Annotated in this window: 49 protein-coding genes and 2 pseudogenes (2 of these 51 only partly in view); 34 read left to right on the top strand and 17 right to left on the bottom strand. The window is 40.7% G+C overall.

Going from position 1 to position 57671, the window contains the following annotated elements; translation table 11 throughout:
- The 3 genes from groL to LCM11_RS15045 form a co-directional block, all read left to right on the top strand.
- Positions 1-412, top strand: the 3' portion of a protein-coding gene (groL, locus tag LCM11_RS15055) for a chaperonin GroEL (RefSeq protein ID WP_224895093.1). It extends 1226 nt beyond the left edge of the window; the window shows 412 of its 1638 coding nt (coding positions 1227-1638); its start codon lies beyond the left edge, outside the window; the stop codon is at positions 410-412.
- 718 nt (positions 413-1130) lie between these two features.
- Positions 1131-1835, top strand: a complete 705-nt coding sequence (locus tag LCM11_RS15050) for a threonine/serine exporter family protein (protein WP_263622595.1) — start codon at positions 1131-1133, stop codon at positions 1833-1835.
- Positions 1836-1853: 18 nt separating this feature from the next.
- A complete protein-coding gene (locus LCM11_RS15045) occupies positions 1854-2300 on the top strand; it encodes a threonine/serine exporter family protein (RefSeq protein ID WP_224895091.1) in 447 nt (148 codons plus the stop codon).
- A 22-nt stretch (positions 2301-2322) separates the two neighbouring features.
- Here LCM11_RS15045 and LCM11_RS15040 read toward each other — a convergent pair whose 3' ends face one another.
- Both LCM11_RS15040 and LCM11_RS20570 read right to left on the bottom strand, forming a co-directional pair.
- On the bottom strand, positions 2323-3795 hold the full coding sequence (locus tag LCM11_RS15040) for an alpha-amylase (RefSeq protein WP_224895090.1): 1473 nt from the start codon (positions 3793-3795) through the stop codon (positions 2323-2325).
- Between the two features lie 34 nt (positions 3796-3829).
- A pseudogene (locus tag LCM11_RS20570) lies at positions 3830-3952 on the bottom strand (homoserine O-succinyltransferase); the annotation flags it as partial.
- Between the two features lie 690 nt (positions 3953-4642).
- Here LCM11_RS20570 and LCM11_RS15030 point away from each other — a divergent pair.
- Together LCM11_RS15030 and LCM11_RS15025 are read left to right on the top strand one after the other, a co-directional pair.
- Positions 4643-5086, top strand: a complete 444-nt coding sequence (locus tag LCM11_RS15030; RefSeq protein WP_224895089.1) for a MarR family winged helix-turn-helix transcriptional regulator — start codon at positions 4643-4645, stop codon at positions 5084-5086.
- A 58-nt stretch (positions 5087-5144) separates the two neighbouring features.
- Positions 5145-6398, top strand: coding sequence for a glycosyltransferase (locus tag LCM11_RS15025; protein ID WP_224895088.1), 1254 nt, complete (start codon positions 5145-5147; stop codon positions 6396-6398).
- A 95-nt stretch (positions 6399-6493) separates the two neighbouring features.
- On the opposite strand, the gene LCM11_RS15020 is transcribed toward LCM11_RS15025, so the two are convergent.
- The gene (locus LCM11_RS15020; protein WP_224895087.1) at positions 6494-8014 is read right to left on the bottom strand and encodes a multicopper oxidase family protein; all 1521 of its coding nucleotides are present in this window, start codon (positions 8012-8014) and stop codon (positions 6494-6496) included.
- A 632-nt stretch (positions 8015-8646) separates the two neighbouring features.
- Between LCM11_RS15020 and LCM11_RS15015 the strand changes: the two genes are divergently transcribed.
- Together LCM11_RS15015 and LCM11_RS15010 are read left to right on the top strand one after the other, a co-directional pair.
- Positions 8647-8934 (top strand): spore germination protein, encoded by a 288-nt coding sequence (locus LCM11_RS15015; protein ID WP_224895086.1) that lies wholly within the window; start codon positions 8647-8649, stop codon positions 8932-8934.
- Positions 8909-9127, top strand: a pseudogene (locus tag LCM11_RS15010) (spore germination protein); the annotation flags it as partial. The gene LCM11_RS15015 and the pseudogene LCM11_RS15010, both read left to right, overlap by 26 nt.
- A gap of 26 nt (positions 9128-9153) precedes the next feature.
- On the opposite strand, the gene LCM11_RS15005 reads toward LCM11_RS15010, so the two are convergent.
- Both LCM11_RS15005 and LCM11_RS15000 read right to left on the bottom strand, forming a co-directional pair.
- On the bottom strand, positions 9154-9666 hold the full coding sequence (locus LCM11_RS15005; RefSeq protein ID WP_224895085.1) for a DUF3189 family protein: 513 nt from the start codon (positions 9664-9666) through the stop codon (positions 9154-9156).
- A 421-nt stretch (positions 9667-10087) separates the two neighbouring features.
- A complete protein-coding gene (locus tag LCM11_RS15000) occupies positions 10088-10402 on the bottom strand; it encodes a hypothetical protein (RefSeq protein WP_224895084.1) in 315 nt (104 codons plus the stop codon).
- A 337-nt stretch (positions 10403-10739) separates the two neighbouring features.
- Here LCM11_RS15000 and LCM11_RS14995 point away from each other — a divergent pair, with 337 nt between their 5' ends.
- From LCM11_RS14995 to LCM11_RS14950, 10 genes are all read left to right on the top strand, one after another.
- Positions 10740-12392 (top strand): extracellular solute-binding protein, encoded by a 1653-nt coding sequence (locus LCM11_RS14995; protein WP_224895083.1) that lies wholly within the window; start codon positions 10740-10742, stop codon positions 12390-12392.
- Between the two features lie 56 nt (positions 12393-12448).
- Positions 12449-14329 (top strand): sensor histidine kinase, encoded by a 1881-nt coding sequence (locus tag LCM11_RS14990; protein ID WP_224895082.1) that lies wholly within the window; start codon positions 12449-12451, stop codon positions 14327-14329.
- The gene (locus LCM11_RS14985; protein WP_224895081.1) at positions 14326-15849 is read left to right on the top strand and encodes a response regulator transcription factor; all 1524 of its coding nucleotides are present in this window, start codon (positions 14326-14328) and stop codon (positions 15847-15849) included. The genes LCM11_RS14990 and LCM11_RS14985 overlap by 4 nt, the downstream gene beginning before the upstream one ends.
- A gap of 364 nt (positions 15850-16213) precedes the next feature.
- Entirely contained in the window at positions 16214-17221 is a 1008-nt protein-coding gene (locus LCM11_RS14980) for a LacI family DNA-binding transcriptional regulator (protein WP_224895080.1), read from the top strand.
- 135 nt (positions 17222-17356) lie between these two features.
- Positions 17357-18697 carry an ABC transporter substrate-binding protein gene (locus tag LCM11_RS14975; protein WP_224895079.1) on the top strand — a complete coding sequence of 447 codons (1341 nt, stop codon included), beginning with the start codon at positions 17357-17359 and terminating at the stop codon, positions 18695-18697.
- A gap of 144 nt (positions 18698-18841) precedes the next feature.
- Positions 18842-19828, top strand: coding sequence for a carbohydrate ABC transporter permease (locus LCM11_RS14970; protein ID WP_224895078.1), 987 nt, complete (start codon positions 18842-18844; stop codon positions 19826-19828).
- Positions 19788-20618, top strand: a complete 831-nt coding sequence (locus LCM11_RS14965; protein ID WP_412098153.1) for a carbohydrate ABC transporter permease — start codon at positions 19788-19790, stop codon at positions 20616-20618. The genes LCM11_RS14970 and LCM11_RS14965 overlap by 41 nt, the downstream gene beginning before the upstream one ends.
- A gap of 270 nt (positions 20619-20888) precedes the next feature.
- Entirely contained in the window at positions 20889-24056 is a 3168-nt protein-coding gene (locus LCM11_RS14960) for a cellobiose phosphorylase (RefSeq protein ID WP_224895077.1), read from the top strand.
- A 78-nt stretch (positions 24057-24134) separates the two neighbouring features.
- Positions 24135-25466 (top strand): glycoside hydrolase family 30 protein, encoded by a 1332-nt coding sequence (locus tag LCM11_RS14955; RefSeq protein WP_224895076.1) that lies wholly within the window; start codon positions 24135-24137, stop codon positions 25464-25466.
- A 355-nt stretch (positions 25467-25821) separates the two neighbouring features.
- Positions 25822-26337, top strand: a complete 516-nt coding sequence (locus LCM11_RS14950; protein ID WP_224895075.1) for a pyridoxamine 5'-phosphate oxidase family protein — start codon at positions 25822-25824, stop codon at positions 26335-26337.
- Positions 26338-26476: 139 nt separating this feature from the next.
- On the opposite strand, the gene LCM11_RS14945 is transcribed toward LCM11_RS14950, so the two are convergent.
- The 4 genes from LCM11_RS14945 to cudC form a co-directional block, all read right to left on the bottom strand.
- A complete protein-coding gene (locus LCM11_RS14945) occupies positions 26477-27469 on the bottom strand; it encodes a metallophosphoesterase (RefSeq protein ID WP_224895074.1) in 993 nt (330 codons plus the stop codon).
- A 368-nt stretch (positions 27470-27837) separates the two neighbouring features.
- Positions 27838-28809, bottom strand: a complete 972-nt coding sequence (locus LCM11_RS14940) for a C40 family peptidase (protein ID WP_224895073.1) — start codon at positions 28807-28809, stop codon at positions 27838-27840.
- 291 nt (positions 28810-29100) lie between these two features.
- Positions 29101-30000, bottom strand: a complete 900-nt coding sequence (locus tag LCM11_RS14935) for a glycine betaine ABC transporter substrate-binding protein (RefSeq protein ID WP_224895072.1) — start codon at positions 29998-30000, stop codon at positions 29101-29103.
- Between the two features lie 186 nt (positions 30001-30186).
- Positions 30187-30735, bottom strand: a complete 549-nt coding sequence (cudC, locus tag LCM11_RS14930; protein ID WP_224895071.1) for a choline uptake/conversion transcriptional regulator CudC — start codon at positions 30733-30735, stop codon at positions 30187-30189.
- A 285-nt stretch (positions 30736-31020) separates the two neighbouring features.
- Between cudC and betB the strand changes: the two genes are divergently transcribed.
- Positions 31021-32493, top strand: coding sequence for a betaine-aldehyde dehydrogenase (gene betB / locus LCM11_RS14925; RefSeq protein WP_224895070.1), 1473 nt, complete (start codon positions 31021-31023; stop codon positions 32491-32493).
- Positions 32494-32678: 185 nt separating this feature from the next.
- Complete coding sequence (gene betA / locus LCM11_RS14920) at positions 32679-34361, top strand: choline dehydrogenase (RefSeq protein ID WP_224895069.1); 1683 nt, start codon at positions 32679-32681, stop codon at positions 34359-34361.
- 787 nt (positions 34362-35148) lie between these two features.
- On the opposite strand, the gene ahpF is transcribed toward betA, so the two are convergent.
- Together ahpF and ahpC are read right to left on the bottom strand one after the other, a co-directional pair.
- Complete coding sequence (gene ahpF / locus LCM11_RS14915) at positions 35149-36681, bottom strand: alkyl hydroperoxide reductase subunit F (protein WP_224895068.1); 1533 nt, start codon at positions 36679-36681, stop codon at positions 35149-35151.
- Between the two features lie 12 nt (positions 36682-36693).
- A complete protein-coding gene (gene ahpC / locus LCM11_RS14910; RefSeq protein WP_224895067.1) occupies positions 36694-37260 on the bottom strand; it encodes an alkyl hydroperoxide reductase subunit C in 567 nt (188 codons plus the stop codon).
- A 693-nt stretch (positions 37261-37953) separates the two neighbouring features.
- Between ahpC and LCM11_RS14905 the strand changes: the two genes are divergently transcribed.
- From LCM11_RS14905 to LCM11_RS14890, 4 genes are all read left to right on the top strand, one after another.
- Positions 37954-38583, top strand: a complete 630-nt coding sequence (locus LCM11_RS14905; protein WP_224895110.1) for a 2OG-Fe(II) oxygenase — start codon at positions 37954-37956, stop codon at positions 38581-38583.
- 327 nt (positions 38584-38910) lie between these two features.
- The gene (locus tag LCM11_RS14900) at positions 38911-39855 is read left to right on the top strand and encodes a ribose-phosphate diphosphokinase (RefSeq protein ID WP_224895066.1); all 945 of its coding nucleotides are present in this window, start codon (positions 38911-38913) and stop codon (positions 39853-39855) included.
- A 197-nt stretch (positions 39856-40052) separates the two neighbouring features.
- A complete protein-coding gene (locus tag LCM11_RS14895) occupies positions 40053-40349 on the top strand; it encodes a hypothetical protein (protein WP_224895065.1) in 297 nt (98 codons plus the stop codon).
- Positions 40350-40498: 149 nt separating this feature from the next.
- Positions 40499-41149, top strand: a complete 651-nt coding sequence (locus tag LCM11_RS14890; protein WP_224895064.1) for an SDR family oxidoreductase — start codon at positions 40499-40501, stop codon at positions 41147-41149.
- A gap of 74 nt (positions 41150-41223) precedes the next feature.
- Here LCM11_RS14890 and LCM11_RS14885 read toward each other — a convergent pair whose 3' ends face one another.
- On the bottom strand, positions 41224-41676 hold the full coding sequence (locus tag LCM11_RS14885; RefSeq protein WP_224895063.1) for a hypothetical protein: 453 nt from the start codon (positions 41674-41676) through the stop codon (positions 41224-41226).
- A 328-nt stretch (positions 41677-42004) separates the two neighbouring features.
- Between LCM11_RS14885 and LCM11_RS14880 the strand changes: the two genes are divergently transcribed.
- The 3 genes from LCM11_RS14880 to LCM11_RS14870 all read left to right on the top strand — a co-directional run bounded on the left by LCM11_RS14880 (position 42005) and on the right by LCM11_RS14870 (position 43889).
- Positions 42005-42655: a hypothetical protein gene (locus tag LCM11_RS14880; RefSeq protein WP_224895062.1), complete on the top strand. Its 651-nt coding sequence runs from the start codon at positions 42005-42007 to the stop codon at positions 42653-42655.
- A gap of 176 nt (positions 42656-42831) precedes the next feature.
- On the top strand, positions 42832-43026 hold the full coding sequence (locus LCM11_RS14875; protein ID WP_224895061.1) for a hypothetical protein: 195 nt from the start codon (positions 42832-42834) through the stop codon (positions 43024-43026).
- Positions 43027-43151: 125 nt separating this feature from the next.
- Positions 43152-43889, top strand: coding sequence for a TspO/MBR family protein (locus tag LCM11_RS14870; RefSeq protein ID WP_224895060.1), 738 nt, complete (start codon positions 43152-43154; stop codon positions 43887-43889).
- Positions 43890-43958: 69 nt separating this feature from the next.
- Here the strand turns inward: LCM11_RS14870 and LCM11_RS14865 are convergent, their stop codons facing one another.
- Both LCM11_RS14865 and LCM11_RS14860 read right to left on the bottom strand, forming a co-directional pair.
- Positions 43959-44678, bottom strand: coding sequence for a GntR family transcriptional regulator (locus LCM11_RS14865; protein WP_224895059.1), 720 nt, complete (start codon positions 44676-44678; stop codon positions 43959-43961).
- A gap of 466 nt (positions 44679-45144) precedes the next feature.
- A complete protein-coding gene (locus LCM11_RS14860) occupies positions 45145-45711 on the bottom strand; it encodes a glycerol-3-phosphate responsive antiterminator (protein ID WP_224895058.1) in 567 nt (188 codons plus the stop codon).
- A gap of 267 nt (positions 45712-45978) precedes the next feature.
- On the opposite strand from LCM11_RS14860, the gene LCM11_RS14855 reads away from it, so the two are divergent.
- The 4 genes from LCM11_RS14855 to LCM11_RS14840 all read left to right on the top strand — a co-directional run bounded on the left by LCM11_RS14855 (position 45979) and on the right by LCM11_RS14840 (position 51457).
- The gene (locus tag LCM11_RS14855) at positions 45979-46755 is read left to right on the top strand and encodes an SDR family NAD(P)-dependent oxidoreductase (protein WP_224895109.1); all 777 of its coding nucleotides are present in this window, start codon (positions 45979-45981) and stop codon (positions 46753-46755) included.
- Between the two features lie 29 nt (positions 46756-46784).
- Positions 46785-48224 (top strand): FGGY-family carbohydrate kinase, encoded by a 1440-nt coding sequence (locus tag LCM11_RS14850; protein WP_224895057.1) that lies wholly within the window; start codon positions 46785-46787, stop codon positions 48222-48224.
- 45 nt (positions 48225-48269) lie between these two features.
- Positions 48270-49712 (top strand): FAD-binding oxidoreductase, encoded by a 1443-nt coding sequence (locus LCM11_RS14845; protein WP_224895056.1) that lies wholly within the window; start codon positions 48270-48272, stop codon positions 49710-49712.
- Positions 49713-49897: 185 nt separating this feature from the next.
- Entirely contained in the window at positions 49898-51457 is a 1560-nt protein-coding gene (locus LCM11_RS14840) for a BCCT family transporter (protein ID WP_224895055.1), read from the top strand.
- A 292-nt stretch (positions 51458-51749) separates the two neighbouring features.
- Here the strand turns inward: LCM11_RS14840 and LCM11_RS14835 are convergent, their stop codons facing one another.
- Positions 51750-51995: a hypothetical protein gene (locus LCM11_RS14835; protein WP_224895054.1), complete on the bottom strand. Its 246-nt coding sequence runs from the start codon at positions 51993-51995 to the stop codon at positions 51750-51752.
- 175 nt (positions 51996-52170) lie between these two features.
- Here LCM11_RS14835 and LCM11_RS14830 point away from each other — a divergent pair, with 175 nt between their 5' ends.
- Both LCM11_RS14830 and LCM11_RS14825 read left to right on the top strand, forming a co-directional pair.
- Positions 52171-53007, top strand: coding sequence for a DUF2268 domain-containing protein (locus LCM11_RS14830; protein WP_224895108.1), 837 nt, complete (start codon positions 52171-52173; stop codon positions 53005-53007).
- Positions 53008-53089: 82 nt separating this feature from the next.
- Positions 53090-53356 carry a stage VI sporulation protein F gene (locus LCM11_RS14825; protein ID WP_224895053.1) on the top strand — a complete coding sequence of 89 codons (267 nt, stop codon included), beginning with the start codon at positions 53090-53092 and terminating at the stop codon, positions 53354-53356.
- Between the two features lie 61 nt (positions 53357-53417).
- On the opposite strand, the gene LCM11_RS14820 is transcribed toward LCM11_RS14825, so the two are convergent.
- Positions 53418-54116 carry a class I SAM-dependent methyltransferase gene (locus tag LCM11_RS14820; protein WP_224895052.1) on the bottom strand — a complete coding sequence of 233 codons (699 nt, stop codon included), beginning with the start codon at positions 54114-54116 and terminating at the stop codon, positions 53418-53420.
- A 167-nt stretch (positions 54117-54283) separates the two neighbouring features.
- Positions 54284-55798: a BCCT family transporter gene (locus LCM11_RS14815; protein WP_224895051.1), complete on the bottom strand. Its 1515-nt coding sequence runs from the start codon at positions 55796-55798 to the stop codon at positions 54284-54286.
- 221 nt (positions 55799-56019) lie between these two features.
- Between LCM11_RS14815 and LCM11_RS14810 the strand changes: the two genes are divergently transcribed.
- Positions 56020-57228: a processed acidic surface protein gene (locus LCM11_RS14810; protein WP_224895050.1), complete on the top strand. Its 1209-nt coding sequence runs from the start codon at positions 56020-56022 to the stop codon at positions 57226-57228.
- Positions 57215-57671, top strand: partial view of a class D sortase gene (locus tag LCM11_RS14805; RefSeq protein WP_224895049.1) — the 5' portion only. It continues 209 nt past the right edge of the window; the window shows 457 of its 666 coding nt (coding positions 1-457); it begins with the start codon at positions 57215-57217; the stop codon falls past the right edge of the window. The genes LCM11_RS14810 and LCM11_RS14805 overlap by 14 nt, the downstream gene beginning before the upstream one ends.

The following is a 57671-nucleotide window of genomic DNA, read 5'->3' as shown; positions in this document are numbered from 1 at the left end:
CGTTGCCGGTGGTGGTACAGCGCTTGTTAACATCATCAACTCTGTTGAAGGACTTGGCCTAGTTGACGACGAAGCAACTGGCGCAAGCATCGTTCTTCGTGCCCTTGAAGAGCCTGTACGTCAAATCGTACACAACGCTGGTCTTGAAGGATCTATCATCGTTGAGCGTCTGAAAGGCGAAGAAGTCGGCGTAGGATTCGATGCAGCTACCGGCCAGTGGGTTAACATGGTCGAAAAAGGTATCGTAGACCCTACGAAAGTAACGCGTTCTGCACTTCAAAACGCAGCTTCCGTAGCCGCTATGTTCTTGACTACTGAAGCCGTAGTCGCTGATCTTCCTGAGGAAGACAACGGCGGTGGCGGCGGTATGCCAGACATGGGTGGCATGGGCGGAATGGGCGGCATGATGTAGGAGAAAATCCTGCACTTCCCCTATCCAGCTGATATGAAGCTGTCCAATGTATAAATAGTTAGTAATTAAAGGACTACTTCCTAAATAAAGGAGGTAGTCCTTTTTTACTTTTAAAATTTGCATAAAGGCATTCGCCTTACGGCAACGGCATTCATCTCTCCCTTATCAACGGTCTTCGACACCGCGCTTGAAGAGGGAATCTTCTGCCGATGAATGATAAATAAAAAATTACAACAAATCAGGGCATTTTTAAATTATTTGGTTGAAGAAGGTGTCATTAAGGAAAAAGTAGTTTCTCAATTGCTTGGTATAGATTTCAGAGGCATAAAGGCCCCATATGAAAGCTGAAATTTCGTGGGATTTATAAAACTATCTAAGTAACAAATCCTTTTAGTAGGAGCTGTATTTAACTTTGTAAAGAATGTATAACTTTTGACGAGACTACAGCCCCTGATGATGTGGTATTGTAATTGTATGGAGACGAATATTTTTCGACGAATTTTCTTTGATGAACAAACTTTGGGAATTCTTTAAGAACAAATATGGAGCTAAGATTCGGCCAGTCGTGCAAGAGAAAGTGGAGAAGTTTCGAGATTGTGGAAATTTTAAAAAGGGTATTAGGCTTTTAGTATATGAATAGATACACTAAACATACTGTAATACGAATTGAGGTGACCGCGTGGAGCGTACAGAGGACTTAATTGAGTTATGTTTATTAATGGGGAAGATAATGCAACAAAATGGAGCGGAAACCTATCGTGTGGAAGATACGATGACGCGGATTGCCCAATCTTTTGGACGGGATGAAGCACAAAGTTATGTAACACCTACTGGGATTTTGTTTACGATCAGCCCTGGTGCCCCTGCAAAATTAGTAAGAGTTTCAGCACGAGAGACAAATCTCGAAAAAGTAAAGCTCGCGAATAATGTCTCTAGAAACATTACAAGTGGAGAGATGTCTACTCACGTAGCGTATAAAGAGCTTAGAAAAATTGAAACCAGTCCTACGGATTATACTATTCTCATGCAGATCATCGCTGCCACGTTAGCGAGTGGTTTCTTTACTCTCATGTTTCAGGGAAGTTGGTACGATTTCCTGCCAGCCTGCATAGCAGGAGGGCTGGGTTTTATTGCATTAATGAACTTTATTCGATTATTTGAAATTAAATTTGTTGCTGAATTCGTTGCTTCGTTGTTGATTGGTTTTACCGCCTTTTCCCTTTTTTCATTAGGTATTGGGAAGGAAGTTGATAAGATAGTTGTTGGTTCTATCATGCCGTTGGTCCCTGGCCTGCTCATCACCAACGCTGTAAGGGATTTGATGGCAGGCCATCTTATCTCAGGACTCGCCAAGGGGGCGGAGGCTTTTTTAACGGCTTTTGCAATTGGTGCGGGTATTGCTGTTATGTTTGCACTATTTTAGAGATCGTGAGGGATGACTATGTTGATTGAATATGCCATAGCAAGCTTTTTTGCATCAGCTGCCTTTGGAATCATCTATCAGGCGCCAAGAAATACGATCATCAAATGTGGTCTTGTCGGCATGATTGGTTGGGTCATTTACATATCCTTAGTATGGGAAGAAGTCGACAGTGTCCCAGCCACACTCATCGCCTCCTTTGTTATTGCCGTGGTCAGCCAGGTGCTGGCAAGGATATACAAAACGCCTATGATTATATTTAGCGTACCAGGGATTATTCCTCTCGTACCAGGAAGTCTCGCGTATGACGCCATGCGAAGCTTTGTGCAAAATGACTACAGTGTCGCTATCTCCATTGCAGCGAAAGCTTTTATGATATCGGGTGCTATTGCATTTGGGCTCGTGTTCTCGGAAGTGCTTAACCAGATTATGAAAAAGATGAGACAAACAAAAGCGCAAGTGAGGTAATGGGTGAGCCTCACTTGCGCTTTTATTCTTGTTCTTCTAATGCGTTCTCTTTAACGTATATAGAGACGGTAGAGCTTTTCACACGGAACTGCCCGAAGCCGTCCTTTGTAATTTTTACGCGTGAGGGATGGTTACCTGTTATGTCTATCCAGATTTGTCCAGCTAGTTTTTTTCCGACATACATGCGTTTTTTTCCATCATCACCATTAGTCATGACTACGGCACACTCTGATCCTGGAAAGTCCGAGACGCCTTTTCTTACCCAACCAATTGTATTCCCATGATCAAAATAGTCTTTTTGGTCACCGTAAGCGTAATGATATCTTGCATTTAAGATCGGATCAATTATATCTTTTTTACCTTGGATCGGATTTTCACCATTTATACCAATATAGTCTCCATAAAACACGCATGGATAACCATCTTTACGAAGGAGGATGAGGGCATATGCCAAAGGTTTGAACCAGTCTTCCACCCAGGACTCCAAGGCTTCTTGAGGCTGCGAATCATGATTATCAACAAATGTCACTGCGTTCGTTGGATGAGTACCAACAAGGGTGTCTTCAAAAATTTTACTTAAATCATAATTACGACCAGCCAGTGAAGCCTCGTGAAAGTGATAATGAAGACTTACATCAAATAAATCAATATCGTAATCTACATAGTTTAAGAAGTTTTGACATGCTTCTAGGTCTGGCTTCCAAAACTCACCTACAAAATAAAAATCTTTTCCAAATTTCAAACGCATGGCATGAACAAAAACAGAGATGAATTTATGATTAATATGTTTAATCGCATCTAGCCGAAGACCGTCGCATCTGGTTGTGTTAATAAACCATTCACCCCAGTAAAGCATTTCTGCTTGTACGGCTGGATGGTGGTAATCAATGTTAGCGAACATGAGATAATCATAGTTTCCAAACTCTTTATCAACATGTCTGTTCCAGCGTTTATTGTCTCCTAATATTTGAAAAACACCAATTCTATCTTCGTTGGCATCATAGTCCGTGCCGTTAAAATGGTAATGGGACCATTCAAAGGAGGAATGTTTCCCATTTCGTGCAGGGAATGAAAACTTTGTCCATCCATCGATTTCAAAAGGCTCAGAGACAACTCTATATCGATCATTAGGATCTACTTCGATCACTTCAAAGCGCTCCGTATCATCGGCACCGGCTTTATGATTCATGACAACATCTGAGTAAACTTGAATTCCTGCATTTTTACAAGCGGCTATGCCATCTAAGAGTTCTTGCTTCGTTCCGTATTTCGTACGAACTGTACCCTTTTGATCAAACTCGCCTAAGTCGTAACTATCATAAATTCCGTAGCCATTATCTTCCTGGCTTATACCCTTTGTTGCGGGTGGAATCCATAAAGCATCGATGCCACACTCTTTTATTTCACCTGCCAGCAGCGCTAGACGATTCCAGTGGTCACCGTCGTTAGCCAAGTGCCATTCAAAAAATTGCATCATGGTGTGATTACGCTCCATATTATCTTCCTCATTTCATTAAATTCTGTCTCTCTCATTTCCACTTATATGGCGCTTCCTTATACTCATCATAATTGGGACAATTTAAAAATAATAAACGAGCATGAGAAGGCCACCGATTCGATGGGAGTTCTTGAGGGGGATTAGTTGGAAAATAATGCGCGGATAAATTCTGCTACTTAACTCTCTGTCTAAATCTCACTCATATACTTCCTTAAGGGATCTCCGTATCGTATTCCAATCGTCCAGTACCTATAATGTGTGTACTAACCTTGGACATCATGAGAAATCGGTCTGCCTCTCATGAAGAAACTAACAGCTCTAACTCTTCAACTGCTGCATTTATTTAATCTGCTGATCTATTTGTATGTAGTGAGGGGAAAGCTATAAACTCATCGTCAAATCCTTGCAAGAGCTTAATGTCTCCGTGACTATTAAAGGTTCTATGGTAAAAGTACATAAATATTTTTCCTGAAGGGCAAATCTATCGGTACCATAATGATGAAAAAGTGGCGGTTGAGCGCCCTAGCATATATGAAGAACAGAGGTTACATTTTCCTCTGCTCAATCCATAATCAACTTTTCCCAATATTCGATTTTTTCAAACTGGAAGTGCTCAATAGGCCCCTTCTTTCAAATTTGCTGTGCTTTAATTAAACCTGTACATTCTCTCAGCGGAATTATAATTTACTAAGCTATGTACAGATCTACGGGGAATGGAGAAGAATTATAAGTTATCTCGCTAGGAGTATAAACTAACCTATACCATTGAGCATTGACTTTATTCAAGCAATAATATATATTAGTTAGACAAACTAACTAATTTAACGGTCAGGGGTGAAGCAACTTGGAAAAGGTACTAAGGGAATTTATCACCACTCTGGATACTTCTTTTAAAAGGCTAGTAGCAGATACCATTGAAACGGCGGGTGTAAAAAATTTAAGCGTAAATCAGATTCAATATATTGAAGTTATCGGGAAATTAGGAAACCCTACATTGAGTGAGATCGCCGCTGAATTAAATATTACGAAAGCCTCGGCTACAGCAGGTGTAAATAAATTGGTCAACCTTGGTTACGCCCAAAAAAATCAATCTAACGTAGATAAGCGTATTTACCATGTTACATTGACACCGACTAGCGAGAAGTTTATTCAACTTGAACAACAGGCGTTAGAAGAATACGTTTCTTTTATTAGTCAATCCTTAACAAAAGAAGAGGAAGAACAGTTTTCAACCACACTCAATAAATTAATCCAGGGATTTTATAAAAGAAATAAGGAAGATGATTAATGTTATCATCTTATATCAAATAGTTAGTTAGACTAACTAAATTAATGGGGGCTGAAAAATGAGAATTTCTATTTTAACGACCGGCACAAGAGGAGATACCCAGCCATTTATTGCTTTAGGCAAAGAGCTAAAAAGCTTAGGACACGAAGTCAAACTGGCAGGGTTTGAAAACTATCAGCAACTAGTTGAGAGGCATGAGCTGAATTTTCATCCCATAAAAGGAGACATTTCAGAAATATCAAAGGAAATGGCTAAAAGTTCGATTAAGTCGGATAACCCAATCCAGTTTTTTACTAGCTTCCGTAAAATGAAGCCTTATATCAAGGATAAGCAAATGGGAATGCAGGAAGACTTGTATGAAGCGTGTGTGGATGCTGAAGCCATAATTTATCATCCAGGTGCTGCTATTGGACAGTTTGTAGGAGAGCTTAAAGGTATTCCCACCATTTTGGCATCCCCTTTCCCTATGGGACCCACAGAAGAATACCCTGCTTTAATATTTTATCAAATGCAGTTTGGGAAAAAATTTAATTTATTTACTCATAAACTCTTTGAAAAGGGGTTTTGGATGACCGTAAAACCATCGGTTCGGCAGTATTGGAAAAGACAGTTTGATACTTTACCGGAATCATTCCAAAATCCTTTTAGCAAAGAACAAACAAAAGATCATCTAGCACTAGCTTCTGTCAGTCGCCATGTGTTTCAAGAGCCTAAAAAAAACATCCGATGGTTTGGGTATTGGTTCCTGGATGAAGATCTAAGTTCTTGGAACCCTCCCGAAGATCTTCAAAACTTTCTCTCGGAGGGGCCGCCACCGGTTTACGTTGGCTTTGGGAGTATTTATGATGACCAGGCTCTGGAAACTACTGAACTCGTGATAGATGCTCTGAGGAAAGCAGGTCAAAGAGGTATATTAGCAACAGGCTGGAACTCTACCGAAGACATTGAAGAGACGGAAAATATGTATTTTATAGAAAGTGTCCCTCACTCCTGGCTTTTTCCTAAACTATCAGGGGTGGTCCATCACGGTGGTGCAGGCACAACAGCGGCTGCTTTTCGCGCAGGGATACCAAGCTTTGTCATTCCTCATGGAAATGATCAGTACGCATGGGGGAAAAGAACAGAAGAGTTGGGTGTAGGACCATCCCCAGTGCCAAGAAAGAAACTTACAGTAGAAAATCTTGCAGAAGGTATACGAGAAATGCAAGGTGAAGGAATTAAATCGAATGCTTACACATTAGGTAAGAATATTCAATTAGAAAATGGGGCTGGGGATGCAGCACGATATATTGATTCATTTCTTCAAAGATAGGAGGCATGATGAAAAAATCATCCCCTATTATAAATGAAAAGATGACGAGCATATGCCCGTCATCTTTTTTGTGTATTTTTCTGACTCTTATCAATTTATTTATTTATCACTAAATACGGACGCATCATCTCATAGTCTTCATGCTCTAAGATATGGCAGTGCCACACGAACAACCCAGGATATGGACCGAACGGAATTATGATTCGCGTTATTTCTCCAGGTTGGGCCCGGACAGTATCCTTCCAACCTTTCTCGTTCCACTCTGGAGGCACACGTGCTCCTGTAGGAACGATTCGTTTTTCTTTTTCCAAGAGCTCACGATCGAAGGGTTGGCGGTCCAGGATTTGGAAACGGACTAAATGAAGGTGGATTGGATGAGTATCTCGTGTCTCATTGATCAGGTTCCATATCTCCGTTTGACCTAGCTTCGGTTTCTCGGTAACAGGTTCCGACCATAACCGGTCATCTAACAAGTGAATGTTGCGTCCGTAGGAATCTTTTCGCATGTTGAGGCGTAACGTCCGAGTTTTCTGATATTGTATAAGTTTAGGAACAGGCACCAGGTGAGCAGGTATCGAACTCGTATCTTGACAGGTGAGAGAATGGGTTACACGGAATTGCATGACGGTACCCGTTGTCTCAGGATCTGGTTTTTCCCTTTGCGATTCGTACTCGTTGCCCAGGACGATTGAATCGCCGTAAGATGTAGAAAAATCAACAATCACATCCGCCCTTTCTGCCGGGGCTAGAAGAAGAGAAGGGACGCGTATCGGGGTTTCTATCAATCCTTGATCTGTACCGATCTGAATAAAAGGTAACCCGTTTGAGAAGGTGAAACGATAAAAGCGGGTGTTCGATCCGTTTAGTATACGGAAGCGGTAGCGTCTAGGCTCTACGTTTAAATGCGGCCATACTTTACCATTCACCAGGATGGTATCTCCGTAGAAATCCGGTACGACAGAAGGGTGAGGAGCTGATGGTTGATTATTTGGTTCAGATGGATAGAGGAGACGGCCATCTTCGTGAAACGAACGATCCTGGATGATTAACGGGATATCAAATGGGCCGCAAGGAAGGTTTAATCGAGCTTCTTCCCGGTCATGGATAACGTACATCCCGGCAAGCCCTGCGTAAATATTGAGGCGTGTGATGCCCATTGCGTGGTCATGGTACCACAAGATGGTTGCTGGCTGGTGATTAGGATACGTGTACAGAGTATTAGTGAAATGGGGTCCTACTTTCTGAAAATCACGGGTGAACCATGCCTCTGGATAACCATCACTTGTATCTGGGTTCACTCCTCCATGGAGGTGCACAACGGTCCTAACTTCTGGTATGTTCTTCTCAGCCCCATGAACGGTCGTATCAATGGGAAGAAAATGTCGATAAGGAAGATTATTTTTCCATAAAACGTGGATCGGCTGATGTCTCTGCACGTGAAAAGTCGGTCCAGGATACTGCCCATTATAGCCCCAGACCTTGGTCGGGGGGAGGTCTCGATGCAGTTGCTGAAAGGTTTCCTGCATCGTCACTTCATAGAATGGCACATTCTGAATATAGCTTGTCGGGCGGAGTGTTTTCATGATGGGGAGGGCGTCCACAAACTTCTTGAGCATACCTATCTCTCCTCTTGACGTTAGGACTTATTTTATCTTATTTACAGGGAAAGAAGTTTACGACGGTTTGCCTCTTCTGCCGAATCATCTGAAGGCTTAAATTATTTCCGGGTTTGGAATGTTCATTTAAATGTTATGTATGTTGAAAAGGAACATACTGAAGTTATTGAAAAGTTATGAAGTGGTGAAAAAATTCGAGTTAAGGGGTCACCACTCTCACTTAAATTTCCATATCTAAATTACCTTAGTAATTCTGCTGCTACTGAGGAGATGTGGCAGGCACGGCCTCAGATAACTTGAACAAGAAAACCTGGATATTTCTTCGGAGCGTGCTGTTACCGTATACGACAGACCGAACGCACACCAGGGTTTCTAGAGGACATGAGCATTTTCACGGCTATTATGAAACGAATCAAGAAACTTGTGAGGGCAAAAAGCTCTTGAAATTAGAAAGAAAGCGGCCGGTATGGGAGTTAAATCCATACCGGCCGCTTTTTGAATTTTTCCTTTCGCATATAACAGTGGCCCCTGCCGCATTGGAGGTTTTTTTCTAAAAAATCACTGGAGGAATGTCAGGAATCGGACCTGGTCCTACCATTTACAATAAGAATTCCGAACAGGAGGAGGTACACATGCCAACTTCAATCGATATATATAGCATAAAAATTAACAGTATCGCTAGCAATGGCTTGTTTAAAATTGGTGATGCATTTAACAATTCGCCAACGGCAAACACCAAATCCCAAGGACAGAACTCATCTTATGGAGACGCTTCTCCGAATAGCTCTGGATTGGAAAGTGTGTTTATTGAGCCAGATTTGAATGATATGGGAGAGGTGGCTAACCCAACCCAACACATATTTTGCTCAGTCTTAAGGAGAGGAGAGTCAGAAGATGCCTTTTTTAATAAACATCTTTAATAAGAAAACGAATGGAGTAACTCAGAACGGTAACATTGACATTGGAACTGTTGTTCATAACAGCCACACGACAAATACCAAGTTGTACGGCGAGAATTTTTAATTAGGGGATTTGTCTCATACTGGATCCTCCATATCGACTGGAGTATTAGACAGGGATGTGAGCGATCAAGATCAAATCGCTAACCCTGCGTTTACACCTTTTCTCAAAGTGGGCTTTTATATTTTAAATTCTTCATTTTCAAGTACAAGGATATCTTTCTCATGGGGGTCATGAGCAACTTTTTTGGTGTGACTTACCAATTCACCTATTAAAGGGTGACACTTTTTCGCTCCCTTTATCAACATAGGAACCCCAAGTGAATCGATACCCAATCCACGCGATAACCCTCCACCGATAGACATAACAAACGGGACGGTGGGTGATGTGTTAGAGAAGATAATCTTACCTTCGATATCAAAGAGTTCAAACAGTACTATACAAAGCTCTTTTAATGCGGGAACAACCATTTTAGAGGATTTCCTACCCAGGGTATAAACGTAATCCCCGTGATTGTCCTGTCCGTGGTAGACCAGTTTACCGGCATCTTTTTTGGTAAGTTCATTAAACAAAGGAATTTCTAAAACTTCTTCATCGCTCAATTCTTGTCCTTGCTTGATATAGTCCAAGTGGTAAGCGGCAGCTATGGAAGTGGTATGAGTTCCTGCATAGTCATTGTATATATATATCATAATTTCCTCTCTTTTCATTCATCATAAATTATGATCCATGTTATAAGGATATCCAATGAGGACATATTATATTGGAGGAATTTCCGGTAATCCATATAAATGTTTGGGACGTTTTGTTTTTCCTGGGGGTTTAATGGGTTTTTAGAGTACAGAGAAGTCTACTTTTAATATCCAATGTTCGCTTTAATAAAAGAAATAATAAGGTAATCGCACTGGTCACGGGGAGTTAATATTAGTTCTGGCAGCGGTCGAATTTCTGACTGGGGAAATAGAGAGAAGGAAAGTTCATCAAATAGCGGAGGTAACACTTAGCACCTGTTATTATAAGGATTTAAAGCTCTTCCCTAACACTTAACGAGCAATAATTTAAAAACAGGCCTATCATCAAACTAACAGATGGTAGACCTGCTTTTTTGAAATATTAATTCTCACCCATATTCATTTCTTCGAAGTTTGCACTGGGAGCCGCTCCATTTGTTCCATGCATTTTCGTGTACATCACCTTAATTTGCTTGGTACTCATTTCCGGATGCATCTCTTTCATCAGATTTTTAGCCTGTCCAAAATTAATAACGGCAGTTGAGTCCAGTATAGTTTGATGCATGCCTTCCATTTCCATCATTTCACCGCTTTTTTTATACGGCATTTCCATCTGTCCGTTTTGAGCGCTGACGCCTGTCACGCCTCCAGCAGCGACCAGCCCGAGTGATAATACTCCAATAATAAACTTTTTCATTTTCCTCAGCTCCTTTTTGGTAATAAGTTTAATATAAAATTAAAATATCAAAAGTCTGTGGAGAATTTATCGAGATCCGTTGACAAAATGATGACTTACTACATTTCTTCCTTAATTCATATTCACATAAGGGAGTCATCAAGTAGATGGTGGTTTTTTGTAGGTCTCTCCTCAAACAGGATAGAAGAAAATGTCGTATTATATAAGCGTTATGCAAAGAGGAACAAGAAGCAGTTAAACGACAAATATATGAACTAATATCTTTTTTTTGTGCAAATTTCCCCTTACTATTCTACATAATATTCCAGTATACTTAGTATAGAAGTGAGGGATAAATATGCGGCTAAAGTCAATAATAAAGTGTCTTATATTGCTATTGTTATTTGTTATTTTCCTAGAGGGATGTGACAATAATACCAAAAATGAAACCGCTTCCACTTCAGATGTGAAGGAAGATTCTCACGTCCAAGCGTTACATGAAGACGAACCGGGTTGGAAGTTAGACACATCTCCTGTCACTTTTGATTGGTATGTAAACTTTTCCTGGTTTGAGACAGACTGGGGCAACAATGTGGTTTCGGATTATATCACCGATAAAACAGGTGTGAGGGTTAATTTTATCACTCCCACTGGTAATGAAAATGAAAAAATGAATACGATGATCGCTTCTGGATCTCTCCCTGACTTTATCACAATCGGCTGGTGGGAAGATGGAGCGAAAAAAATGATAGATCAAGAGCTTGTGCTGCCATTAGATGAGCTTGGAAAAGAATACGATCCATACTTTTATAAAGTGACGGATGATTCGAAGCTGGAATGGTATAGACAAGAAGATGGGCATGTGTATGGATACCCGAATGCTTCCTCTTCACCAGAGGACTTTGAAAGATATAAAGATTTAAAGCCTTCTAATCAAACGTTTTTAGTAAGGAAGGATATGTACGAGGCATTAGGTAGACCTGATATGAGAACACCAGAAGGTTTTCTGGATGCATTAAAGAAAGCTAAAGAACAATTTCCAGAAGTAAATGGGAAGCCGCTTATCCCACTTGGGCTCCATGAGTTTACTCCTGTTGGTAATGATTCATTGGAAGATTACCTTCAAAATTTCTTAGCTATTCCTATGAAAGAAGATGGGAAAGTGTATGACCGGATAACCGATCCGGAATATATCAGATGGCTAAAGACATTTCGAGAGGTAAATGAGATGGGGCTGCTTGCGAAAGATATATTTATAGATAAACGGGCTCAAATGGAAGAAAAGATTGCCGAGGGTAGATATTTTGCTATGCTTTATCAACGTAGTGATATGGCAGCGCAGCAACAGGCTCTTTATGCAAAGGATCCAGACTCTGTTTATATCGCAGTAGATGGACCCGCTAATTCGAATCTGGAAGCTCCTACATTACCTGCGGACGGAATATCTGGCTGGACAATTACTCTCATTTCAAAGGATGTAAAGGACCCGGAGAGAGCCATTCGTTTCTTAAGCTATCTCATAAGTGAGGAAGGTCAGAAGGATACATTCTTAGGGAAGCGAGGGGTAACCTGGGAAACGAGAAATGGAAAAGAACAGTTTCTACCAGAAGTGCTTAGTCTACTAAAATCGGACAGGATGACGTTTGACCAAAAATACGGAGCGGCTAGTACGTATTGGATGTTAGTGGATACAAACAAAACACTGGAATGGGCACCATTACCTGCTCCTCCATTAAAACAGTTAGCGGATTGGACGAAAGGGAAGACGGTTAATCTCAGTGAATTTGAGGGGATCGATCCAACCGGTACCACTAAAGAAGGAATTGCTGCCAACAAGATTGCTGAGGAGTGGGGAAGAACGCTGCCGATGTTATTGTTAGCTGAATCAGAAGAAGTGTTTGATCGTTTGTTCCAATCTTTTTTACAAAAGCGGGAAAGCTATGATTTTACTATAGTTAGAGAATACAGACAAAACAGTTATGAAGAGAATAACAGGAAGCTTAACGATTAGATATAAAGTACAAAGGAAGTATCCATGTATGGAAAACAACGAGGAGGTGGGATGCCATGTCGCCAAGATGGACAAGATACTTCAACAAAACAAAGTTATATATTAGTGGAATGTCCCTCCAAAAAAAGTTGGTTTTTCTATATGTGGTCATTATATTAGTTCCAGTCCTTATATTTACATGGAATATATCAAAAAACCGATTCGAAACAGCTATTAACGATGCTGTTAGAGACAGTGAATATGCGTTGGAATTAGAGAAAGCAAATATTGAAAAAAATATGGAAAGCATTCGCCGCACAGCGCAAATTGTTATCGCAAATCAGGAATTCACTGAATTTATTAGTCAAGAAGACTATGAAGTAAAAGAATTGATCGATTTTAAAATGAATACGTTATCGGATATTTTACAGTTGAAGTATAATAATCCAACGATCGAGGATATACATTTTTTCTCTGCTAACAACAATACAAACGAAATGTGGCCTTTAGTATATGATGAGCGGCGGATTAAGAATGCCAGCTGGTTTCAAGACATCCTAGCCTTAAACGGTACAGAGATGTGGAGGTTCCATCAACAAGGGCCATTTAGAGAGAACTTATATGCAAGTAATGTGGGAGCTAAGAAGATTTCCTTATACCGGGAGATCGAGTATCCCAAGGAGGAGCACTTAGGTATTATTGAGATCAATATGCTGCTTGAGAACTTCTTTCCTAAAATGTTTGGGGATGTGGAAGAGAGTGAATCTCAAATGTTAGTTATTGATGAGACGAATACCATTCATTTCGATCATAGCAACCCGTTGTTAAGAGAACTGGAAATGACTCCAGAAAAGATGAAAAATCACTATCTTCAAAAAGATTCAGGTCAGCCTAATCAAACGATGCTGTTCTTAGACAGGGAGGAACCGTTCCTGATCGTATCCACTTCGGTAGAGGATATAGGGGTTGACTTGGTAAATTTAGTACCTTTGGAATCCATATTTATGGAGAAAAATAGACTCAGAATGTTTATTTTTCTTGGAGCATTCTCGTTAATTGTTCTTCTTTCCTTTATTACCTACGGAATCATCTCTCTAATACTTAGAAAGCTGCACCTCCTGATTGAATCGATGAAGCGGGTGGAACATGGGGATTTTACCGTTGATGTAGATCTCCAGGGAAACGATGAAATTGGTAGACTATCCAGTCATTATCGGAATATGTTGAGTAAAATTAATACATTGATCGCGGAGTCTGTTAATAAAGAAGCAGCCACTAAGGAAGCAGAGCTCAATGCACTGAAAACACAAATTGACGCCCATTTTCTATACAACACCTTAGAGAATATCAAAATGATGGCTGAGATTGATGGGAAATATGATATATCTGACGCGTTAACCTCTTTAGGAGAAATGATGCGCTACAATCTCCGGTGGAAAAAAGACTTTGTCTCTCTGCAAGAAGAGGTAAGTCATATAAGGAATTACATTGAGATTATGAACATTCGGTTAGATCAGCGTCTAGAATTACATGTAGATATTCCTTCTCATTTGAAAAATCAAAAAACTCTCAAGATGTCGTTTCAGCCTATCGTAGAGAATGCTGTGAAACATGGATTGCAACATGTCTTACACGAGAAAAAAGGAATCATATCAATAAAAGTATTCTCTAATGACAATGATGTAACGGTAGTAATCGAGGACAATGGGGTAGGCATGGATACTTTCATGCTCCAGAAGCTGAAAAATTCATTGCAAGAAGGAACAGACCTGGCTGAGACATCCAGTCGAATGAAGAATGGCAGCGGGATTGGTCTATACAATGTACATGAACGAATTCAATTGTACTATGGACATGATTATGGATTAACAATAGAAAGTAAAAAAGGTCATTACACCAAGGTGATGGTTACCATACCTTGTCTACTTCTTGAAGGAGGTGGGGATTTATCAGCATGATGAAGATATTAGTAGTAGACGATGAACGTATGATTCGTTTAGGAATTAAAGCGATGCTGGAAAGAAAGTTTGCAGAATGTGACATACAGGTAGCATCGGACGGTATAGAAGCACTTGATGTATGTAAAGAAAATCAAATGGATATCGTCATAACGGATATAAAAATGCCGCGTATGGATGGCATTCAACTCATTGAACATTTGCAGGACATGGAATCAAAACCTCTTATTATTATATTAAGTGGATACGATGATTTTACTTATACAAAGCAAGCAATTAAATTTCAAGTAATGGATTACTTGCTTAAGCCAGTTGTTCGTAATGAACTGTTTAACGTCATAACTAGTGCAAAAGATAAGCTGGACGAAAAAAACGCCTTACAGAATGAAAAGGATGAGTATGTAACCAATCAATTGAATTATATGTTACTCAATCCAACAATAAATGAAGAAAGGGTAGAAGAAATCGCTCAGAAGCTTCAACTGTATCCGTATTCAGACGGTTTTTATGCGGGAGTTTTCCACTTCAAAGGTAAAAAAGGAACACTTGTCAAAAATGAGTTTTTTCATCTTATCAGGAAGCAGATCCGCCATGTTGACAATCATTCCTTATGCTTCATTGACATGAACGGAAATCTTGTAGTGTTTACGGAAAATATAGAAGGATTATATCTGGCTGCAGAGAATAACGATTCGGAGACAGCAAGTCATTTATGTATGGCTATTAGTCAGAAGGAAAGCCGCATGGGGAAAATGAAAGAAGCATATAAACAAGCAAATGAAGCCTTAACTTATGCATTTTTATTCCCTAATCAACGAATCTTTACTTATGAACAAGTGAAGGCCAAAAAAGAGAGTACTATTCGGAAGGAAGAGCAAGTTCTCCAAAAAATTTTCAATATGTTGGGGACAGATCGGCAAAATGAAATTCGATCTTCTATGCTGGAGTTATTCAATATTGAAGCCTTACAGGATTACAAAATAACTTACATGGAATCTCTAAGTAAAGCTATTAATAGAATTATTTTTGATCAAGTCTTTAACCAGATTGGAACAGAATCCATCGAGATATTTAAGCTCTATGACAAGGTTGGAGATATGTTCAATTATGACAATATCTATGACTATTTTCATGCGGTTGAAGAATTAACCATGTACCTCCATGAATATATGAAGGAAATGAAATCTGTTTACACAGGTGATAATGTTATGGAAAAGGCAATTGACTTTATTCACCAGAATGCGCATAAAGATTTAAATATGGCCGTTGTCTCCAACTATATTTCCTTGAACTACTCGTATTTTAGTCACTTATTTAAAGAATATACAGGGGAGAACTTTGTTGATTATATAAAAAAGGTTCGTATCCAGAAAGCTAAAGATTTATTGACTAATAGGGATAATAAAATTTTTGAGGTCAGTGAAGCAGTAGGTTTTAGTAATTCGAAACAATTCTCCAGAGTGTTTCGAGATATTGAGGGAATTTCTCCGAAGGAATACCGCGAAAAATTATATATGTAAAAACGCTTGTGTAATATGCACAAGCGTTTTTTTTGAGAGGATCCAATATTTTGAGTGGTACTGTTGTAAATACAAGGTATATAGAATTCCCTATTAAAAACCAATATAAGACTAAAAAAAGTAAAACCTGAAAATCTGTCACCATATATGAAATTTGGTGCATTATGTAAATGAGAATACTGCATTACAATAAGGATGTAAACGCTTTACCATTAAAAAGAGGAGGTTGAGACATTAGAGAAAATTGCTTTTCATTTGGAGTGAAGGCAATTGAAGTTGTGTTTTTAGCAATTAAATGTAAGGGTTTTCATGTGTTTGTTTATCGATTTAGATCGTGTGTTTAATATGCAAGAGGTGTTCAAATATGGTAACCATTTACCAGATTGCAAAGCAGACAGGATATTCGGCAGCTACAGTATCAAAGGTACTTAACAATTATCAGAATGTAAGTTTGAAAACGAAGAAAGCCATATTAGAGGCTGTAGAGGAATTAGGATATTTACCAAACTCACATGCCCGATCCTTAACAACGAAGAAGTCTTGGATTATTGGGGTAGTCTTCGATGAATCACAAGGGGCAGGAATGAATCACCCATTCTTTAACGCCGTCATTGAAAGCTTTAGGCAGTATGTAGATGCCGAAGGGTACGATCTGCTTTTTGCTTCAAGAAGTATAAGAAATAAGCAAACAACTTATCTCGATTACTTCAAGTACCGCGGTGTTGATGGCGTGATTATTGTGTGCTCGGCCTCCGAAGACGAGCAGGTACGGGAGTTAATGAATAGTTCACTGCCGTCCGTGGTCATTGATCTGCCCAGCACGAATTCCAGTGTCGTCTATTCAGATAATATTCGAGGAAGTATAGAAGCTGTACAGTACCTGCACTCATTAGGTCATCGTAAAATTGCCCACATTTCAGGTCAGCTATCCACTTTCGCTGGGAAACAAAGGCTTCAAGGATATATGGAAGCTATGAAATCTTTCCAACTATCGGTTCCAGAAGAGTACATTATGGTTGGAAGTTTCCTATCAAGAGAAAGTGGCCATATAGCTATGGCGAACCTATTAAACGTAACAGACCCACCCACAGCTGTTTATGCAGCAGGAGATAATTTGGCAATTGGGGCTATTCATGCGATTCGTGAAGCAGGGTTTGAGGTTCCAGGGGACTATTCAGTGATTGGTTTTGACGATATCGAAGTCTCTCAAATACTTCACCCATCCTTAACAACCCTTAGACAGCAAACCGAATTAATCGGCGTGAAGTCTGGAGAACTCTTACTCCATCAAATCCATGCAAAGCAAAAAGATGTGAAGAGTATTGTTGTCCCAGTTGAACTTATGATTAGAGGTTCATGCAGGAGTATTTAATCAAGCAAATTAACGTAATTTAATCGAACTTATATTTTTTTATTCAAAATCGAAACCGGTTTAGCAAACTTGATAGAAAAAGACTTAAGCGTCTTTCTAACTATAATATCGTCAAACTAATAGGAGGTAGGGAAAATGAAAAAGTTCTTAAGTATGATGCTTACCCTTGTTGTACTAGTAGGATTTGTTGCTGGATGTTCTTCCAATACGGCATCCTCAAACGAAGGTAAAGATTCAGGTAAAAAAGGTGATGACGTGCTGAAGGTCTGGTCCTTTACAGATGAACTGAAGGAGCCAATTAAAACCTTTGAAGAAAGACATGGGATGAAGGTAGAGTTAACCATTATTCCAATCGCCGATTATCCAACAAAGTTGAAGCCAGTTTTGGAAAGCGGTGTTGGAGCACCTGACGTATTTACGGGTGAAATTGCTTTCTTAAAAGAGTGGACCGATCGGAATTATTGGGAGAATTTATCTGCTGAACCCTATAGCGTAGATAAGTGGAGCGAAGACTACGTACCGTACGTTTTTGATTTAGGCAAAGACTCAGAAGGAAATGTTAAAGCCCTATCATGGCAAACAACGCCTGGCGGTATTTTCTATCGTCGTAGTATTGCGAACGAAGTATTAGGTACAGATGATCCGAAAGAAATCGGAGAGATGATGTCTTCGTGGGACGGTATGTTTGAAGTAGGGGACAAGTTAAAAGAAGAAGGCTATCGCCTGTTCCCGGATGAAGGCGCTATTCGCTGGTTCTCTAAGAGTGAAGACCCACAGCCATGGGTTAATGAAAATAATGAGTTAATTATGACGGAAGCAAAGCTGAACTATTTTGATCATGCGAAGAAACTTCGTGAAAAAGATTACACAGCGTTTGCTCCAGAATGGTCTCCATCCTGGGTTGCTTCTATGAATGGTCCCATTGCCTACAACGGTGGCTGGGATGAGGTGAAAGAAGATTCAAAGGATAAGACGGAAGTATTCTCATATGCCCTGCCAACGTGGGGATTGCACAGTGTACTTAAATTGAATGCGGAAGATACAGCCGGGGATTGGGCTGTTACATCAGGGCCATCACCATATTTCTGGGGTGGAACTTGGTTAGGAATTTATAGTGGTTCTAAAAACAAGGAAATGGCCTGGGAATTTGTGAAAATGATGACGCATGACGAAGAGTTTTTAACAGATTGGGCGAAAGATACTGGCGATGTACTATCTTATCTTCCAGTTACCAACAAAATTAAAGATGATTTCAGTGAGCCATTCTTAGATGGACAAAACAATTACGAATTCTTCCTGGAGGAAGCTAATAAAATTGAATCTGGCATCGTAACCGAATACGACCAGCAAATCGATACATTACTAGGTTCAAAGGTTCTTGAATATGTAGAGGGCAAACTCACAAAAGAAGAAGCGATTGAAGAGTTTTACAAAGCAGTTGAAAATGCTTATCCAGAGATCAAAACACCAAAATAAACACAAAAGGAGGAGAGGATAGAAATATTCTACCCTCTCCCTTTTATCGATTACGTGAGTGTTTCGTGGATGACATGAAAGAACATCGGTATCCCCAATTGTATGGAGACACCCTTGTAAGTATAAAGGAAGAAGGTGTACACGATGAAGAAGTTAGATCATAAAGGATACTATTTTATCGCTCCATTCTTTATCATTTTCCTCATATTTAATATATACCCTGTTTTATTAACTTTTTACTATACGTTTACCCATTATGAAGGCTATGGTTCCCCGGAATTTATCGGTTTAGCGAATTACGCTCGTATCTTTACGGACACACAATTTTTAGAAGCTTTTGTGAACACATGGAAGATCTGGGGGTTCAACTTTGCTCTACAATTAGGGATTGCCTTATTTTTGGCAGCTTTATTCTCTGATCTTCGCTTTCGTATTAAAGGTCTTGGTTTTTTCCGGGCCATCTTCTATTTACCGAACTTAATTACCATAAGTTCCGTTGCCATTCTATTTAATATTATGCTTGATTGGCATTATGGATCGGTTAACCAATTTCTCATGAATATTGGTTTGATTTCAGAACCAATTAACTGGCTAAATCAACCATTTACAGCACAAGTATCTGTTTCCCTTATCTTAACGTGGATGTGGTTTGGTTACACCTTTATCGTATTAATGGCAGGGGTTTCAGGGATTTCAAAAGAGTATTACGAGGCTGCTTTAATCGATGGTGCTAACAGAATTCAAACTTTCCTTTATATCACGTTACCATTATTAAAACCTATTATGTTGTATGTCATGATCACTTCCCTCATCGGGGGATTGCAATTGTTTGATTTACCGATGCTGTTAACGGATGGACTCGGTAACCCTGAAGGGGCCTTGAATACGATGGTTCTTTATCTATACAATCAAGCGTTCCGGTATAACAACTATGGATATGCAGCAACCATTGCGTATATGTTGTTCTTGATTACAGTGGTCTTCTCAGCGATAACCTTTAAATCGATGTACCGTGAAGTAAATGGTTCTAAGGCTACCAGTAAATCTAAAAAACGCAAAGCAAAAAATGCGAAGAAGAGAGGGAATGTACATGTATATGAGAAGGTATCTAAACAAAACACTTATATATAGTCTCTTGATTCTATTAGCGGTTATTAGCTTTATTCCATTTTACATGATGATCGTTAATGCTACCCGAGAAACTAAAGATATCATTATGGGATTTTCTTTCCTTCCTGGAAATGCATTAATCGAAAACTACAAAACTATGATGGATTACGTCAACATTTGGGCTGGTTTTAAAAATAGTTTAATCGTTTCTGTGACCGTAACGGTATTAAGTGGCTACTTCTCTGCATTAACGGCATTTGGGTTTGCAGTTTATAATTTTAAAGGAAAAAATAAATTGTTTATCTTCATGCTGCTTATGATGATGGTCCCAGGACAACTAGGGCTAATTGGATTTTACGAGTTGAATAAGGCACTGGGATTCCTGGACACCTTCATTCCACTTATTGTCCCGGCTATTGCTAGTCCGTTTGTGGTGTTTTTCTTGAGACAATATCTTGCATCTACCTTGCACCCTTCCCTATTGGAGGCAGCTCGTATGGATGGAGCAAGTGAACTTAAAATTTTCCATACGATTGCCCTGCCGATTATGATGCCAGCGGTAGCTACGATGTCCATCTTTACTTTTATCGGCTCATGGAACAACTATATCTTGCCTTTGGTTGTCATTTTCTCACCAGAAAAATATACCCTGCCCGTATTAATGGGATTCTTGAAGGGTTCTCAAGTAGCCCAGAATCTAGGCTCTATGTATCTAGGAATCGCTATCTCTGTTGTCCCAATCATGATTGCATTTCTATTCTTCTCTAAATATATCATTAGTAGTATATCCGCAGGGTCAGTTAAAGGATAAGATATGTTACAATGTTATCGAAACCGCTTTCGTATACATTTTGATAAGAAGAAAGAGGGGTGAAGGATGCTTACCTTCACCTTATTCCTACATAATAAAAAGATTTTTATCTTTATTTACAAAGGGGAGTTATTCGGAATACTTTAAATCAACTACTTTTTGAAGGCGGATTCATGGTGTTGGACAAGTGTCAGGGTGCTTAAAACTCCCTGGTTTTAAATATCCACCTGATTATTATATAGCCAATAAAGATAAGAGAGGGGTTCATTTATGGTAAATTATGCGTTTAATGAGGAAAAGTATTTTGTTATAGAAGAGTTTGATCGGGCTAAGACGTTTTCGAGTTTTTTGCCGGGGATAGCTGGATTGTACGGGGTTCCGATGTGGGCATTTTATGTGAACAGAGGGCAAGGTATGGTGAGCTTCGGAATACAAGATAAAGATAATGCGATCACTGAGTTTTTTCCTGCCAACCAGGCTTATGAGCGCGTTTCAACCAATGGCTTCCGCACGTTCATTAAGGTTCAGCGTAACCAGGAAAGCTTCCTATTTGAACCATTTAATACGGAATCGAAACAAACTGTAACTAGGAACATGTATATAAAAGAAAACGAACTCATCATAACAGAACGAAATGAAGACTATGGAATTCAAACAAACGTGACTTATTTTACGTTACCACAGGAAAACTTCTCGGCTTTAATGCGTAAAGTGGAGGTAGAAAATATCTCGGATGAGGAGATAAGTCTTGAGATCGTAGATGGTTTACCTGCCATCATTCCTTTTGGAATAGAGGATGCAGCTTATAAAGCTGTAGGGAATACACTGAAAAGCTGGATGGATGTGTTTAATGTAGAGAATTACATTCCCTATTATCGTGTCCGCTCCTCCACACAGGACACAGCGGAAGTGGAGGAAGTTACAAAGGGGCATTTTTATGCAAGCTTTGTAGAAGATGGCTCGCTGTTAAAGCCTATTGTAGATGCATCCATTCTTTTTGGTGAAAATACATCGTTACGCTTTCCAGAAAGGTTTGAAAGTAATTCGGTACAGGATCTTCTACAAACGAAGCAAATTACGGCAAACAAAGTGCCATGTGGTTTTTCAGCTTTTTCAAGTGTTCTATCCCCGAATGAATCTACGAATTTACGTACGATGATTGGTCACGTGAATGACCTTACTATTTTGGAAGAGAAACAATCTGAAATTAGCTCAGCCGCTTATTTTGATAGGAAGTATAAGGAAGCACAACGACTGGTAAATGATCTAACAAGCGATGTTCATTCTAATACTGGAAGTGACATGTTTGATGCCTACACGAAGCAAAGCTATTTAGATAACGTACTTCGTGGCGGGTATCCGGTTTTACTGGAGAATAATAAAGAGCCGTTTCTCTATTATGTCTATTCTCGTAAACATGGGGACCTGGAACGCGATTACAATTTCTTTTCTGTAGCTCCGGAGTTTTTCTCGCAGGGGAATGGAAACTTTCGGGATGTGAATCAAAATCGTCGAAATGACGTCTTCTTTAAGCCTGAAGTGGGAGATTACAATATAAAATTATTTATGAGTTTGATCCAGGCAGATGGTTATAATCCACTAGTTGTAAAAGGAGCACGCTTTGAGGTGAACGAACTAGGGGACTGGTCATGGTTACAAAGCCTGTTCACCCGTCAGGACGATTTCGAATATATGAGGAACCTGTTGGAGAGTTCGTTTACCCCAGGTGCTATTATGCAATCGGTAGTGGACCGGACTATAAGTTTGGAAGTCTCACCGGAAGCGTTTTTAAGAACAGTACTTTCTCACAGTACACAGGAAATCGACGCAGAGTACGGGGAAGGGTACTGGGTAGATCATTGGACGTATAACTTAGATTTGATCATTAATTATTTAAAGGTATATCCAGATCAAAAACAAAATGTATTGTTCCATGATCGTTCCTATCGTTATTTTCAAAGTCCAGCTTTCATCAATCCGCGTTCAGAAAAATATGTGTTAGCAGGAGATAAGGTTCGTCAGTATGGGGCACTCACTGAAAGCCATGAAATTACAGATGGAAATTGGTTGAAGACAAAAGACGGACAAGTATATAAAAGTACACTGTTTTCAAAACTGTTTTCGCTGGCCCTAATGAAATTCGCGACACTGGACCCTTATGGTATGGGAGTTGAAATGGAGGCGAATAAACCTGGGTGGAATGATTCCATGAATGGACTTCCAGGCATTTTTGGTTCAGGGATGAGTGAAACAGTAGAGTTGAAGCGGTTACTTCAATTTATGGTGGATTGTGAGTATAAAGAGGATACGGTTTTGCCAGTTGAAGTCTTTACTATGGTACAAGAGATTAAAGAAGCGTTACAGCAAAATCTTTCCTCCTTTGAATACTGGGATACGGTATCATCAGCTAGAGAATCTTATCGGGAAGCAATTAAGTATAATCTGGATGGAAAAGAAAAATCAATATCAGCTTCTGAGGTTCAGGAACTGCTTCAGTTATTTATGGAGAAAGTAGATACTGGAATAGAAAAGGCGAAAGAGCTGGGCAACGGTCTGGTTCCTACTTACTTTTATTATGAAGCGGATCAATTTGAGGTTCAAAGGGACGCAGAAGGTCAAGTTAAGAGGAATCAAAAAGGCTATTCGCTTGTAAATGTGCAACGTTTCCAGGTTCATGTACTTCCGCACTTTTTGGAAGGACCAGCACGAGCATTAAAAGGAATGACTGCTCAAGAAGCAAAGGAACTGCACCAGCAAGTACGTCAATCTGATATATATGATAAACAGCTCGGCATGTATAAGACATCTACGTCATTAGAGGACATGAGCTATGAACTTGGCCGTGCACGAGCCTTTACCCCGGGATGGTTAGAGCGGGAATCAGTATTCATGCACATGGAATTTAAATATTTATTAAGTCTATTAAGTGCTGGTATATATGAAGACTTCTTTGAGGATCTGAAGAATGCATTACCACCATTTATGGATCCATCCGTATATGGAAGAAGTACTTTAGAGAACTCTTCCTTTATCGCAAGCAGCGTAAATCCTGATGAAAGTATGCACGGCAGAGGGTTTGTAGCACGGTTAAGTGGCACAACGGCTGAGTTTTTGTCCATGTGGCAAACCATGATGGCCGGTAAAAGTATGTTCTCTGTTGAAGATGGCGAATTATCCCTAAAGCTTCAACCACTTCTTCCAGATTGGCTGTTTAATGAACGTAACCAGGTAACTTTTACATTCCTGGGTGAGATTGAGGTTACTTATCATAATGAAAATCGAAAAGATACGTTCGGTGATAAAGGAGCCAAAGTCACACGTTATCTTCTTCATAATGAAGAAGGAACCACCACAGTGGAAGGGGAGAAGATTCAAGGGTTGCTTGCTGAGAAGGTTCGAAATAGAGACTATGGGAAAATAGAAGCAATATTAACATAAGCGGAAATGGCGTAAGATTGCATTTTACTTCTTGCGTAAACAGATAAGCTCAATTATTTGAAATACAGGGGGCCCAACATGGAAGCAAAATTGATCCAAACGATAAAAGGTACAAATGACCGTTTAGCTGAAAAAGGAATGCTTCCATTTGAAGAAAAAAGTACAAAGGAAGCACCAGCTTTAAAGATCACACCGGAGGAACGCTACCAGAGAATGATGGGGTTTGGGGGCGCTTTTACCGAAGCAGCAGCTTATACGTTGTCCCAAATCTCCAAAGAGAAACGCATGGAAATCATCGAGAGTTACTTTCATCCGGTGGAAGGGTTAGCTTATTCCCTTGGAAGAACACACATTCATAGCTGCGACTTTTCCCTGGAAAACTACACGTATGTAGAAGATGATGACGAGGAATTACGCACTTTTTCCATTGAAAGAGACCACCAATATGTTATTCCTTTTATTAAGGATGCCGTAAAAACTAGGAAAGAGGAGCTTACCATTCTTTCCTCTCCTTGGAGTCCTCCGGCGTGGATGAAGACAAATAATGAGATGAATAATGGTGGGAAGCTTTTACCAGAGTATCAGAACGCTTGGGCCCTATATTATAGTAAGTATATAAAGGCCATGGAGGAAGCGGGGATTCCCATTTGGGGAGTTACGGTTCAAAATGAACCAGATGCCACTCAAATATGGGATTCGTGTCGTTACACAGCAGAGGAAGAGCGTGATTTTGTACGGGATTACTTAGGGCCAACTCTAGAAAAAGAAGGGTTGGGAGATAAAAAAATCGTAATTTGGGACCACAATCGCGATATTGCCTATGAGCGAGCGAGGACGGTTTTGTCTGACCCTGAAGCGGCTAAATATATCTGGGGTACAGGGATCCATTGGTATGTTAGTGAGGAATTTGAAAACCTAACTAAAATTCATAATGATTTTCCAGATAAGCACATTATGTTTACAGAAGGATGTATAGAAGGTGGCGTTCAGTTAGGAGCTTGGCACACAGGCGAGCGATACGGACGTAACATTATAGGGGATTTAAATAACTGGCTGGAAGGGTGGATCGACTGGAATCTGGTTCTGGATGAGCAGGGCGGCCCGAACCATGTTGGGAATTATTGTGACGCTCCCATTATTGTAGATACAAAGAATGGGCAAGTTCATTACAATAGCTCGTATTATTATATTGGCCACTTTAGTAAGTATATTAAGCCAAATGCCGTAAGAATTAAGCATGAAATCGAGCATCCTGCGTTACAAGTGGTTGCTTTTCAAAATGAAGATAATTCGGTAGTTGTGGTGGTCATGAACGAAACGGATGAAGCGGCCCAAACGAATCTGGTGTTAGACGATAAAGTCTGTCATGTAGAGTTTCCGTCCCATTCCATTTCAACGTTAGTGATATAAAGCAAAATAAGGGTGCAGTATATTTGATGGACTCTTACGGAATAGAGATTATGAGGAAATCTATATACCGCAATTTGAAATATGGCGAGCATACTGCTCGTCATATTTTTTGCATGTAACGTTCCAAACCATAGCTTACTCTTCAGCTTATAGAGAAAGGAAACACCCGAGAGAATAGGCTGCTTCCATCTCGTTGACGGGTACGAAATTCTATACAAGCCCGAGCCCAAAAGTGATAAACGTTAAAAAGTGTAATTTTGTGTCGCTCCGGGAAAAGAGAAGAAAACGTGTTAAATGTTAGAAGTTTAGGGATAGAAAGAAGCAACGGTTAATTATCACAAGGAGGGAAGCGTAAATGGCTGACCAACACTCAGAAAACCAGAAAGCTCTTAAGAAAATTAAAGACTTGATTAAAGATGAAAAAGTAGCAATGCTGACGACACTATCTCCTGAAGGTAAACTAATGTCCCGCCCTATGCATACACAGGAAGTAGCAATGGACAAGGAAGAGTTCTGGTTCATTACAGAAAAAGATACGGATAAATATAGGGATATTGGCCGCAATCCTGCTGTTAATTTAGCCTATTCGGGAAGTTCCTATGTATCGATCAGCGGCACTGCAGAATTCGTTCAGGATGAAGATAAGAAAAAAGAATACTGGAATAAGATTGTCGAAAAAGTGTTGAACGCTTCAGCTGATGATCCGAACGTGATCCTGGTCAAAGTGACCCCTGAAATAGCTGAATACTGGGAGTCAGGTGTGAACGTCAAAACCGTTAAGGAATTTGTGAAAAAGATGGCGAGCAGTAATACTATAGATGAAGACAATAAGTTAAAAGATACAGTCCACTTTGATGAAAAGTCGAGATAACCGAAGAGAGCGGTCTGCTTTATGAAATCAGATAAAATTATGTAACCCTGCCAGAGTTCCTCAAACTATGGTGGGGTATATTTTTTGCTTTATTAGCTACTGTTTTAAGCTGCGTTCATATATCGATTTATCTTTTCCATCAATCAGGAAGTTCGATGACCATTTCATTTTTTCCATGGCTCGATTGGGGATCATCATGTTTATAGGAGTTAAGGTAGGGTGAGTATGTTTCTACGTAGATTTTATTTTCTTTAGATTTAACCTTTAGTAAGCGCATATAACCTTGGCCACCTTCTGTTTCATGCTGATAATTGGCCATCATCTGATATACTTTCCGGTCAGGTTTGCCATCATTATTGTCATCGATTTCATCAATGCGTGTATTACTGCCATAGTAATGACCGCTCAAGGTGGCCACTACATTTTTATTGGGTTCTACGATTTTCTCAAAGATCTCCTTACCAATTGAACTGTGCTTTCCAGAAGCTAATAAATAATCGTGAAAGCTGAGAAGAGCGGTGTGATGTGGATATTTCGCTAACACACGGTTTACCCAGTTGATTTCGTCCTTTGTAATGCCCCAGCCCATATATATCATAATAAAATCATCGCCGTTCTCGCTGATTAGATCAAAATGACCCTGATTATTTTGATAGGACCCGCCGTAGGAGGTTTGCTTACTAAATCGAGTTTTTCCAAAGTACTTAGAAAACTGTGTGTATTTATTGCTGCTTTTTAAGTCGATGTCATGGTTACCGGCCAGAATTCCATAAGGGATGTTTGCTTTTTCCAAAACGTTCATGTACGTATCTGCATACTGCCACTGTGCTTCATTATTCCATTCGTTTACAACATCGCCGGTATGAAAGACATAAGGAATGTTAAAATCCCGTTTGTTTCCCGCAATCCAATCAACCATACTTTTGTATATGTGGGGGTAGTTTTTTGAATAATACTGGGTGTCTGACATCCAAACAAACGTGTAATCATAGGGTGAGTTCTCATTATTACTGTTAACTGTGGTGGAAGGATGGTGGCTGGCTCCGAAAACATTGGTCCCCTCATAAATGATAACGGTAAGAAAGCTGATACATATGGTGGCAACGAGTATTTTTTTAAGGATGTTATCCATTACGATCCCCCTTTACATATGAATTTTAATAAACCATAAGGATGGCTGATGTATGAATTTAGTTTAGCTTTGGAAGGGGTTTATTATGCGGTGGACACGGCCAGAAAGAGGGAATATAAAAAACAGTAATAATAAAGCTGAACACATTACCCAAGCGGGATAGAGACCTTTTTTGGATTCAAAAATTTGTCCAATCCTAGAATTTGGAAGGAGGAATTTTTTATTTCATTTAATACTTAACAGGTGAAACAAAGAACACTTACCTGTACATAAAGCAGAAATGGTGGGATTCTTTCCATACATGAAAAATAACTCAAAAAAGAGGTTTGATCACCTCTCATTTGAGTTATTATTATGTATGGAATTGTTTAATCTAACGCACGATACAAGAAAGCACTGAATTCAGCTCTTGTCGCTTCTTCGTTAGGCCGGAATGTGTCGTCATGGTAGCCTGAAGTGATACCGTTAGAAGCCAAAGCGTAGACATCCTCATAGGCCCAATGAGAAGAGTTTATATCTTCAAAACTGTAAGAACTGCTCATACTGCTTAATTCGAAAGCTCTATTAATCATAGCTGCTATCTCAGCTCTGGTAATATCTTCGTCCGGTTTGAATGTACCGTTTCCATAACCAGTGATCACACCAGCGTCATTTGCCGCATTTATGTATTCGTAAGCCCAGTGAGAGGAAGACACATCTTCAAAATGGCCGGACGAAGAGGGCTGAAGATTTAATGCTTCGCTCACCATTTTGGCCACTTGCGCTCTGGAGACATTAGCTGTAGGACCAAAACTTCCATTAGATAAACCATTAATGATCCCTTCATCATTTAAATACTTAATTTCGTCATAAGCCCAATAGTCTGGAGATACATCGCTGAAGAAAGTGTTATCTAAGAACCTTTTGGCTCCTGTATATTTATCTCCCCAAAAACCCGAGAAGACCGGATCAATGGCCACTCCACTGCTCTTAGTGGCAGATATCATGTCCCCATTTCCGATATAGAACCCTACATGAGATATACCTGTCTGGTGTGTGCCAGAGAAAAATACCAGATCTCCTTTTTGAAGATTGGATGCTGCTACATATGTACCTTGCTTATATTGATCATAGGAACCTCTTGCAAGATCGATCCCAAATTGCTCCATTATATAGTATGTAAATCCTGAACAATCAAATCCATCTGGCGATTCTCCACTCCACTGGTATGGAGTGCCGAGATGCTTTTTTGCCCGTTCGATCACTTCCTCGCCTGAAGCTGATGATGCGTATGTATGCGGTATAAATAAAAACAGTACCATAAGATTAGCTAATACGACACTGACCAATTTCCTCCCCAAAAAAATACCTCCTGATTATGTATGGCTTGTCAGCTTGCTCTTATATAATATCGTAGCATATTACAATTCGACACGATTTTACAGTTGTATAACAAATGTGCTAAATTTCTGTTTCATTTCCTTGTCAAACTAACAGAATGAAGTTGTAAATTTGGAGGAAATCCTTGTTAGGTGGATTTAACCAATCGTACTCATCAAGTCAATATCCGTTATATATTAAAGCAGTATTATCCATAACCATAAAAGAAGCCGGGCCCTTATCATAAATAAGAGCCCGGCTTTTTCATGCTTTTATTTTACCCATTCATTGACGAGATCTTCATTCTCTTCCACCCATTTTTCAGCCCCATCGATAGGATTTTCTGTACCTTCTACATATTCGATAAGCTTACCAATTTGTTGATCATCCATCTTCCAGTTTTTAAACCATTTGCTTACCTTTGGATAATCATCTTCAAACCCTTGTCTTGTAGCATGGTGAATTTTTTCGACACCACCGTACGTATTTTGCGGATCTTCGAGGAACTTCAAATCATATTTGGAGAACACCCAGTGCGGGCTCCAAAGTGGTGCTACGATAGGTTCTTTATCTTTCACTGCTTCTTTAATCTCAGCAAGCATTGCAGATTCTGAGCTGGATAGAAGTTCGAAGTCGAGATCATAATCCTTAATTAATTGTTCGGTTACTTCCATCGTGCCTGCACCAGGTCCAAAACCAACAATTTCGCTATTGAACATTTCTTTATGTTTATTTAAGTCTTCTACACTATTCACATCCTCTAAGTAAGAGGGAACCACAAGACCTACCTTTGCGTTGTCGTACCAGGTAGCATCTGAGAAATTGACGGTATCTTGATATTTTTCCAAGTAATTAGCATCCTGGACCGGCAGCCAAATTTCTAAGCTGGCATCCAAATCTCCGCTTTCTAACGCCTTCATCGTGCTACCCATGTTTAAGTTGTTTAATTTTACGTTATATCCTTTATCTTCTAAAATGACTTTCCACATATTTGTTACAGCAATGTTTTCAGCCCAGTTAACTTGACCAATCGTTAATTCTTGATCCTTCGCTTCTGATTCTGCACCTGTTTGTTCACCTTCTGCTTCCTCACTATTGTTTCCGCATGCTGCCAGTACAGCAAGCATTAGAATCGCTAAAATAAAACTAAGTTCTTTTTTCCACTTGTGCATGTTGAAAACTCCCCTTTGTTGTTATTTATTTTAATTTTTACAGGTTGTAAAAAATTAAATACGTTAAGAATTTTTTTAACATAAAGGCGTAAAGAATCCATTTCTTTATAGAAAAGAATGGAGGATTCCTATAACCAGACAGTCCGTAGAGTGTTCTATAGCCTGTCTGGGTTTTTAAACTGCTCCTTAATCTTGCGGGTCCTTCGGCAGGAATTCAAATATTTTTCCGCTTCTTATACTTTCAACTAAGTCATTCAACCAGTGATAGTAAGTTTTCGATTCTTCTAATTGATCATAGTATTTCTTTGCATTTGCAACAATATCTGGCGTACTGCTGGAATCTTTTATAACCTCAATAAAATCTTCCTGCGCTTCTTCAATGGCTTCCAAATTCATTTTCGCTTCGCGTTCCCACATCTGACAATAAAACGCCATAAAGGAACGGAAAAAATTTTTCTCAGCTGCATACGTATGTTTTCGTGAGCCGCGTGTAAATGTTTTTTTCACCATTTCTATGTCCTGAAGCCGTCGTACGCTGGTACTCATACTTGGTTTACTCATTCCGAGCTCTGTGCGCATTTCATCAAGTGTCATCTGATCTTTAAAGTACATTGTCGCATATAAATTTGCAGCAGCTGGTGTTACTCCATATAAATCCATGGTCTCTGCAATGGCGCCAATGACTTTATCTTTGGCTTCTTCTATTTTAATGCTGGGTTTTTCGGTATCACTCATAAGGTCGCTCCTTCAATATAAAATAAACCTTGTTAAATATTTATCAAATATTCTTTATGAACTACATGTTAACGTGTTCAGCTGAAATGTCAAATGAGTATGTAATCTTGATTAACTGTAAATGTTCAATTTCCTAGGCATCATAGGTATTATCCTTTATTCCATATCTTATTGAATTTGATGTTTGACGTAATTTTGACAGCCCAAATAAGACGTGTTAGTGTTTAAAATGTTAAATAAATTTTTAATAAAGTTAATTATACTTCAGGATTGGAGTTGATAGATATGGATTTAAAACTACAACAATACATCAATGGAAAATGGGTGGATGCGAATTCGGGAAATACGCGTCACATTATTAATCCATTTAATCAGGAAAGGATTGCTACGGTTCCTGAAGGTGATGAATCAGATGCAAAAGCAGCCATCACTGCGGCGAGAGAGACATTCGATAATGGGGAATGGGCTTTAACCCCAGCAATTGAGCGAGGAAAGGTCGTAACGAGAATTGCGGAGTTAATTGAAAGAGACAAAGAAGAACTGGCGTACTTAGAATCATTGGATACTGGTAAAACAGTGGAAGAAAGTCGCGGAGATATGGATGATATCGCTGGAGTGTTTCGCTATTATGGAGAACTTGCAGATAAAGATGGAGGACAACTGATTGAATCTCCGGTGCCGAATTCCAGCAGTAAGGTAGTACACGAGCCAGTAGGTGTCTGCGGGCAAATTACCCCCTGGAATTACCCTTTACTACAAGCATCCTGGAAACTGGCTCCAGCGCTTGCAACTGGAAACACTCTCATTATGAAGCCAAGTGAAATTACACCGCTTACTACCATTAAAGTATTTGAATTAATGGAAGAAGCAGGCATCCCTGCTGGTGTGGCTAACCTTGTGCTTGGCCCAGGTCATACGATTGGTTCTGAATTGTCCGGCAGTCCGGATGTAGATCTTATTTCTTTCACAGGCGGCATTGCGACAGGGAAGAAAATTATGCAGGCGGCAAGCGTGAATGTGAAGAAGCTCGCACTTGAACTTGGAGGAAAAAACCCGAATGTCATTTTTGCAGATGCTGATTTTGAATTGGCAGTGGACCAGGCGTTAAACGGAGTATTTTTCCACGCAGGACAAATCTGCTCCGCCGGTACAAGACTGATTGTAGAAGAAAGCATACACGATGAATTCGTCAAAGCCCTTGTAGAACGAGTGAAGAAATTCAAGCTGGGCAGCGGGTTTGAAGAAGATACTCAAATGGGTCCCCTTATTTCAGCTGAACACCTTGAGAAAGTAGAGAATTATGTGGAAGCCGGTATAAAAGAAGGGGCAACTTTAGCTGTTGGCGGCAAGCGCCCAGAAGACCCCGAATTGCAAAAAGGTTTCTTCTATCTGCCGACTATTTTCACAGACTGCACTACAGACATGCACATAGTTCAAGAAGAAGGCTTCGGTCCAATTATCACAGTTGAGAAGTTCAGGGCAGAAGAAGAAGCCATGAAGCTTGCCAATGATTCCATTTACGGGCTTGCTGGCGGCGTCTTTACTAAAGATATTGCCAAAGCTGAACGCTGTGCAGCGAAGATGCGTATGGGTACGGTATGGATCAATGAATTCAACCTATATTTCCCTCATGCCCCGTGGGGTGGATTTAAGCAGTCCGGTATTGGACGCGAACTAGGCAGGTTAGGTATAGAAGAGTACACAGAAACCAAGCATATCTTCCAAAACCTGAAGCCAGAACCTATTAACTGGTTCTAGGTTAATCATCTATTATTTAGTTTTATAGAATCGTTATCGGAGAGAAGCTGAGGTTAGAAAAGCTGTATTTGTTTTAGAAATCTTATATAAACAACTAATTTTTCATAAAGGAGGAGGGTTTTGTACAAGGGGTTTTTACTCTTCAAAACTTTTCTTCCAATTACAACATCTAAGGAGGAACTGACATGACAGAAGCATATGACATTGTAATTGTAGGAGGCGGTAGTGCGGGTTCTGTACTCGGTGACCGTTTAAGTGAAGATGGGAAAAAGAGTGTGCTAGTTTTAGAGGCGGGGCGCAGTGATTATTCATGGGACTTATTGATTCAAATGCCGGCAGCGCTGCCGTTCCCTTCCGGAAAAAATCTTTACGATTGGCAATATGAATCTGACCCAGAACCCTATATGAATGGACGTCGTATCCCGCATGCGCGCGGAAAGGTTCTAGGAGGTTCCAGCTCCATTAACGGTATGATTTATCAACGTGGAAATCCGAAAGACTATGAACGCTGGGGATCGGACAAAGGTATGGAAAACTGGAATTGGGCGCACTGCCTTCCATACTTCAAACGTCTGGAGAATGCTTTGGGCTCCCCGGATGATGAACTTCGCGGGCAGGACGGGCCGATTAAACTGGAGCGCGGACCTGCTAAAAACCCTCTATTCCAAGCCTTTTTTAACTCAGCTGTAGAGGCTGGTTATAACAAGACTCCTGATGTCAACGGTTTCCGTCAAGAAGGGTTTGGGCCGTTCGATAAGCATGTGTATAAAGGACAGCGTTTGTCAGCTTCACGTGCTTATCTGCATCCAGCGATGAAACGTGAGAACCTGACGGTGAGAACTCGTGCTTTCGTTACGAGTATTGACTTCGATGGTACTCGTGCCAAAGGGTTGACCTATAAACGAAACGGGAAGATTCATCAAGTCAAAGCAGGTGAAGTTATCCTCTCCGGCGGAGCCATTAATACACCGCAGCTTCTTCAATTGTCAGGAGTAGGGGATGCCGAACACCTTCGTTCCCTTGGGATTAAACCGGTTGTTAATCTTCCTGGTGTAGGTGAAAACCTTCAGGATCACCTTGAAGTTTACGTTCAACACGCGTGCCCGATCCCTGTTTCTGAACAGCCGAACCTGCAGAAGAGACGCATGCCTTGGATCGGTCTGCAGTGGATGCTTGGACGTACAGGACCTGCGGCAACGAATCATTTTGAGGGTGGAGGTTTTGTCCGTTCTAATGATGATGTCGACTATCCGAATTTGATGTTCCACTTCCTTCCAGTAGCGGTGCGTTATGATGGACAAAAAGCACCAACGGATCACGGGTTCCAGGTGCACATTGGACCGATGTACTCGGATGCACGTGGGTCATTAAAGATTCGATCGAAAGACCCGAAAGAGCATCCGAGCATGGTTTACAACTACCTGTCTACAGAACAAGACAAACGCGAGTGGGTGGAAGCGATCAGGATTACTCGAGAAATCATGTCTCAACCAGCCATGAAAAAGTACAATGCAGGGGAAATCTCGCCTGGACCTACTGTTCAGACAGAAGAAGAAATCCTGGATTGGGTAAAGGAAGATGCAGAGACTGCCCTTCACCCGTCTTGTACAGCTAAGATGGGACCTGAATCAGACCCAATGTCTGTAGTCGACCCGGAAACTATGAAGGTTCACGGACTAGACAATGTACGAGTGGTGGATGCATCTGCCATGCCTTATGTTACAAACGGCAACATCCATGCTCCCGTATTGATGTTGGCGGAAAAGGCAGCGGATCTCATTCTTGGACGTAAGCCTCTTGAGCCAATTGATGCAGACTATTATCGTCATGGAGTACATCCGGCTGATGCAGGTACAGTAACTAAATAACGCTTCTCGCAAGAAGGCCCCTATCCAGAAGAGTTTGTTTACGAAGCAAACCTTTCAGATAGAAGGCCTTTTCTTCTTTTAGAAAGACTTATTAAACTAAAGGGCTGATTAGTTGAAAACTTAGTTTCGAGATATTGTGTGGAGAAAGGGGCTCCAGGGAACGGCTCGCTTTCCGGCCCTGCACGATGCAGGGTCGTTCGACGTTGCCACACGACGTGGAGGTCTTAGTCGAACTTCTTATATGCGTTGAGTCTCCTCAGGCTGGCGCCTTCCGGGGCCTCACCTGTCATGTTCATCCCGCAGGAGTCTTCGCCGTTCTCTTCCGCTCCTTTGCGATTATTGAGAGCACGAAATCTCTGCATTAACGTCTTACAATGAACAAGGTCATCTATGCTGATTTTTACGTTTGTTAAAGCGTAGGAACCCTGTTATATAAGCATTTAAGGCAGACTCAGCTAGAGTCTTTTCTTCTATAGCAGGGTCCGTTCACTAGATATCGTTTGGGTGGCGAAGGAAACGACGAGACTCCCACGGGAGAAGGAGCTAGGCTAGACCCCACAAGGAGTGATAGCGACTGAGGAGGCTTGCCAGTTTCCCGTAGGAAAGCGAGTTGTTTCCGTAGCCGCCCTCATTCTTTTTTGCAACGGACCGGAGTTATCTCGAAATTGAGTCTTCAAGTAATGGGAGCTTTGCTTTAAGATCAACATGGGTGATTTTTACTTTTAAAGATAAAAAAACTCCGGAAGAGAGGCTCGTATTTGAACCTGTTTCCGGAGTTTCATTACTATTAATTTCTAATCAAGTAATCAAATGCGCCAAGAGAAGCATTTGCACCATCACCCATAGAAATAATGATCTGATTGTTTGGGCAGTCGGTTACGTCACCGGCAGCAAACAAACCAGGTACATTCGTAGAACCTTGCTTATTAGTGATGATTTCACCAATACGGTTGGTTTCTACATCTGCGTCTAACCATTCTGTATTCGGCACAAGGCCGATTTGAACGAAGACACCCTGAAGGGCAATATGCTGTTCTTCGCCAGATTCACGGTCGATATACGTAATACCATTAACGTTTTCGTCACCGGTGATTTCTGTCGTTTGGGCGTTTGTCTTCACATTAACGTTTGGAAGACTATTTAGTCGTTCCTGAAGAACCTCATCCGCTTTTAACTCGTCAGCAAATTCAAGCACCGTAACGTTTTGAACAATACCGGCAAGATCGATAGCTGCTTCAACGCCGGAGTTTCCGCCGCCGATGACCGCTACGTCTTTACCTTCAAACAATGGACCGTCACAGTGAGGACAGTAGGCTACACCTTTGTTCTTGAACTCTTCTTCACCTGGAACACCGATTTGGCGCCAGCGTGCACCTGTAGAGATAATGGCACTCTTACTCTTCAGAACACCGCCATTATCGAGTTCAAGTTCGAACATGCCGTCATTCTTTTCCAAACCTTTGACACGTTGAAGATTCATGATATCGATATCATAGTCTTTCACGTGTTCTTCAAGACTTGCTGCGAATTTCGGTCCTTCTGTATTTTTGACACTGATAAAGTTCTCAATGGTCATGGTATCAAGAACCTGACCGCCGAAGCGCTCGGCCACAACTCCCGTGCGGATTCCTTTACGTGCAGCATAAATAGCAGCACTGGCACCTGCAGGGCCACCGCCGACAACTAATACATCGTATGGGTCACGGTTTGTAAATTCTTCTGGAGATGGACCGTCACTAATTTTTGCAACAATTTCTTCAAGAGTTATACGACCGCCGCTGAAGAATTCTCCATCAAGATAAACAGCTGGAACTGCCATTACATTTTTTTCTTCTGCTTCTTCTTTAAAAGCAGCGCCATCAATCATGGTGTGAGTAATGCCAGGGTTTATTACACTCATAATATTTAGAGCCTGAACCACATCCGGGCAGTTATGACAGCTTAAACTGACAAATGTTTCGAAGTGATACTCTCCGCTGATATTTTTAATTTGTTCAACCATAGTATCATCAATTTTCGGAGGTCTTCCACTTACTTGAAGTAAGGCAAGAACCAAGGAAGTGAATTCATGACCAAGGGGAACACCGGAAAAGGTAATACCTGTTTCTTCTTGCGGACGGTTCACGCTGAAGCTGGGTGTACGTTTAAGTTCTGCATTTTTAACTGTAATTTTCGGTGACATGGAGGTAAGCTCATCGGTGAGAGCCAGCATATCACGGGAGACACTATCGTCTCCCGCGCTGACTTTCAGTTCGATGTCACCTTCTAAAAGCTTTAGATATTCCTCTAATTGTGCTTTTATTTGTGCATCTAGAACCATTTATTTCACTCCTTAAATTTTGCCAACTAGATCAAGGCTTGGCGTAAGTGTTTCTTCGCCTTCTTCCCATTTAGCCGGGCAAACTTCGCCAGGATTATTGCGTACATATTGAGCAGCCTTGATTTTGCCTACAAGGTTATCTGCATCGCGGCCAATTCCACCTGCGTTAATTTCTACAGTTTGGATAACACCGTCCGGATCAATTACGAATGTACCGCGTTCAGCCAGGCCATCTTCTTCGTTCAATACGTCGAATTGACGGGAAAGCTGTTGAGATGGATCGCCGATCATTGGGTACTGGATTTTGTTAATTTTTTCAGAGCTATCGTGCCAGCCTTTGTGTACGAAGTGAGTATCTGTAGAAACAGAGTATACTTCAGCACCAAGTTCTTTCAGAGTTTCATAGTTATTTTGAAGGTCTTCCAGTTCAGTTGGGCAAACGAAAGAAAAGTCTGCTGGGTAGAAGCAAACAACGCTCCACTGACCTTTGAAATTTTCTTCTGTTACATCAATAAAGTCTTCACCGTTTTTGAATGCTTTTGCCTGGAATGGTTGTACTTCTTTTCCGATTAGAGCCATAGTAGAATTCCTCCTGTATTTGTTTTAGGTTTACTGCTGCTCAAAGCAGTTTTTTATAATAATTCTAATCCAATAGCAATTATTATATAAAATGCTTTTTTTGTCAACATCTACACAACGCTGTCGAATGGATATTGCTGTGTACTAAAAAAGTGAAAGGAGTTACATCCCTCAACGAGGAATTAAAACCTTATATTACACGTATAACAAAGAAGTGGTTATACTGTCTAGGCAAAAGGATTAAGAAGTACTTTTCAGGGAGTAAAGTGTAGTGGATCTACTGTTTATTTTCATAAACAAGGGAAGGATTAAAGGTTGTATTATCAATAACGTAATATAAATGAAATTAGTGCCAGCACATTGGGGAGAAAATCGTATATTGATTTAGAAGGGCACTAGTTCGGTAACTAAGTTAGCCTAACTTGTTTAAAAAACTACTGCCCTGTAAAGCACATGATGTATTTCCTCTTTCTCGAACAATAAGAACAATGCGAGATGGATATAAACTCTCGGGGAGATTATCAGTTTACCTAGAGATAAGAATTCTTTAATTGTGAACAAACAAATAACTTTCATGAAATATAAGGAAAAAATATCAATAAAATGGTAATATATCTATAGTAATCTATTTAAAAAAGGCCTTGTTTTTGGGAGCGTTTTATTAAAATCAGAAGAGGTTGATGAAAAGTGACAATGCCAGTGAAAGAACCTTCCATTTTTGATCATCGGGGACACAAAATTATTACCGAAGACCGTGAAATAGCGATTATAGCTAAAATGGATAACCCAATGATTGCTGTTCTTGGGAACGTAGTAAGTGAAGAAGAGTGTGAAAAGCTTATTCTTCTGTCCAAAAGCAAAATGAACCGATCGAAAATTGGATCAAATCACGAGGTGAGTGACATTCGCACAAGCAGTAGCACGTTTCTCCCGGAAGATGATCTAACGGCCAAAATTGAAAAACGTGTGGCACAAATCATGAACGTTCCTGTTGAACATGGAGAAGGGCTTCATATTTTAAATTATAAACAGGGGCAGGAGTATAAAGCACATTATGACTACTTCCGTGCAAAGGCTAAAGCAGCTAACAATCCTAGAATCAGTACGCTTGTCCTCTACTTGAACGATGTGGAAGAGGGAGGAGAAACCTATTTTCCTCATATGAATTTGTCCATCTCCCCGCACAAAGGCATGGCCGTCTATTTCGAATATTTCTATTCCGATCCACTCATCAATGAACGCACTCTTCACGGTGGTTCGCCGGTCACTTCCGGTGAAAAATGGGCTGCGACGATGTGGGTTAGGAGAAAACAATACAGGTAAGAGCACATATTTCATCTGCAATTAATTAAGAACATCTTTAAAGGGGTTATATAATCCTTTGAAGGTGTTTTTTCTATGCAATCCCTTACCTTGCCATAGTGTTTTACAGTCATGGTAATAACGAAAGTAAATCCAATCCTTTCATCTAATCTCTATAGCTCTAGTGGTTAAAAAAGCTTAGAAGGGTTCAAGTCTGAAGAACCGGTGTCTATATGTTATAATATCGTAAATGTATTTACAGAATAATGACTAGAAATGTCCTCTTCCTCTGAAGGGTGGACAGCTACATAATAGCATTTAAAAATTTTAAGTTCGGGAGAGATTTACATGAGTTCAAAGTCTGCAATGAAGCTGTTTACGTTAAACTCCAATGAACCTTTAGCACAGGAAATATCTGAGATATTAGAGACACCATTAGGAAAAAGCTCCGTTGTTCGTTTTAGTGATGGCGAAGTGCAAATTAATATTGAAGAAAGTGTGAGGGGTGACGATATTTATCTTATCCAATCCACCTCTCAGCCGGTTAATGAACACTTGATGGAACTATTAATTATGGTTGATGCCATGAAGCGGGCTTCAGCCAGAACGATTAACGTAGTACTGCCTTATTATGGATATGCCCGCCAGGATCGAAAAGCTCGTTCCCGTGAGCCAATTACAGCAAAGCTGATTGCCGATTTACTTGAATCAGCAGGTGTTTCAAGAGTCATAACCATGGACATGCATGCGCCTCAAATTCAAGGTTTCTTTAACATTCCTGTTGATCAGCTGCTAGGCACTTCTATCTTGGGTCAATACTATAAAGAAAAAGATATGAAAGACATCGTGGTCGTAGCACCGGCTACAAGTGGTCTGAGCCGTGCCCGCAGAATGGCAAATTTATTGGACACTCCGATTGCTTTTGTCGATAAGCGGAGAGCTGAACCGAATTCTGATGAGGTTATGAATGTGGTAGGCTCCATTGAAGGGAAAACAGCTATCATCGTGGACGACATGATTGATACAGCAGAAACGGTGGTACAGGCAGCATCCGCTCTGATAGAAAGCGGAGTGAAGGACATTTATGCCTGCGGTACGCATGCTGTTTTATCAGAGCCAGCCGTTCAGAAGATTCAAGATTCTCCGATTAAGGAACTGGTCATTACGAATACAGTCTTTTTACCGGAAGAAAAGCAGATTGATAAGATCAAATCACTTTCTGTGGCTCCATTGTTTGCGGATGCGATTGTACGTGTCCAAACGGATCATTCAGTGAGTGAACTCTTCGACTAGAAGAGCAATAAGTATCTTGGAAAAACATATCGTGAAACCTGTGAAAAAATGATCTCTTGAAAAAGAGATCATTTTTTATGGGAACATGTTATAGTGCATATCCTTGAAATAAATAATAAATTTGGGGATCTTACCCATACTATCTATATTCAGCAATCGTTAATGCATAGCTGTTTAATTAGAGAGAGGTGAAGGATATGGAGGAGTTCCCCATTATACATACTAACGTTTGGGATGTATTAATTGCTGTTCCTGTGGTTATCATTGTTACGCAGCTTTTAAAGAAGTTATTATCTATACCGAAAAGCTTAGTCCCTGGTACAGCTGCGTTAATGGGGTTAATCATCGGTGTGTTTTTTGCACACCCAAATAATGTTTGGGCTGGTATCTTTATGGGCTTCTTCTATGGAAATGCGGCTGTTGGAGGATATGCTTCCATCAAAACTTCTCTTATCGCATTTAGGAAGAAAAAGGCTAAAAGTCAGCCTGGGTAAAAAATAGCATGAATAGTAAAACGATATTTGTCATCTTCCCTATTCATGGTTAAGGCAAGTTTCTAGACATCTTCCTGTTTTTTCATCTACGATAATAATATGAATCACGCAATGAATTCAGATTGTAACTTAGAAAGGATGAAGAAAAGATGAAAGTACTTGTTGTAGGAGCAAACGGTCAAATTGGTAAACACCTGGTATCCACTATTCAGGAAAGCGACAAATTGGAAGCTAAAGCTATGATTCGTAAGCCGGAACAGGCGTCCTATTTTGAAGATAAAGGAGCCGAAACCGTAGTTGTTGATTTAGAGGATGACATTGAGACAATTGCCAAAGCGGCTGAAGGAGTAGATGCGATCGTATTTACTGCAGGTTCTGGACCGCATACTGGCCCGGACAAAACGGTCCTTATCGACCTGGACGGGGCTGTGAAGACGATCGAAGCCGCTAAAGCCGCTGGCGTGAAGCGGTATGTGATGATCAGTTCGTTTGATACGACCCGTGAAGCTATTCAGAGTGCCCCTTCATCCTTTGCTCCATACGTTGCAGCTAAACACTACGCTGATGAATGGTTAAGAGGAACAGATTTGGATCATACCATCATCCACCCTGGTATGCTGACGAATGATGAAGGAACCGGGCAAGTAGAGGCTGCATCTAAAGTTGAAAGAGGGGAAGTTCCAAGGGAAGATGTAGCAAACGTAATTGCTGCTGCTTTGGAAGATGACTCAACAATTGGTAAGGAGTTTCAAGTTGTGGGCGGTACTACCGCGATTAAGGAAGCTATACAATCCCTTTAAGTTGATTCAAGGAAAAGGCAATTCACCATTATGGTGTTTTGCCTTTTTTATTTGTACAGAGAGATGAAGAGAGTTCAGGGGTAGACATTAATTTTGTCCAATTTGCGAATGATTAGATGAATCATAATAAATCCACCGAGGTACATGAGGAAGGTGTAGAAGACGCTCCATTTTTCATGATAGGTCAATAGGTGAATAGAAAGAGCTATGGTTTCAACTCCAGTCATCCCCAGTATAAACATTAAGTACACCCACACCGGTTGTTTCTCCTTGTAGTAAAGAAAATACGTAAACCATATAGCGGATACCGTAAAAATACCTAAATCAAGAAACAGTGTATTTAAAAGTACCACATTTGAGGAAGTGTGAATTGTCCAAAGACCTATTTGGATTCCGAGTTGATTTAAAATCAATGCAATTAAAGCAGCAAACGGAGCAACGGTAAATATAATTTTTGGTGCTCTCTTATAGACATATCCGGTAGTCAGCCAAGGGATGATGAAGCCTAGCACAATCATCAGTAACATATGAACCACCTCCTTTTTTACTCATCTTTTCTAATAAATAGTAGGAAATATACGTGGAAATAAAATGGTAATTGTCGAGTGCTGACTTTTCTTTACATAGAAAATAGGGGTGAAGGTAATGGATGGGTAGTTTAAATTATCTGTCAGGTTTGTCTAATGATCTACACTTTGCTCGGATAAATTAAATTTGGAGAGGTTGAAAGGGAATGTTTTTCGTTTATCCAAATAAAGGTTATTTCATAATACTGGAGAATCTAATACTTGAAGAGTAAAAACCAAAATAAGGTAGTGAGGTGAATGTAAAATTAAAAAGGGCAGTCAATTTTTAATGGAACAGTACGTTAATCATCACTCACAAGATCTTAATAACAGTATTTTAACGAGTTCTCCATCACTGATTTCGTTTATGGATAAAAGCGAAAATATTACTTGGTATTCTCCGCTGGAAAATGAAAATCATAAAGAGTACCGCAATGAGTTTCTCGATTTGGATGTTGAATGGAAAAGCGCTAAATCGCAGTTGAAGGATTATTGGCCGGCTCAAGGTCCAAGGTGGGACGGCATCGCAATGGTTCAAGGCAAGGATAGTAAGAAGGGATTAGTATTAGTAGAAGCCAAAGCTCATGTAAAGGAAATGAGGTCAGAATTGAAAGCAACGGATCCGCAGAGTATTGATCTGATCAAACGAACTATAAGAGAGACAAAGGATGTGTTTGGATCAGGTTCCTCCATGCATCCATGGTTAAATCAGTACTACCAGTTATCCAATCGATTAGCTTACTTGTATATACTGAATGAAAAAATGAAGATTCCTACCTGGCTTGTGCTTGTGAATTTCGTTGATGATGAAAGTCATAAGCCAACTTCTGTTAACCAATGGGTGGAACATTACCAGGAGGTATTTGCAGAATTGAAGATGAATTTGGATTCTTCAACCCTGCTGAATCGGTTGGTGACTATATATATACGGCCAGTATAGAAAAAATGGGCAATCCCATCGTATATCCTTAAAGCAGTTTAATAGCCTGCTACGATCTCCAGTGAAGTATCATTCATCTGCAAACTAATAAGTTATTGCTGTTTATAGCAAACTATAAAAGTTCCTTATAAATCTTTTTCCTTTTGTCCATACTGTTCCTAAAAAGGGTGATAAAGATGACTTATATGGAGAAGACCAATCAGGTGATCATGGAACTGAAGAAAGAAGAGCGAGCTCAGTTCGGCAACTATTCTTATAGTCCAACCGGTTTTACAGATGGAAAACAGGATGTCCCGGAGTGGGAAGTCCGGCAGTTTGTTCTAAACTATTTCTTAATTCTCGAAAACTCAAATAAATACCAATACAAATAGACTCCCTTTTTGGGAGTTTTTATTTGCTGCCCTTTTTAATGTTCTCGTTTCCTTGTAAAAACGTTTTATTCAGGGGGGAGAAGGAATAATATGTATCATAAGTGTTTTTGAAAAGGAGTGTTCCTATGGGTAAAATCATTTTAAATCTACTCGCTTACCTACTTGTTGTGGTGGTTAATGGACTCGCCAATACGCTGCCGCTTAATGGTCAGACGACGGGGGAAATTTCCAACAGGCTGAACGTCCTGTTTACTCCAGCTGGATACGTGTTCAGTATATGGGGATTAATCTACCTGCTGCTTGGCCTCTGGGTTCTCCGCCAGTTTCCAGCCAGCAGACGAGATCTGCCTATTTATCAAGTGGTAAGTGGTCTCTTCGTCTTAAGCTGCATTTTAAACAGTCTTTGGATTTTTATGTGGCATTATAACTTATTTGGACTATCAGTCATTGTCATGATCCTATTACTTCTTACTCTTATTCGACTTTATGTGAAAGCAGAAGCGGTCGATGCTTCGTTTTTGGACCGGCTGCCATTTTCCGTTTATCTGGGGTGGATCAGCGTAGCTACTATTGCTAACATCAGCTATTACCTAACTTACATTGAGTGGAACGGATTTGGAATTTCAGCTTCTGTCTGGACGTTCATTCTTCTCATTATTGCGACTCTGCTTGCCTTCTATATCTTAATAACGAAGTATGACTGGGTGTATCCACTCGTGTTTGTATGGGCGTTCGTCGGAATAGGGGTTCAAAATCAGGATGCAGATGTGCCGCTTGTGGTGTACTCCTCTTATATTCTTGCTGTTATTATACTGTTGGTCACTGTCTTTTACGGGTTTAAACAGAAAAAATCAACGGTATAAATTCAAATTAAAAGGGTGCCCCTCCCATGTAGTAGGAAGCACCCTTTTTCTAATGTTCAGCTTTTCAGCTTACTGATTATTCGGTCTCTTAGCGCGAAGTGTAAATTTATATTCATCACTCTTAAAATAGTTCTCACTGTACTCGAAAACCGTCCCGTCAGTTAGAATACTATAGGACTGCATTTTTAAAATAGGGGTAGATTCATCAACGGTTAAAGTCTCTGCGATTTCTGGTGTAGGGAGAATGGGAATCACTTCCTGAAAGCTTTCTTTAATCTTTTTCCCTACTTCTTTTTCAATATAGTCATATTTTGATCCCATCATTATTCCGTACGATAGATTTGGAAACATCGTGACCGGAAGATAGGTTTCTTCCAATACGCAAGGGATATTATCCACGAGTCTCTGTCTGCGCACGAAAAAAACTTGCTCTCCATCTAATAGCCTAAGCATCCGTTTGATGTAATCAGTGGGGGCAATTAATTGGAATTCAAGGATTCGATTGACCGGCTGTTTATTTAGCTTTACCATTTCTTCGGTAAAACCGATTAACTCAAATATATTATGTTCAATCTTTTGTTCTTTTACATAGGTTCCGCTTCCTTGAATTCTCTCTAATAATCCTTCTTCTACAAGTACTTTAACAGCCTGCCGCACAGTGACCCGGGAGGCTTGATACTGTTCAGAAAGATGAACCTCTGTGGGGATGGCCTCTCCTTCTTGCCAACTCCCTTCAGAAATATCTTCTCTTATTTGTTGAGCAATTCTCCGGTATAAAGGAGCTGCCATGCGAGTTCCCTCCTGTTCGTCTCTAACCCCATTATACCCAAATAGCTTTATATTTTCGATATAAATGTTGACGTAAAAAATGACCTGTGTTTTCTTTTTCCTGATGATTTACCATACAAAATTAATGCCTGTATGGACTTATTCACATGAAAAAGCAGAACCATCTTCATTTACAATTAAAGAGACCTGCCATGAATTTAAAGTTTCATAGCAGGCTTTTAATAGGGGCTATGTGATTTTGCTGATAAGCTTCAGGTTACGTAGGGCTCAATTTCGAGCCTTTCTTGAAAAAAGTGACGGTTGGCAAAAAGATACTGAGTCCTTTCGAAATGACAGAATCCAGTACTCGAGAATCCAGTTCTATATTAACCAGATTTAACTATGTTAAAGACAAATTTTCACAGCCTTTTAATTAGAATAGCAGAGAGTGTGAAAGAAGGAAGAGGAGCAAGGGGGAGAAAATAAATTACATATACCAGACTTCATTATTTGTAGAGGAAATGCCGATGGCTCCCGCTTGTAAGGCTGTAACCACATCTTCTTTTTCACAAACTAAGCCACTGGCTATAATGGGAACGTCAATTTTATCTTTCACCCATCCGATAGCTTTGGGCATCATACCTGGAAGAATTTCGATAAAGTGCGGATTGGAGTTTGCGATTTGTTTATCAATGCTTCGAAAAGAAATAGAGTCAACCAAAAAGAATCTGTGTACGGTATAAAAGCCGTAGTTTCGGGCTGCGTGAACCATCTGGGCTTTAGTACTAATAATACCGTCAGCCTTGGTGCTTTCTTTTAAGAATTGCAAAGCAACTTCTTTATTAGACGTACCTTCTAATAGATCCACGTGTACAAAAGCAAGCTTCCCACGAGCTTTCACTTGGTCCACAATTTTCCCGACATTGATGATATCGCTGTTTAAAATAAAGACGATGTTACAGTCTGTTTGGATGGCTTCCTGCAATCCACTTTTATCTTTGACCGCAGAGATTACGGGATTTTCTTCGAGGACTTCTTCTATATACTGTTTCATGACAATCTCCTTATCCAGTAAGTTTTCACTCCACATTATATAGCAGAAGCTGGTTGATGGAAAATTAAACGGGTTTGCACGTGTAATGGTTGTTTTGGCTCTGTGTTCATATAAAGGAGCTCAGGTTGACAGCTTATAAAGAGAGTTCTATACTATTAGACAGATAAGTTACTAGAGCCGAGAGAAAAGTAACTTCCCCTGGGGGAAGTATGCTTTTCTCTCTTTTTTTTTGGCTCATATATCCAGGGGAAGGGAGTGAATACAGCAATGAAACTGACAGATTTTACGATGGATTTCTTTTCTCTAAAAGGTCAGACGGCTCTAGTTACAGGGGGGAACTCCGGACTTGGCCGTGCATTTTCAGTGGCTCTGGCAGAAGCAGGGGCGGATGTTTTTATTGCAAGTTTGGCAGAAGATGATGGAACCACAAAAGAGCTTATTGAAAGTAAGGGTTCTCGTATGGAATTCATGCAAGTCAATATTACAGAAGAGGGCGCTGCGAAGCGGACGGTTGAGCAGTGCATCGAAACCATGGGTTCTCTCGATATTGTAGTCAATAGTGCGGGAATGAATAAGGTTGCCGGTTTTGATGAATTTGGACGGGAGAAGTGGGATCCGCTTATCCAGGTCAATTTGACCGCTGCGTTTGAAGTCAGCCACGAAGCCGCCAAAACTATGATTCCTAAAAAGCGCGGAAAGATTATTAACATTTGCTCTGTGTTTTCCTTTCACGGAGGAAGCGGATCACCGGCCTACGCAGCTAGTAAGCATGGGGTGGCAGGATTAACAAAAGCATACTGTGATGAGCTGGCTGGCTATAACATTCAAGTGAATGGGATCGCCCCTGGCTATTATGCGACGGAGCTAACTCAGGAAACAAGAAACAATCCTGAGACGAACCAAAAAGTACTGGACCATACACCGGCCAATCGCTGGGGAGAGCCTCTGGACTTAATGGGAGCAGTCGTCTTTCTGGCAAGTCGGGCTTCTGACTATGTAAATGGCCATATTCTGGCTGTGGACGGCGGCTATCTCGTTCGATAATAGAGAATCGAAGGGAGGGTGTCACGAACATGAATAACAAATACTTAATTGGAGTGGATGGTGGTTCTCAAAGTACGAAAGTCGTAATCTTTGACCTTGAGGGAACCATTGTCAGTGAAGGCAAAAAAGCTTTAAAACCTATGGAGCTTCCAAAGCCTGGAGTGGTGGAACATCCTGAGGATGATTTATGGGATTCCCTGATTGAGGCAAGTCAGGAAGCCATGAACAATTTTACGGGCAATAAGGAAGATATTCTTGGTATTGGTCTCTGTACCATCCGCTTTGTCCGTTGTTTACTTACAAAGGATGGAACCTTGGCTTCTCCGGCGCTCAGCTGGATGGACGAGCGAGTATCTAAACCGTATGAACACGTTAATTCAGAGGTGGCTTATGTAACCACTTCTTCAGGGTACATTACCCATCGCCTGACCGGGCAAACCAAAGATTCAGCCGGTAATTATCAAGGGATGTGGCCCATTGATACAGACGCGTGGGATTGGAGTGAAAGCGAAGAGGTTTTTGATTACTACAATATTCCTCGCGAGATGCTGTTTGATCTTGAATACCCTGGGACCATTCTTGGGGATGTCACAAAAGAAGCTTCGGAGGCGACTGGCCTGCCGGATGGCATTCCTGTCGTTGCCACAGCGAATGACAAAGCAGTGGAGGCGCTTGGGGCTGGTATGATTTCGGAAGATGATGGCCTCGTTTCGCTTGGAACTTATATTGCCGGGATGGTTCACGGGAGCGAAAATCCCGCGGACCCTGAGCATTATTTTGCCAACTTTGCCGCCATACCAAATGAATATCTTTACGAGTGTGGAGGTATAAGACGAGGGATGTGGACGGTTAGCTGGTTCAAAGAGCTTTTAGGAGAAGAGTTGACCAAAAAAGCAGAAGAACTTGGTCAGTCTCCAGAAGAGTATTTGAATCAAGAAGCTGCAGGGGTGCCAGCCGGAAGTGATGGTTTGATGACGGTACTCGATTGGCTGGCTCCTGCGGATGAACCGTTTAAGCGAGGAATGATGATCGGTTTTGACGGCCGTCACACTCGTGCTCATATGTATCATTCCATTCTTGAAGGTATTGCTCTTACGATGAAAACTCATGTGGATGCGATGAGCGCAGAGCTTAACAAGCCAATTCGCAGTCTTTACGTTACGGGTGGAGGTTCCAATGGGGATTTGTTGATGCAGATTTTTGCCAACGTTTTTGGGATCCCTGCGAAGCGGACAAAAGTTAACGGTTCGGCCAGTCTTGGTTCAGCGATTAATACGGCTGTAGCTCTAGGAGTATATACCACTTATGAAGAGGCCATTAAAAAGATGGTTCAGGTTAAGGATACATTCCGTCCAGAACAAAACAAGCATCAGTTTTATACCCGAATGAACCACGAGGTTTACCAGCAGATCACCACCCATACTGACGATCTTTTGAAGAAATCTTACCAACTGTTTCATGAATCATAAGCTCGTTTAATTTTATATAAAAAATACGCAAAGGAGTTTTTATTGATGACGTTAACGAAAGAGCAAATTATCAGCGATGTTCAGTCCATTGTTTCTGAGGAACAAGTGATTACAGATGAAGAAGTCATGAAGGAAAATAGTGTGGACCGTTTCAGAAAGTATGAAACCATTCACGGCGTTTATACCCAGCCACTTCCGGCCGCTGTCGTAAAAGTGAAGAGTGAACAGGAAGTATCCAACCTGCTGAAATATATGAATGAAAACAGCATTAACGCAGTGCCAAGAACAGGTGGGTCAGCTACAGAAGGTGGACTTGAAACCGCTGTTGAGAATTCTCTTGTGATCGATGGGTCAGCCATGAACGAAATCGTAAGCATTGATTCCTACAACATGCTGGCTACAGTTAAGTGCGGGGTGCCTCTTGAAGAGCTTGAGGATCAACTGCGTGAACAAGGTTTAACGACGGGCCACTCTCCGCAGTCTAAGCCGCTTGCTCAAATGGGCGGGCTGGTAGCTACAAGAAGTATCGGCCAGCTTTCTACGCTATATGGCGGTATTGAAGATATGGTGATTGGCGTGGAGGCTGTATTTCCGAACGGAGAAATCACGAAAATTAAGAACGTGCCAAGACGTGCTGCAGGTCCGGATATTCGTCATATCATCATTGGTAACGAAGGTGCTCTCTGCTACATCACCGAAGTTACGGTGAAGGTTTTTCAATACCAGCCGGAAAATAATCAGTATTATGGCTATCTTTTAGACGATATGAAGACAGGATTTGAGATTCTTCGTGAAGTTATGGTGAAAGGATACCGTCCTTCAGTGGCTCGTTTGTATGACCCGGAGGACGCAGCGGATCATTTTACGTTCTCTAAAGGGAAATGTGTTCTGATCTTCATGGCAGAAGGTCCGAAGTCAATTGTTGAAGCAACTGGACAGGCTATTGAAGAGATTGTGGGTCAATATAATGAAGGCGAACGTGTGGAGAGCAGCTTAATCCAAAACTGGTTTGAGAACTTGAACTGGGATCCTTCCAAGGTTATTGAAGAACGTCAGGAAATTAAAGAAACGGACAATATAGGATTTACCACAGAAGTATCCGGCTCCTGGGGTGTAATCCATGATATTTATGAGCGCTGCATCAAGCGCGTTCGTGAGGAAATTCCTCACATTACGATGCTTGGCGGCCATTCTTCCCACAGTTATATGAATGGAACAAACATGTATTTCGTTTACTATTACGATCTTGTAGACATTAAGCCTGAGGAAGAAATAACGAAATATCATTATCCTATCAACAAAATTATTGTAGAAGAGACCATCGCAGCGGGCGGTTCTATGGTGCACCACCACGGAGTTGGAAAGCATCGAACCCCTTGGATCAAAGATGAGTACGGTTCTTCTTACTACATCCTGGAAACTCTGAAAAAAGCCTTTGATCCTAATGGAATTATGAATAAAGGTACAATTTTTCCTAAAGAAGACTAAGAAGGGTACATTCTAAAATATTGCTGTGGGAACGAGCTGCGCAAAGAGTCGCGGCTCGCTGCCTTTCAGCAGGATGAAATAGAGGAAGGCAATCCTTCTTCCACATAAGTAATCTCCGTTAATGAAAACGCTTTATTAAACATAGAAAAACTTTGGCTCGACCGATTATATCAAGGAGGAAAAATATGAACAATTTAAAGAAAAATATGATTCGTCCGCTGGTCTTTTTCCCGGCGTTTATATTGCTTTTAATTACCATTATCCTGAACTTTGTTAATTATGATTGGTTTCTTCGTGTAACGACCGCGGCGCAGAACTTTATGACACAAGAAGTAGGCTGGGTATTTAGTTTAGCAGGAGTGGCTTGCGTCATTATTATTATATTTGCTTACTTCTCACCTCTTGGTAACGTAAGAATTGGGGGAGAAGATGCGAAACCGCTATTGAAAAAGAGGACTTGGTTTGCCATTACATTGACGACTACAATTGCTGCAGGTATTTTATTTTGGGGAACAGCCGAACCCATTTCTCACTTGACTTCTCCTCCTAAGTCTCTGGGAATTGAACCAATGTCTTCTGAAGCTGTTTTATTTGCAATGGAAACATTGTATCTTCACTGGACATTCATTCCCTATGCCTTCTATTCCGTTCCGACCATCGTATTTGCGTTTGCTTACTACAATATGAAACGTTCTTTTAGTGTAGGTGCTCAAATATCCCCGGCTCTTAGAAACTATAACCAGGATAAAATTAACGTTGTCGTCGATGCCGTGATCCTATTTGCAGTAGCAGCTGCGATATCATCTTCATTCGGTACTTCTGTAATGAATATGGGGGGAGGAATTAACTCCTTAACGGGTATCGATAATGATAAGTCACTATGGATTGTAATTACGATTATTGGAACGATTGCCTTCATCGTTTCTTCTAGTACTGGACTTATGAAAGGGATCCGCGTTCTAGCGGATTTCAACATCTATCTTTATTACGTGATTTTAGCTGCATTAATTATCTTAGGGCCCACCGTGTACATGTTCAGTTTAGGAACTGAGAGCTTTGGCGGCTTCTTATCAGGTTTCTTTGATAAGGCTCTATTTACAGGGCAGGCAGCAGGAGATTCGTGGGCTACGGGATGGACAACCTTCTATTGGTCAAATTGGATGGCCTGGGCTCCTGTTACAGCTGTATTCCTGGCAAGGATTGCTTATGGTTACACCGTTAAAGAAGTGATCATGATGAACTTCGTTATTCCCGGATTGTTCAGTGTCATTTGGATGACTGTGCTAGGCGGCACAGCTATCAACTTCCAGATGACAGGGAAAGTAGATATTGCAGCTGTTATAGATGCGCAGGGAACAGGGGCAGCCGGATATGCTGTCTTAAGCGAAATACCTTTTTCCGGCATTCTGATTGTTCTGTATTTGTTAGCTGTAATGATTTCCTTTGTAACCGCGACCGACTCAACAACCAACGCTATGGCAAGTATTAGTGCTACCGGCATAACGGAAGGTGCTCAGGAAGCTCCTATCTTTATTAAGATTACCTGGGGGCTGATTGTTGGAGCTGTAGCGCTAATCTTCATTTCGACTCTTGGTATTAATGGGATTATGACCTTATCCTATCTGGGAGGATTTCCAGCACTGTTCTTAGGGATACTTAGTATATTATCTCTAATAGTGGTGATGAGAAATCCTGCAAAGTTTGATAGGCATTCCAAAAAGAACCAACAAAGAAATTCAGCTTAAAAGAATTGTTCTCTTTAACGTTTATTGTGGCTGTACAGATAGATGAAGGATAACCACATTCCCAAGGAAAGCAGTCCGTTTTCCTGATGATTTCTCGACACAGAGTCTTACTATATTGGGAGACTAACGATAAGATCAAAACTGAGATTTATTAGAAAAATATGATTTACTTTAACTGTGCAGTTTATGAAAAAAATTGTTTCTATTTGGGCAGTCTATGTATCTTAGAAGCAGTAAGTGTACGATAACAATAGAAACTAGAGCCGCTCTCCCAGAGCGGCTCTAATTTTTTTTACCATAAGAAAGCTGAAGCCAGAGCAACACCAGTAATAGCTCCGATTGCAAATGGAATACCGAACCCGTACCCTCCGTAAAAGAAAAAACCATATCCACGTGGACCCGGGAATGGACGCAGCCACACATGGTTGCGAGTCACGCGGGTAATTCTACCGTAATGAACACGACCATCACGACCGGTTAGACGGACATCTCTACCATGATAACGGCAGCAGAGACCATAAATGTTGGATTGAGACAAGTAAGCACTTCCTTTCTTTCCTACATAGAGGACTATGATTATAGAATATGTTTGCAGACGAGTTTTGCTTAGACGAATGTAGATATTCTGCATAGATTAAAAGAAAAATGTTTTTTGCTCTATAGTCATAGAATGAAGGAGAACACAATTAGAAAGGGTGTATAGATTGGGAATTGTGGACACTTCACGTGCATTGGGAGTTTTTAATGAAAAATGTAAAAGAAAGACTCCTTTTCAATCTCCCTATATCGTCCAAAGAGAAACGATTTGTCAGCCTGCTCAACATCCCTTCGACGGACTGCAAGAGGAAGAAATTCAATATCTCTTGCTAACCTATGGTTTATTCAAGCCGGATGCTTGGAGAAGAGCGGGGAAATTGGTTAAGAAATGGAAAGAGGAAGGTCTGTACGAAAAGTTGGAAGAGGAATACCGGTATTTAAAGAAAATGTGGAAGGGTCCTGAGGTCCCTGTGTATCTTTATCCCTTCCAGGAGGGTAGTTCTTTCCTGAGAGAAAGCAAAGAAAATAAAGGTGGAGTAGCATTCAAGGAGGGTTTATACCTTTTTTATGGAGACCCAGTAAAAGAGGATGATTGGAAAGCTGTGCTGGCTCATGAATATAACCATGTCTGCCGCTTAACAGAAAAGAATGTGGATATGGAGCGGGTAACATTGCTTGAGACCCTGGTGATTGAGGGGCTGGGAGAGTACGCTGTTAAAGAAGTTTATGGAAAAGATTTTACATCTCCCTGGACGAATCAATACAATGACAAACAGTTAAACAAATTATGGTTAGACAAATTCAGGGGGAATCTTTCAAGCCGAGACCGTGAGAGTCAAATGGATTTTCTATACGGAAACAAAAAGAAAGCCCTCCCGAGGTGGGCAGGATATCAGGTTGGGTTTAAAATTATTGAGTCCTACCATAAAGCACATCCAGACCAAAGTCTGCCACAGATGATGAAGCTTGAGGCAGAAGAACTGGTGAAAGGATCTTATTTTCCTTTGACCTAGAGCGAAGGAATTCAAGTAAACAGGGACAACTGCTGATACGTCCTTCTTCTCATTTTCATAGAATACTTAAGAATTCTAGGAAATGACGAAGGAGGTTTACTTGTTGTTCGATAAATTTGAGAAAAAGACCGGTGTTAAAATGGATGAAGTTTTTAAATTAGCAAGATCGCTGCAGGGTGCAAATTTCAAAGATGAGAAAACAGTCCGAAATGTAGTAAACAAAGTGTCCGCATTGGCAAACCGCCGAATTTCCAAACAGAAGGAAGATATGATTGTGAAAGCGATTCTTGATGGAAAAGTACCGAAAGATCTGACATCGATCGAGAAAATGATGAAAAAGAAGAAATAATATAAAGGAAAAGAGACTCTTTAATGGTGGACTTGGTTGAAGAGTCTCTTTTTCATATGCATTACTTTTCGCAGAGAAAGATACGGTAGCTTAACGACTTTTTATGAGCGTTTAAAAAAGAGTTGTGATGATCCCAGAGATCATAGAGATCTTCACTTATATTCGGGGACGGGCGAAGGTCGGTAACTTGGGTTTCTGCGATTTGTTCAATGTCGTGCACGCGAGATACGCTCTCAAATCCGGCGCTGGTCAGCAGGTGTATCCACTCATCTTCTGTTAACACCTCTTCAATTCCATACAAATCTTTAATGGAAGATAGTTGCTGTTTAGATAATCGTTTGACTGCTGTCATCTCATTACATAAGAACATTCCCTTTTCATTTAGGACCCTGTAAATCTCCTTGAGTGTTTTTTGAGCGGAGCCTGTAAAGGACAGTACAGATTCTGTAAGTACCATATCAAACGTGGAATCTGCAAACTCTAGATTTTCTGCATGACCGTACCGAACATCAACCTTTGATTGCAAACGTTCGGCGGCTTTTTTTACCATTACGGGATGATTGTCTATAGCGGTAACGGTACAATTGAAGTGATCGATAAGATATTCGGCTGTTTGGCCGGTTCCGCAGCCGACATCTAATACAGATGATGAGTGAGGCAGATGTAAGGATGACAATACTTCTTTGGTTAAAGGGAAACCGCCTGGATGGGCGCCTCCGATTCCGAACTCCGCTAGTAAATCAAGATAACGATTGCCCATAATTATTTCTTCCTTCCGATTTGAGTTGTTAACAGTGTATGAGTAAGAGCGGAACGAGTGAGCATCGTGTATGATGAGGAACAAAAAAAGCAGTCTCTCCAATTCTTCGGAGGACTGCTTTTTTATAGTTTTTTTTTCGGAGGCAAGTTTTTTTGCATAGCCATTTATTAAGCGGATTTATTCTCCGATTCTTCTGTATCTTTTTGAAGCTCCTGCCTGTCTGCTTTTAATGCTTTAAACAGGGAGAACACCATGAGCAGCATGATAAATGAAAACGGGAAGGCAGCTGCAATCAAGGCATTCTGCAAGGCAGTCAGGCCACCTGTATATAAGAGTACAGCAGCTATAGTGGACTGTGCGATTCCCCAGATAAACTTCACGGTTTTCGGAGGATTGAGCGATCCGTTGGTCGTCTGCATCCCAAGCACGAATGTAGCAGAGTCTGCGGAAGTAATGAAGAAAGTTCCAATCAGCATCATGGCTATGATAGACAGAAACACGCTCATAGGAAACTGATCAAATACCCCAAACAAAGCCTGCTCATCCGGAAGACCAGCGATATCAGCACCGTTTTGCTGGGTTTGAATGCCGGTTGCTCCAAAGGCGGTCATCCATAGGAAACTGACCACGGAAGGCACTAGAAGAACGCCGGAAAGAAATTCTCTTATGGAACGTCCTTTCGATACGCGTGCGATAAAAATGCCTACAAATGGAGACCAGGCGATCCACCAGGCCCAGAAGAATACGGTCCAATCCATAACCCATTGTTTTTCTTCCGCACTGTTCGGGTTTATCCGTAAACTCTCGGTAGCGAGGGTTTGAATGTAGGCCCCAAGCGTATCCGTGAACGTGTTGGCTATATAAACAGTGGGTCCAATAATCAGCATGGTGATAAACAAAATAGCTGCAAGTCCCATGTTCGCGTTACTTAAGTACTTAATTCCTTTACTCAGCCCAGTATAAGCTGACACCATAAATAAAGCTGTAACGACTATGATAATGAGGAGCTGGACCCAGAATTGTTTTTCGATACCCAGCAAGTAGGTAAATCCGCCATTGATTTGAGCTGCACCAAAACCGAGTGTTGTGGCGACCCCTACAATAGTGGCAAATACAGCGATTACATCAATGGCTTTGCCCCAGGCCCCTTTCATTTTATCTCCAAAAATGGGCTCTAACGTGGCGCTGATCAAGCCGGGTTTTCCGTGGCGGAATTTAAAGTAGGCCAGTACTAAAGCGACAATAGCATAAATGGCCCATGCATGAACTCCGTAATGGAAAAAGGTGATCCGCATAGAATCACGGATTGCTTCCGTGGTTCCTGGTTCAGCGAGAGGAGGAGTTTTAATAAAGTGGGATACCGGGGAGGCGGCGCCGTAGAAGACAAGCCCTATTCCCATGCCTGCACTGAATAACATGGCAAACCATGTAGAGTAGCTGTAGTCGGGTTTATCATCGGGTTTTCCAAGTTTGATCTTGCCGTACGGACTGAAAATCAAATAAATACAAACAATCACAAACAAAGATACAATTAAAAGATAATACCAACCGAAGTGAATGGATATGTAGTTCTTCACATTCGCTGAGATTGTTTCGAAATTCTTAGGAGCCAAAGTCCCCCATGCTGATGCAAATAATGTAATGGCCAGCGTGATCCAAAATACAGATGTTAGCTTTTTCATTAGACTCTCCTTCCAGAATTCAACCTAAGCAAAAAATAGGAGGAATTCAATTTTATGTAATTTTTATACCCTCAAGAGGGGAATGTAAACAGAGGAAGAGCTTGTAAATGAGATTTATAGGTTAAATGAATGAACCGCTCACCAAAATAAATGTACCTTTCCTGCGAAAATAGACTTATAATATTCTAGTATTTAACAATTTAATAGTAGGAGGAAAATGGGTGAAAGGATTGTTTTTGGCTGTTCTTGTCGGTTTCTTGTTAGTTTTGTTCCCTTCTGCGGGAAGTGCTGATCCATCATCAGATGAATTAGAGCCTTTTCTTAAGGAATTAGGCTGGACGCAAGAAGATTTAGTAGAATACTTAGATTTTTATGAGGTTCGACTAGGAGATTTTAAGGATATGGAAGACCTGAAAGAATTTTTGGGTGAACCGTTGACGGAGGAGCATTTACAGGAGCTCCTGGAAGAATACGGGTGGACGCTTGAAGAAGCGGTTGAGTTACTAATGGAGAATGGAGAGTTGGAAGAAGGGGAGGGTATTCTTGAGGTTTATACATTCTATGATGACCTTGCTGCGGACCTCTACTTTTATTCAATGACTCCGTTAACAGATGAGCTCATGAAGCAACTGGCAGAGAGTTATGAAATGTCGTATGAGGAGCTCATTGAGCTGCTTGAGCAGAATGACGACTCGATTGATAACTATGAGTATATGGAGGACTTGGATTCGGCAGTCTGGTATTATCTCTATGGGGAAGAAGTGGACGATAGCTACATGGAAGGGCTATTCCATGAGATAGGGCTAACGGACGAAGAGATGGACCGATTACTTGAACATTTTATGGCAATTGATCTTGAAGATCCGTCTGTATTAGAAAAATTAGATAATCTTTCCGAGCGCATGATGGCTTTTGAAAATTTTGAGGCTGCTACCGAACTTTCTGCGGAACAAGTGGCTGAATTACTGGATATCTATACGCAGATAACGAAAATATTTCAATTAGATGTATCTTTCTATTTAGCCGATGGCGAAGTAAAAGAGCCGGTTTCGATCCCTTCACTCATGGCTATGCAATCCTCTGAAGGGTATGACTTACTCATTGAACTGCACAATAATAAAGGAGATTTCCTGGCTGATCTTCTATTTACAGGAGATATGTTTGAAGCCGAGCTGATTAAAGATACAGGTGAAGATTTACAGAAAGTTGAACAAGTGATCCAGGGTGGAGGAGGTGCTAATCTGAAAGAGCCTGTTAAACCAGAACCTGTTCAACCGGACTTAATTGAGGAGCGCCCGGTTCATCAAACGGAACACGGAGCTAAACTGCCGAAAACAGCAGCTTTCTCTTTTGAAAAAATCGGATCAGGTCTTCTTGCGCTATTTTTAGGGTTCTTCCTGTACCGAAGGATGAAATATGCTCAAAAGTAAGAAGTTAATAACATATAGTTTCCTCCTGCTCAGCATGATTTTACTAATCGGAGGTGCATGGTTTACAACGACAAGCGTGTACACGTTTGTTAAGGGTTACTTTTTGTATCAAACAGGTGTTTCCACAGCTGAAAGTCTGAACGAGGAAAAAGTTAACAGTGATTCAAATGTACCGTCTGACTACTCTGGTAAAGTGGGCATGAAAGAGTCCGAACGCTTGTATCCAGATCAGCCTGACCAAGGTGATCTAATAGGAGAACTGTATATTCCTAAACTTGAGGCGGCAATTCCTATTTATCATGGTACAGACGAAGATGAACTTGAAAAAGGTGTTGGGCATTTTGCTGGAAGTGTACTCCCGGGGGAAGCGGATAACAGTATATTATCCGGTCACCGTGACACGGTTTTTCGTGAACTTGGTGAAATTGGAATGAATGATCTGC

Source organism: Halobacillus halophilus, from assembly GCF_020171985.1.
In the GTDB taxonomy this organism is placed as follows: Bacteria; Bacillota; Bacilli; order Bacillales; family Halobacillaceae; genus Halobacillus; species Halobacillus halophilus_A.
Note: the sequence above shows the minus strand (reverse complement) of the source record. Positions and strands in the feature narration are given on the sequence as shown.

Excerpts from the sequence above, each read along its gene's own strand:
- LCM11_RS14880 (WP_224895062.1), top strand. The coding sequence starts at position 42,005 with ATGGAACAGTACGTTAATCATCACTCACAAGATCTTAATAACAGTATT.
- LCM11_RS14850 (WP_224895057.1), top strand. The coding sequence starts at position 46,785 with ATGAATAACAAATACTTAATTGGAGTGGATGGTGGTTCTCAAAGTACG.
- LCM11_RS15015 (WP_224895086.1), top strand. The coding sequence starts at position 8,647 with ATGCCAACTTCAATCGATATATATAGCATAAAAATTAACAGTATCGCT.
- LCM11_RS14960 (WP_224895077.1), top strand. The coding sequence starts at position 20,889 with ATGGTAAATTATGCGTTTAATGAGGAAAAGTATTTTGTTATAGAAGAG.
- LCM11_RS14870 (WP_224895060.1), top strand. The coding sequence starts at position 43,152 with ATGGGTAAAATCATTTTAAATCTACTCGCTTACCTACTTGTTGTGGTG.
- LCM11_RS15050 (WP_263622595.1), top strand. The coding sequence starts at position 1,131 with ATGGGGAAGATAATGCAACAAAATGGAGCGGAAACCTATCGTGTGGAA.
- LCM11_RS14885 (WP_224895063.1), bottom strand. The coding sequence starts at position 41,676 with ATGTTACTGATGATTGTGCTAGGCTTCATCATCCCTTGGCTGACTACC.
- cudC (WP_224895071.1), bottom strand. The coding sequence starts at position 30,735 with ATGAGTGATACCGAAAAACCCAGCATTAAAATAGAAGAAGCCAAAGAT.
- LCM11_RS14815 (WP_224895051.1), bottom strand. The coding sequence starts at position 55,798 with ATGAAAAAGCTAACATCTGTATTTTGGATCACGCTGGCCATTACATTA.
- LCM11_RS14945 (WP_224895074.1), bottom strand. The coding sequence starts at position 27,469 with ATGGATAACATCCTTAAAAAAATACTCGTTGCCACCATATGTATCAGC.
- betA (WP_224895069.1), top strand. The coding sequence starts at position 32,679 with ATGACAGAAGCATATGACATTGTAATTGTAGGAGGCGGTAGTGCGGGT.
- LCM11_RS14980 (WP_224895080.1), top strand. The coding sequence starts at position 16,214 with ATGGTAACCATTTACCAGATTGCAAAGCAGACAGGATATTCGGCAGCT.
- betB (WP_224895070.1), top strand. The coding sequence starts at position 31,021 with ATGGATTTAAAACTACAACAATACATCAATGGAAAATGGGTGGATGCG.
- LCM11_RS15045 (WP_224895091.1), top strand. The coding sequence starts at position 1,854 with ATGTTGATTGAATATGCCATAGCAAGCTTTTTTGCATCAGCTGCCTTT.
- LCM11_RS14985 (WP_224895081.1), top strand. The coding sequence starts at position 14,326 with ATGATGAAGATATTAGTAGTAGACGATGAACGTATGATTCGTTTAGGA.
- LCM11_RS14895 (WP_224895065.1), top strand. The coding sequence starts at position 40,053 with ATGGAGGAGTTCCCCATTATACATACTAACGTTTGGGATGTATTAATT.
- LCM11_RS14845 (WP_224895056.1), top strand. The coding sequence starts at position 48,270 with ATGACGTTAACGAAAGAGCAAATTATCAGCGATGTTCAGTCCATTGTT.
- LCM11_RS14975 (WP_224895079.1), top strand. The coding sequence starts at position 17,357 with ATGAAAAAGTTCTTAAGTATGATGCTTACCCTTGTTGTACTAGTAGGA.
- LCM11_RS14935 (WP_224895072.1), bottom strand. The coding sequence starts at position 30,000 with ATGCACAAGTGGAAAAAAGAACTTAGTTTTATTTTAGCGATTCTAATG.
- LCM11_RS15040 (WP_224895090.1), bottom strand. The coding sequence starts at position 3,795 with ATGGAGCGTAATCACACCATGATGCAATTTTTTGAATGGCACTTGGCT.
- LCM11_RS14900 (WP_224895066.1), top strand. The coding sequence starts at position 38,911 with ATGAGTTCAAAGTCTGCAATGAAGCTGTTTACGTTAAACTCCAATGAA.
- LCM11_RS14860 (WP_224895058.1), bottom strand. The coding sequence starts at position 45,711 with ATGAAACAGTATATAGAAGAAGTCCTCGAAGAAAATCCCGTAATCTCT.
- LCM11_RS14950 (WP_224895075.1), top strand. The coding sequence starts at position 25,822 with ATGGCTGACCAACACTCAGAAAACCAGAAAGCTCTTAAGAAAATTAAA.
- ahpC (WP_224895067.1), bottom strand. The coding sequence starts at position 37,260 with ATGGCTCTAATCGGAAAAGAAGTACAACCATTCCAGGCAAAAGCATTC.
- LCM11_RS14965 (WP_412098153.1), top strand. The coding sequence starts at position 19,788 with ATGTATATGAGAAGGTATCTAAACAAAACACTTATATATAGTCTCTTG.
- LCM11_RS14905 (WP_224895110.1), top strand. The coding sequence starts at position 37,954 with ATGCCAGTGAAAGAACCTTCCATTTTTGATCATCGGGGACACAAAATT.
- LCM11_RS14990 (WP_224895082.1), top strand. The coding sequence starts at position 12,449 with ATGTCGCCAAGATGGACAAGATACTTCAACAAAACAAAGTTATATATT.
- LCM11_RS14825 (WP_224895053.1), top strand. The coding sequence starts at position 53,090 with ATGACGAAGGAGGTTTACTTGTTGTTCGATAAATTTGAGAAAAAGACC.
- LCM11_RS14995 (WP_224895083.1), top strand. The coding sequence starts at position 10,740 with ATGCGGCTAAAGTCAATAATAAAGTGTCTTATATTGCTATTGTTATTT.
- ahpF (WP_224895068.1), bottom strand. The coding sequence starts at position 36,681 with ATGGTTCTAGATGCACAAATAAAAGCACAATTAGAGGAATATCTAAAG.
- LCM11_RS15025 (WP_224895088.1), top strand. The coding sequence starts at position 5,145 with ATGAGAATTTCTATTTTAACGACCGGCACAAGAGGAGATACCCAGCCA.
- LCM11_RS14855 (WP_224895109.1), top strand. The coding sequence starts at position 45,979 with ATGAAACTGACAGATTTTACGATGGATTTCTTTTCTCTAAAAGGTCAG.
- LCM11_RS15000 (WP_224895084.1), bottom strand. The coding sequence starts at position 10,402 with ATGAAAAAGTTTATTATTGGAGTATTATCACTCGGGCTGGTCGCTGCT.
- LCM11_RS15020 (WP_224895087.1), bottom strand. The coding sequence starts at position 8,014 with ATGCTCAAGAAGTTTGTGGACGCCCTCCCCATCATGAAAACACTCCGC.
- LCM11_RS14865 (WP_224895059.1), bottom strand. The coding sequence starts at position 44,678 with ATGGCAGCTCCTTTATACCGGAGAATTGCTCAACAAATAAGAGAAGAT.
- LCM11_RS14970 (WP_224895078.1), top strand. The coding sequence starts at position 18,842 with ATGAAGAAGTTAGATCATAAAGGATACTATTTTATCGCTCCATTCTTT.
- LCM11_RS15005 (WP_224895085.1), bottom strand. The coding sequence starts at position 9,666 with ATGATATATATATACAATGACTATGCAGGAACTCATACCACTTCCATA.
- LCM11_RS14840 (WP_224895055.1), top strand. The coding sequence starts at position 49,898 with ATGAACAATTTAAAGAAAAATATGATTCGTCCGCTGGTCTTTTTCCCG.
- LCM11_RS14875 (WP_224895061.1), top strand. The coding sequence starts at position 42,832 with ATGACTTATATGGAGAAGACCAATCAGGTGATCATGGAACTGAAGAAA.
- LCM11_RS14955 (WP_224895076.1), top strand. The coding sequence starts at position 24,135 with ATGGAAGCAAAATTGATCCAAACGATAAAAGGTACAAATGACCGTTTA.
- LCM11_RS14890 (WP_224895064.1), top strand. The coding sequence starts at position 40,499 with ATGAAAGTACTTGTTGTAGGAGCAAACGGTCAAATTGGTAAACACCTG.
- LCM11_RS14820 (WP_224895052.1), bottom strand. The coding sequence starts at position 54,116 with ATGGGCAATCGTTATCTTGATTTACTAGCGGAGTTCGGAATCGGAGGC.